The sequence below is a fragment of the Pseudomonas sp. 21LCFQ010 genome, from assembly GCF_024129905.1.
In the GTDB taxonomy this organism is placed as follows: domain Bacteria; phylum Pseudomonadota; class Gammaproteobacteria; order Pseudomonadales; family Pseudomonadaceae; genus Aquipseudomonas.
The window spans coordinates 401,649-459,319 of the sequence record NZ_JAMYDZ010000002.1 but is presented as its reverse complement, the minus strand read 5'-3'; the positions used below and the strand labels follow the sequence as shown (position 1 = coordinate 459,319).

Sequence of the window (57,671 nt, the reverse complement as noted above, 5' to 3'; positions counted from 1 at the left end):
GCCCCCACCCGCCACATAAATAAAGAAAATTCTGTAGGACTTTTCCGCAGCAACTAATGCACGATCACTTACAGTTTTATTGCTTTAAGCATGCAGTTTCATTCGTGCCGTTAAAGCCTGTATCGCCATGAACTTAAAGCTTCTGAACGGAAAAAACCGGCACTGCTTCACAGCAAACGGCTTTGCTGACATTTCTGACAGGTAGCCGTCATTCTGCTGACCGGGTTGGCAGGTTATAAGAAACCCCTGATCATGCCGTCCGACCACTGACTTTCCTGGCGTCCTCCCCGACATGCGTAAATCGACCCGAACCGTACTGGCTGTTGCCGTCCTGGCTGCGCTGGGCAGCAGCGCCTGGCTGCTGACCCGTCCTGGTACTGTAAGCAAACCGCCGCTGGCCGCCGTACCGGTCAAAGTCATCGACCTCAAGGCCGAAGACGTACCGCTGTTCGTGACCGGCATCGGCACCGTGCAGTCGCTGCAAAGCGTGGTGATCCGGCCACAGGTCGATGGCATCCTTACCCGTGTGCTGGTCAAGGAAGGCCAACAGGTCAAGGCCGGTGACCTGCTGGCGACCCTCGACGACCGGGCGATTCGCGCCGCGCAAGAACAGGCCAGGGCGCAACTGGCACAGAGTCAGGCGCAGCTGGATGTCGCCCGCCTGGACCTCAAGCGTTACCGCGACCTGAGCCAGGACAACGGCATCTCGCGGCAGACCCTCGACCAGCAGCAGGCGCAGGTCTTCCAGCTCGAAGCCACGGTGCAGGCCAACAAGGCCACACTTGAAGCGGCCCAGGTGCAGTTGTCCTATACCCGCATCCAGTCACCGGTCACTGGCCGGGTCGGGATTCGCAACGTCGATGAAGGCAACTTCCTGCGGGTCAGCGACGCCAACGGGCTGTTTTCCGTGACCCAGATCGACCCGGTCGCGGTGGAGTTCGCCCTGCCGCAACAAATGCTACCGACCCTGCAAGGGCTGATTGCCAGTGATTCGCGCGCCCCGGTGCAGGCCTGGCTGGGCGACGATCAGAACGGCACCCTGCTGGGCCAGGGCAAGCTGAGCCTGATCGATAACCAGGTCTCGCCCAGCACCGGGACCATTCGGGCCAAGGCACGCTTCGACAACCCTCATCAATCGCTATGGCCGGGCCAGCTGGTCACGGTGAAAATCCAGACCGATGTGGCCCGCGATGCGCTCAAGGTGCCGCCGCAAGTGGTGCAGCGCGGCCTGGAGCAGCATTATGTGTTCCGCATCCGCGACAACAAGGCTGAAGTGGTTCCGGTCAAGGTTCTGTTCCAGAGCAGCGACATGACCCTGATCAGCGGCGCCAGCCCCGGTGACGTGCTGGTCCAGGACGGCCAGTCACGGCTCAAGGCCGGCACCCGGGTCGACGCCAGCGCCGCCCAGCCGCAGTCGCTGAATACCGTGCAGGCGGCGGTGCAGCCATGAGCGACAGCCCAACCCGCCATCAGCGTTCACTCTCGGCCTGGTGCATCGATCACCCGGTCGCCACCTTGCTGCTGACCTTCGCTCTGGTATTGCTGGGCCTGATCGCCTTCACCCGGCTGCCGGTCGCGCCGCTGCCGGAAGCCGAATTCCCGACCATTCAGGTCAGCGCCCAATTGCCGGGCGCCAGCCCGCAGACCATGGCCTCCTCGGTGGCCACCCCGCTGGAAGTGCAGTTCAGCGCGATCCCCGGCATGACCCAGATGACCTCCAGCAGTGCGCTGGGCTCGACCAGCCTGACCTTGCAGTTCGCCCTGACCAAGAGCATCGACACCGCAGCCCAGGAAGTTCAGGCGGCGATCAACACCGCAGCCGGACGCCTGCCGGCCGACATGCCCAACCTGCCGACCTGGCGCAAGGTCAACCCGGCCGACAGCCCGGTACTGATCCTCAGTGTCAGCTCCGGGCTGATGTCCGGCACCGAGCTGAGCGACCTGACCGAGACGCTGCTGGCCCGCCAGCTCAGCCAGATTGAAGGCGTCGGCCAGGTGTCGGTGTCCGGCCAGCAGCGCCCGGCCATTCGCGTCCAGGCCGCGCCGGAAAAGCTCGCCGCCCTCGGCCTGACCCTGGCCGACATTCGTCAGGCGGTTCAGCAGACCAGCCTTAACCTGGCCAAGGGCGCGCTGTATGGCAAAGACAGCGTTTCGACCCTGTCGGCCAACGACCAGCTGTTCGACCCTGAAGATTACGCGCAACTGATCGTCGCCTACCGCAACGGTGCGCCGGTTTACCTCAAAGACGTGGCGAAGGTGGTGCATGGTGCCGAGAACGCCTATGTCCAGGCCTGGTCCGGTCAGCAGCCCGGCCTGAGCCTGGTGGTGTTCCGCCAGCCGGGCGCCAATATCGTCGAGACTGTCGACCGGGTGCTGGGCCAGTTGCCGCGCCTGACCGCGATGCTGCCGGCTTCGGTGGAGGTGTCGGTGCTCAATGACCGCACCCGCACCATCCGCGCCTCGCTGCATGAAGTGGAACTGACCCTGGGCATTGCAGTGCTGCTGGTGGTCGCGGTGATGGCGCTGTTTCTGCGCCAGTGGTCAGCGACCCTGATCGTCACCAGCGTCCTGGCCGTATCGCTGATCGCCAGTTGCGCACTGATGTACCTGTTCGGCTTCAGCCTCAATAACCTGACCCTGGTGGCGATCGTGATTGCGGTGGGCTTCGTGGTCGACGATGCCATTGTGGTGGTGGAGAACATCCACCGCCATCTGGAAGCCGGCGAAGGCATGCGCGAAGCGGCCATCAAGGGCTCGGGGGAAATCGGCTTCACTGTGGTGTCGATCAGCTTCTCGCTGGTTGCCGCGTTCATTCCGCTGCTGTTCATGGGCGGTGTGGTGGGCCGGTTGTTCAAGGAGTTTGCCCTGACCGCCACCGCGACCATCCTGATTTCCGTGGTGGTGTCGCTGACGCTGGCACCGACCCTGGCAGCATTGTTCATGCGCGCGCCCAGCCACGATCAACACAGCAAGCCGGGGTTTGGTGAGCGCCTGCTGAGCCTCTACGAACGCGGCCTGCGCAAGGCGCTGGCTCATCAGCGCATCACCCTTGGGGTATTCGGCCTGACCGTGGCCCTGGCGGTGGTCGGCTACGTGCTGATTCCCAAGGGTTTCTTTCCGGTGCAGGACACCGGCATGGTGTTGGGCACCACCGATGCGGCCGGTGATATCTCCTATCCCGACATGGTCGCCAAGCACAAAGAACTGGCCAGAATCGTCAGCGCCGACCCGGCGGTCCAGGCGTTCTCGCATTCGGTGGGTGCCTCGGGCAGCAACCAGACCCTGGCCAGCGGGCGCTTCTGGATTTCCCTCAAGCCGCGCGGCGACCGCGATGTATCGGCCAGTCAGTTCATTGATCGGATTCGTCCGCAACTGACCAGGGTGCCCGGCATCGTCATGTACCTGCGCGCCGGCCAGGACATCAACCTCAGCCCTGGCCCCAGCCGCAGCCAGTATCAATACGTGCTCAAGAGCAACGATGGCGAGCAGCTCAACCTGTGGACCCAGCGCCTGACCGAAAAACTGCGGGAAAACCCGGCATTGCGCGACCTGTCCAACGACTTGCAACTGGGCGGCAGCATCACTCACATCGACATCGACCGGCGTGCAGCGGCGCGCTTCGGGCTGACCACTGCCGACGTCGACCAAGCCCTTTATGACGCCTTCGGTCAGCGCCAGATCAGTGAGTTCCAGACCGACACCAACCAGTACAAGGTGATTCTTGAGCTCGATGCCCGGCAACGTGGCCGCGCTGAAAGCCTGAGCTACTTCTACCTGCGCTCACCGCTGACCGACGAGATGGTGCCGCTGTCTGCCGTGGCCAGTGTCGGTGCACCGGTGATGGGGCCGTTGTCGATCAGCCATGACGGCATGTTCCCGGCCGCCAACCTGTCATTCAACCTGGCTTCCGGCATCGCGTTGGGCGATGCGGTGCGCATGGTTGAGCAGGCCAAGGCCGAAATCGACATGCCGACCTCGATCATCGGCACCTTCCAGGGCGCCGCGCAGGCGTTCCAGAGTTCGCTGGCCAACCAGCCGTGGCTGATCCTCGCCGCGCTGGTGGCGGTGTACATCATCCTCGGGGTGCTTTACGAGAGCTTCGTCCACCCGCTGACGATCATCTCCACGCTACCCTCGGCGGGGATTGGCGCACTGCTGCTGTTGTGGATGATGGGCCATGACTTCTCGATCATGGCGTTGATTGGCGTGGTGCTGCTGATTGGTATCGTCAAGAAGAACGGCATCCTGCTGGTCGACTTTGCCCTGGAAGCGCAGCGCAATCAGGGCCTTTCGCCCCACGATGCGATTTACACCGCCTGCCTGACGCGCTTTCGGCCGATCATGATGACCACCCTGGCCGCCTTGTTCGGTGCCCTGCCGCTGATGTTCGGGTTTGGCGCCGGTGCCGAGTTGCGCCAGCCGCTGGGGATCGCGGTGGTCGGTGGACTGCTGCTCAGCCAGGTGCTGACCCTGTTCACCACCCCGGTGATCTACCTGCAACTCGAACGCGTGTTCCACCGCCGCCAGAACGCCCCGGCCACTGGCCAGGCGCTTCACACCTGAGAGGTTGCGCATGCGCGTGCTGATTATCGAAGACGAACAGAAAACCGCTGACTACCTGCATCGCGGCCTGAGCGAACAGGGCTATAGCGTGGATCTGGCCGCCGATGGCATCGAGGGTCTGCACCTGGGTCTGGAGCACGACTACGCGGTGATCATCCTCGACGTCATGCTGCCGGGCCTGGATGGCTTCGGTGTGCTGCGCGCCTTGCGTGCGCGTAAACAGACCCCGGTGATCATGCTCACCGCCCGCGAGCAGGTCGACGACCGGATTCGGGGCCTGCGCGAAGGCGCCGATGACTATCTGGGCAAGCCGTTTTCGTTCCTTGAACTGGTCGCCCGCCTGCAAGCCCTGACCCGTCGCAGCAGCACCCAGGAGCCGGTGCAGATCAGCATTGATGACCTGCGCATCGATCTGCTCAGCCGCAAGGCCAGCCGTGCCGGCGTGCGTCTGGAATTGACCGCCAAAGAGTTTGCCCTGCTCAGCGTGCTGGCGCGCCGCCACGGCGAGATCCTGTCCAAGACCTCCATCGCCGAGCAGGTCTGGGACATCAACTTCGACAGCGACACCAATGTCGTCGAGGTGGCCATCAAGCGTCTGCGGGCCAAGCTCGACGGCCCCCATGAACATAAACTGCTGCACACCATCCGTGGCATGGGCTATGTGCTGGAAGATCGCCGTGCGGGCTGACTCCATTGCCCTGCGCCTGGGCAGCCTGTTCGCGCTGGTGGCCTTCGGTGTCTTCACCCTGATCGGCTGGGCGCTGTACCTGCAGGTCGACAAGCACCTGGACCTGCTGCCCGAGGCAGAAGTCGACGCACGCTATAGCGTGCTTGAATCGACAGTCAATCGCTTCGGCGACTTGCAGCACTGGAGCAAGCTCGGCAACAAGCTCAACCTGCTCAGCGAGGAGGATAAGCGTATCCGCTTCTGGGTGGTCAGCGATCATCCAGACTACGAGTATGGCAACCCCGACCCGCACATCCGCCGCTTCGCTCGCGGGCCGCTGGGCATGCGTGATTTACTGCTGCCCGGCCAGCGTTTCCCGTACAAGGTGCTGGTCAGCGAGTTTCCCGCCAAAGACCAGCGCCCGGCCCTGCGCTTTCTCACCGCCATCGACACCCAGACCTTCTGGCAGACCCAGCACTCCTTGGTGGTCGCGCTGGTCAGCCTGGCGGTGATCGGCATTCTGCTCGCCTCGTTACTGGGCTACTGGGTCGCGCGTGTCGGCCTGCGGCCGCTGACCAGCCTGTCGCTGGAAGCCCACAAGCTGTCGCCACCGCACCTGTCGGCACGCCTGCAACTGTCACCACTGCCGCCGGAACTGGAGCAGTTCGTCAACGCCTTCAACGCGACGCTGGGTCGGGTCGAACAGGCTTACTCACGGCTGGAGTCGTTCAACGCCGATGTGGCCCACGAACTGCGCTCGCCACTGACCAACCTGATCGGCCAGACCCAGGTGGCACTGACCCGTGGCCGCTCGGCCGAGCATTACTTCGAGGTCCTGCAATCGAACCTCGAAGAGCTGGAACGGCTGCGCTCGATCATCAATGACATGCTGTTTCTGGCCAGCGCTGACCAGGGCGGCAAGGCCAGTGAACTGACCCGCGTGTCGCTGGCCGAGGAAGTGGCGACAACCCTGGAGTATCTGGACTTCATCCTTGAGGACGCGCAGGTTGCGGTCCAGGTGCACGGCGATGCCAGCGTCCCGATCGAGAAGGCCCAGTTGCGCCGCGCACTGATCAACCTGCTGCATAACGCCGTACAGCACACCAGCGCCGGGCAGACTATCCGCGTCGCTATCGAGCGGCTTGAGCAACAGGTTCACATCGGTGTCAGCAATCCGGGGCCGGCGATTGCCGACGAGCATCTGCCGATGCTGTTCGAGCGCTTCTATCGGGTCGATGCCTCACGCAGTAACAGCGGCGCCAACCACGGTCTGGGCCTGGCCATCGTCAAGGCCATCGCACTGATGCACGGCGGCACGGTGTTCGTGACCAGCCGCGACGGAATCAACACCTTCGGTGTCAGCCTGCCGAACCGCTGAACGGCACTTGCGAAAAACGGCGGGTGATTGGTCTATTGATCGGCGGCGTCCTGCCGAAAACCTGATATACCGATAAAAAATCAGTTCCAGAGTCTGCGGCATGAACGGATCGCCGCCGCCCCTTAAGTCGAGTGGCTGCAATGAACGTACCTGCTGGCTGGATACGCTCCGAGCTTCTGTTGATCTGTGGCAGCCTGCTGTCATTGATTGCCATTCTGGGCATCGTCGCCTCATTGCTGATGCGCGAGCGCAACGACGCGCTGCTCAGCGCCACCCGGGCGGCGTCCAATATCGTACGGCTGATCGAAGCCGATGTGGTGCGCAGCGCCGAACTCTACGACGCCTCGATCAACGGGATGATCAGTGCCTGGCAGCATGAGCGCCTGCGCCAGTTACCCGACGACCTGCGCCATCAGGTACTGTTTGATCGTGCCGCAGCAGCGCCCTATAAAGGTGACCTGTTACTGCTCGACCAGAACGGCGATGTACTTGCCGACTCGTTGCCAGGCGCCAGGCGCGAGGAGAACTTCGCCGACCGCCCGTTCTTTAAACATCACCGCGACAGCAACCTGACCGGGCTGTACATCAGCCAGCCGTTCAAGGCCAGCTGGGGCTTCAAGGACTGGTGCATCAGCTTCAGTCGCCGCTTGTCGGGGCCCAACGGTGAGTTTCTCGGGGTGGCCGCCGCGGCCATGCGCCTGGCCTACTTCAAGCCGTTGTTCCGCAGCCAGTCGCTGGGGCCGGACAGCAGCCTGAGCCTGATGAATACCCAAGGTGTACTGCTGGTCCGTGAGCCGGTCGAGGACGATGAAGACCTGACCGGCACGGTGATGGCCGGCAACGCCAATTACCAGCACATTCTTGAGCTGCCTGAAGGCAGTTTCGTGGGCATGTCGGTAGAGCACCGGCATCGGCACCTGTATACCTTTTCCAGGGTCAGGGGCCTGCCACTGGTGGTGGTCATCAGCCAGCCGGAATCGGCCGTCTATGCCGCCTGGCAGCGCAATGCCTTGCTGGTCGGCAGCGCCACCGGCGTGCTGTGTCTGGGGATCCTGTGGCTGACCGTCCTGCTGCGCCGCGAACTGCGCCGCCGCCAGCGGGCGGAAAACATACTGGCCGGGCTGGCTGCCACCGATGCCCTGACCGGCCTGCCGAACCGTCGCCAGCTCGACCTGACCCTGGCCAGCGAGTGGAGCCGCGCACAGCGCTGCGGTGATCCGCTGTCGCTACTGATGATCGATGTAGACCACTTTCGCCGCTTCAATGAACGCCACGGGCACCTGGGCGGCGACAAGGCATTGCGTCAGGTCGCCCAGTGCATCGCCGGCAACGCACGGCGCGCCGGTGATTTTGCGGCGCGTTATGGTGGCGAAGAGTTTCTGCTGATACTGCCCAATACCGAGCGTCAAGGGGCGTTGGCCATGGCCGAGACCATTCGCCAGGCCATCATGACCCTGCCTGCCGTCGAGCATGATCAGCAGGCGATTACCGTGAGTATTGGTGTGACCACGGCAAGCGTCAGCAAGCATGACGACCTGAGCGCGTTCATCGACAGCGCTGACAAGGCGCTGTACAACGCCAAGCATCACGGCCGTAACCGGGTGGAATTTATTGATTACGCACAAACGCCAACCGCCAGGGCGGTTTAGCCGCTGGCGGTTGGCGTGATGGCATCCTTGCCGGTCAAACGTGCCGTTAATGATTGGCAGCGCGGACTTGATCGCGCAGTTCCTTGACCTTGTCGTGGTTGGCCTGGGCACCTTGCAACTGACGGTCGATCAGGCCGGTGACGTTAGCTGGCAGGGATTTTTCGACAGCTTTCTGACGAGCGTCTTTGTAAGCCTTGAGCGCAGCGTCCTCACCGCGCTCGACTTCGTTGAGAATGGCCTCATCGTCATTACTAGTGAACAGCGACTTCAAATCTACCCAGGCGCGGTGCAAAGTACCGCCGACGCTGGAAGAAGTCTCCGGATCGCCGCCCAAGGCGCGAACCTCGGCCTGCAATTCAGCTACGGCGCTGGCGCAATCGCTGGCACGGGTCTGAAAGAACTGCTTGATAGCAGGGTTTTTGATGTCTTCAGCGCTGGTCTCAAAGCCCTTCTGGCCATCTTTGCTGGTTTCGATCAGGTCGTTGAGCAGGTTGATCGATTCTTTGTTGATGTCAGTCATTTCACTCATCCTTCCTAGGCAGTTGATACCAATTGGGTGTGGCTGCCTGGAGAGTTGCATGGCCTGTGCCAGCTTTTTCGATTCCATTTTTATGTTTAATTTCAACTACTTAACAAAAAACCTGAAAAACCATGCGTTGCGTTCTGCATGAAGTTGCTTTTTGCCAGCATGCAGACTGCAAGTCTGGCTATCAGCCATGCCGAACAGTGATCAGGCCGTGCGCGTCAAGCGCTTGCTCAATGCCTGCCTGATCCGCTCGCCATACAAGCCCACAGCCAGACCGCAGACTATAAGCAGCACGGCAACCACCTTGATTGCCGAAAGGCGCTCGTTAAAGATCAGTGCCGAACCAAGCATGCCGAAGATCGGCACCAGCAGTGACAGCGGCGCCACCGTCGAAACCGGGTATTGCCTGAGCAGCGAGTTCCAGACCCAGTAGGCAAACAAGGTATTGGGGTACACCTGAAACAGGATCGACGACACGGCACGCCAATCCATTTGCGCGACCAGTACGCCATAACCCTGGGTGCCATTGACCCCGTAGTCGAGCAGCAACAGCGGGAGTGGCGCAAAGGCGCTGGACCAGACCAGAAAGGCAAACACTTGAGTCGTTTTGGCCTTCTTGATGATGATGTTGGCCACACTCCAGGCCAAGGCACCGAACAGCACCAGTGCCAGCCCGGTCACGCTGACCGAACCATCGGCAATGAAGATGATGCTCGACAAGCCAGCCAGCGCGATGACGATACCGGCCAATTGAAAGCGTTTGACATCCTCCCCGCCCTAGAGAGCGGGGATTCCTACAGCTAGACGGCGATGCCCCGCCGCGAGAATGTTCCGGGCCGCGTTTACATCACGGTCGTGGGCTGTACCGCAGCACACGCAAGTCCATTCTCTTATTCGCAAACCGGCTCTACCTTTCGGACTGCTGGTGGAAATGCTTCCACAGCACGAGCAGGTCTGGGTGGTATAGCGCTCGGCTACAACCTCAAAAACAACGCCTGCCCGTTGGCATTTCTGCTCCAGCATTGTCTTGAGTTGGCCCCATCCTGCATCAAGCGTGGATTTGGCCATTTGAGTCTTTACGAGTTTGGCGCTGGCTACATCGCCAACGAAAATGGCGGCGCAGCGCTCAACCAGGGCGGTTGAGAACTTGTGTTGCGCATCCTTGCGCCGGTTCCTGATCCTGGCATGGAGGGCGCGAACACGTGCCCTCTTGCCAGCACGCTGAGCGATGCCCAGCTTCTGCTCCAGGGTGCGATATTCGCGCCCGACCAACACCTGGCCCTCAGACGTTGTAGCTGCCGCTTTAAGGCCCAGGTCGATGCCAACTGCGGCAGTGCCGATACACGGCTTGCTTTCAACCTGCACGCAGATATTGAGATACCAGCGCCCCCTGGAATCTTCACTGAAGCTTCCGGCCCGTAGGACGTACTGGCTTAAACCATAGCTGTCCCACAGGCCAAACCTGAACCCGGCGAACTGAATCTGGCCGTCCTTGTATTGCAAGGCTCGCGCCTTGAACGGAATCCAGCCCAGGCTGTATTTGGGGCTGCTACTGCTGGACACCCGCCAATTGAGCCTGGAACGCTTGAACTGCTTGCGGGCCTTGGCGTAGTCCTCGCAAACCTGCTGCACGGTGGGCGAGCCGATCTGCACGCCGTCGCATTTGCTTAATCCATTGGTCAGCTTTTGCAGGTCAAAACCGGAGAGCCACTGGTGGCGTTCCCGGATGGCGCGATGACTCGTTTCATTGCAGTAGTTCCACACCATATTGACCTCGCGCGCCATCGCAAGCAGCGTTTTCGCGTGCTTGTCTTTGATTCGGAGCTTGAGGGTCCTGGTGTGGTTCATGGCATGAATTATGGTTTGGTCTTTCAAGCTATGGGTGGCGTTGTCGAATCGGGTGGCTTCACTCAAGAGGGTATCATCCAGACTGCTGCGTAAGCAGTTCGGGGATTTCCACCCCTGGCTCAAGCGAAGGGGTGTCCTTTGGTCGCCATCCTGCTTCGCCTCTAGCTGCGGCGGTGCGCCGATTGAAATCCTGCGCCAATACATCGAAGAACAGCAGACTCCCAACCAGGACGCCTGCGGCGTCCGCGCTCTCGACCTCGGGCTAAACCCCGAGGCTTCTCGCGCATATGGTGAACGGGAGAGCTGCAATGGCTCGTTTATGACTGACGGTGCAGTGGCTTGCTCGCAATGGCTGCTGCAACTCATAGGGTCATCCCTGACAAAATAAGCAGTTTCAATTTAAAACCAGATGATTGAGTTGTAACAATTCAGGTTTTAATCTGCAACCAGTTTTTTAACCTTTGAAAGGTAATCCAATGGCTAGGCATATAGCCCTGGCAAGCAGCGAATGTCCTGTGGCACGCACACTGGAAGCCATCGGCGAGCGCTGGACGCTGCTGATCATTCGCGATGCCTTCGACGACATCCGGCGTTTCGGCGACTTTCAGAAGAGTCTTGGTCTGGCGAAGAATATTCTTGCCGCGCGTTTGAAAGTGCTGGTGGAGCTGGGCATCTTCGAAATCTGCCCGGCCTCCGATGGCAGCGCCTACCATGAGTACGTGCTGACCGAGCGGGGCCGCTCGACTTTTGCGATTGTGGTGTGCCTGCGCCAATGGGGTGAGCAGCATTTGTTCGAACCTGGCGAGACGCATTCGGTGTTGCTCGACAACGAGCACGAGCAACCCGTACTCAGCCTGCAGGTGCGTTCGGTGCAGGGCAAGCTGCTCAAGCCACACGACTGTCATCGCCGCCGGGTGACGCGCTGACTCAGGTCAGCCCCGGTCCTTCCCCTCTTCAGAACCGATAAGCCATGAATCCCGAATCATTGAAACTGCTGGTCACCCGTGAAATGCCCTTTGGCAAATACCAGGGCCGCTTGCTGGCTGACCTGCCCGGCCATTACCTGAACTGGTTCGCCCGCGAGGGCTTTCCCAAGGGTGAACTGGGCGCCCTGCTGGCATTGATGCACGAGATTGACCACAACGGCCTGGGTGCGTTGCTCGACCCGCTGCGCACCCGGCCCCGCCAGGGCTTCAAATCCGGCCGGAACTGAGCACGAAAAGCACGCAGAAAAAATCCGGTGCACAGGCACCGGATTTTTGGTTTGCCGCCAGCCTGCTGCCGCTCAGCCGAACAGCGCTACGGCCTCAGCGGTGGCTTCCTGAATACGGCCCCAGTCGCCGTTCTTGACCCAGGCGTTGTCGATCATCCAGCTACCGCCGACACACATGACGTTGGGCTGGGCGATGTAGTTTTTCAGGTTCTGCGCATTGACCCCGCCGGTCGGGCAGAACCGCGCTTCGTTGAAGGGGCCGCCCAGCGCCTTGAGCGCCGCCACTCCCCCGCTGACCTCCGCCGGGAACAGCTTGAAGCGCCGGTAACCCAGGGCGTAGCCGAGCATGATGTCGGAGGCGCTGCTGATGCCCGGCAACAGCGGCACTTCGCTTGCGGCCGAGGCCTGCAGCAGCTCATGGGTGCTGCCCGGCGTGACGATGAACTGCGCGCCCGCCGCTTCAGCGTCAGCCAGGGTACGCCGGTCGAGGATGGTCCCGGCACCGGTGCAAAGCTCCGGGCGCTGCTCGCGCAACAGGCGGATCGCATCCAGGCCGAACGCCGAACGCAGGGTCACTTCCAGCACGCTCAGGCCACCGGCAGCCAGCGCGTCGGCCAGCGGCAACACGTCCTGCTCGCGGGCGATGGTGATCACCGGAAGAATTTTGGCCCGGGCGCAGAGCTCATCGATCCGGGCTGTCTTGTTCGCCATGCTGTTGAGTGGCTGATTATTTTGGTCTTGGGTCACGGCGATGTTTCCTTGGCTTAGGGGCACCAGTAAATTTCAAGAGACGGGTTGAGAAAGGCGCGGATCGGCAAAGCCGTCACGTCATCGCCTTGCACAGCGGTGCGCAGGGTGTCGAGCTTGGCCTGGCCTGCAATCGACAGAATCTTCACGCTGGCTGAGGCCAGCAAATCACGGGTCATGGTCAGCCGCTGATGCGGCACGCTGGGCGCCAGCATCGCCAGGCAGCGGCGCTCACCACCAAGGCTCAGGGCTTCGCGCAGGTTCGGGCTGGACGGGAACAGCGAGGCGGTATGCCCGTCATCGCCCATCCCCAGCACCAGCACATCGATCGGCGGCAGCTCGGCCAGCAACCGGTCAGCCTGCTCGGCAGCGGCCTCCAGGCTCGGCGCCAGGCTATACAGGCCAAGCAACTTTGCCGCAGCGGCCGGGCCTTGCAGCAAATGACGGCGTACCAGCGCCGCGTTGCTGTCCGGGTGCTCCACCGGTACCCAGCGCTCATCGGCCAGGCTGACCACCACCTGCGACCAGTCCAGCGGCTCGGCCGCCAGACGCTCGAAAAAAGCCACCGGGCTGCGGCCACCGGACACCACCAGAGTGGCCTTGCCGTTCTGCGCAATGGCGGCGCGCAGGCGCCCTGCCACATCGCTGGCCAGCGCCTCGGCCAGTTGCGCCGCATTATCGAAGTCATGGGCCTTCAGGCCCGCCGGCAATTGCAAATCACATGTCGCCATACCAGGCTCTCCCGTCACGTGTGATCAGGGCGATGGAACTCATCGGCCCCCAGGACCCGGCGGCGTACGGCTTGGGCGCATCACCGGCTTTTTTCCAGCCGGCGATCAGTTGATCGCACCACTGCCAGGCGTATTCGATTTCATCCTTGCGCACAAACAGGTTCTGATTGCCGCGCATCACTTCCAGCAACAGCCGCTCATAGGCGTCAGGCACCCGGGCACTGCGGTAAGTGTCAGAGAAGTTCAGATTCAGCGGGCCGCTGCGCAACTGCATACCCTTGTCCAGGCCCTGATCCTTGGTCATCACCTGCAACGAGATACCCTCGTCAGGCTGCAGGCGGATGATCAGCCGGTTGCTGATCTGCAGGCGCTGTTCCGGGGCAAAGATATAGTGCGGCGGCTCCTTGAAATGGATCACGATCTGCGACAGCTTCTGCGGCATGCGCTTGCCGGTGCGCAGGTAAAACGGCGTCCCCGACCAGCGCCAGTTGCGGATATCGGCGCGCAGGGCAACGAAGGTCTCGGTGTCGCTTTCGGTGTTGGAGTTGTCTTCCTCCAGATAGCCCGGCACCGGCTTGCCTTCGCTGTAGCCGGCAGTGTACTGACCGCGCACCACCTGAGTGGCCAGACGCTCCGGGGTGAACGGCGCCAGGGCCTTGAGCACCTTGACCTTCTCGTCGCGAATACTGTCGGCCGACAGGTCGCTGGGCGGGTCCATGGCGATCAGGCACAGCAACTGCAGCAGGTGGTTCTGGATCATGTCACGCAGTTGCCCCGCCTGATCGAAATAGCCCCAGCGGCCTTCGATGCCGACCTTCTCGGCCACGGTGATTTCCACGTGGGAGATATGGTTCTGGTTCCACTGGGTTTCGAACAGGCTGTTGGCGAAGCGCAGGGCAATGAGGTTCTGTACCGTGTCCTTGCCCAGGTAGTGGTCGATGCGATAAACCCGGTTCTCGGGGAAAAATTTCGCCACCGCATCGTTGACCCGTCGCGAAGACGCCAGATCATGGCCGATGGGTTTTTCCAGCACCGCCCGGGTGCGCTCGGCAAGACCTGCCGCCGCGAGGTTCTCGCAGATCGCGCCGTACACCGAGGCGGGCGTGGCGAAGTAGGCAATCAGCGAATCGGCGTTGCCGACCCGCTCGGCCAGGGCCAGATAGCCCTCCGGCAGCAGGAAATCCAGGTGCAGATAGCTGAGCCGCGCCAGAAAGCGGGTGACGTGTTCGGACTCAAGCTCCGTCTCGGGAATGAAGCGGCGCATCGACTGGTGGATATAGGCCAGGTGCGAAGCCTCATCGCCCGGCTCACGGGCCAGAGCGATAATGCGCGTATCGTCATGCAGCAAACCTGCACGATCGAGCTGATAAAGAGCCGGAAACAGTTTGCGCACAGCCAGATCGCCGAGAGCGCCGAACAGGGCGAAAGTGCACGGATCAACCGTAATCAGGGGCATAATGTTAGTTCTTTTATCAAGTTAGACTACAAATACCTTTTTTAAAGGTATTCCTCAAGGCCAAATGTAGTAATAACCACAACATTTTATCCAAAGCTTTATACCGGTGGTGATTCACTCGGCCTCTCAGTACGATAGGCCACCTTTGCTACAGGCTAAAGCCGCCAGGCGAACGTCTGTCGAACAGCCCCCGATCAGGATGCCGTCATGGACCGCACACGAAATCTCCTGGAGCAGATCCAGAACCGACTCCCGGAGCTGAATAAAGCCGAACGCAAGGTGGCCGAAGTCATCCTGCTCAACCCGCAGATGGCCACCCGTTTGAGCATCGCAGCCCTGGCCCAGGCGGCCAAGGTCAGTGAACCGACCGTCAACCGCTTCTGCCGCTCGTTCAGCGTCAGCGGTTACCCGGAACTCAAGCTGCAACTGGCCCAGAGCCTGGCCAGTGGCGCCGCCTACGTCAGCCGTGCCGTGGAGCCGGACGACAACCCCGAGGCCTACACACAAAAAATCTTCGGCAGTGCGATTGCCTCGCTGGACAGCGCCTGTCAGGCCCTGGACCCGGCGCAGATCAGCCGCGCCGTGGACATGCTGATCCAGGCCCGGCAGATCCACTTTTTTGGCCTGGGCGCCTCGGCACCGGTGGCCATGGATGCCCAGCACAAGTTCTTTCGCTTCAACCTGGCGGTCAGTGCTCACGCCGACGTGCTGATGCAGCGCATGCTCGCCTCGGTGGCGCACACCGGTGATCTGTTCGTGATCATTTCCTACACCGGACGCACCCGCGACCTGGTCGAAGTCGCACGTCTGGCCCGCGAGAATGGCGCCTCGGTGCTCGGCCTGACCGCCGCCGGTTCGCCACTGGCCCAGGCCAGTTCGGTCAGCCTGCACATTCCGTTGCCGGAAGACACCGATATCTACATGCCGATGACCTCGCGGATCATTCAGTTGACCGTGCTGGACGTACTGGCCACCGGCATGACCTTGCGCCGCGGCGTGGACTTCCAGCCACACCTGCGCAAGATCAAGGAAAGCCTCAACGACAGCCGCTACCCGCTGGAAGATCAGGGCTGAATCTGCAACACCGTAGGAGCGGCTTTAGCCGGGAAGACCATTCACAGCTAAAGCTGCTCGATGTAATGTCGATCAGCCCGCATCGCTCTTTCGAGCAATGGAAAATCCTTTTCCGCGGTGTCTGAGCTGCAGGTTTCGCCCTGCTGGGCGACCCGATTTTGTCTTGGCAAAACCGGGGAAAACCGCTTGCTCCTGGCTTGGGTCCGCCCTGCGGGCAGACTTCCCTCCGTCCGGCGCCGATTCGGGGGCCGGCGCGATGGGCGTCCTGCCCAGCGCACCTGCTCCTGATATGAAGAGCAGCGACATCCAGTCGGTTTCTCCCCCGAATCGACGCCTACCCTCGGCCTGCACCCAAGTCGCGACTCGCGTCGTCTGCGCCATCTCGGCTCGAAGATCAAAAGCGAAATCAACGGCAACGATCTAAAGCCGAGCACAGATCACTTGAGCACAAAGGTGACTAAAACCCACCACCGCTGCGGCGGATGTACACCGTTCGAACCGTCAAAAGTGATTCATTACAGAGCTCGATCCGTGCCACTTCATATTTGCAACGCGATAGCCCGCCGCCAAGGCGGCGGCTGACCTCCTGCGATTTGTATATTTGTACAACGCCCCCCCAAAAAAACGGGCAGCCAGGCTGCCCGCAAAGCACACACAGCCGTTATCAGAACTTGGTCTGGATCTTCAGACCGGCCACCAGCGCATCGTCAACCTTGTCCACGCCACCGGGATGGCGGATGTACTGCAGGTTGGGCCGTACGGTCAGCCAGTTGGTGACGTGGAAGCCGTAGTAAATCTCCGAGTTGTACTCGGTGTCCTGCACCGGCAGGAACGCCGGGTTGTCGTAGTCGTTGATGCCGTTGATCAGGTTGACCAGCCGGCGACGGTCCTGGGCATCGTCGTTGACGTGGATGCGCGAGATACCAATGCCGATGTCATCCTTGGGCCGACTGTCGAACGGGCCTTTGTAGAGCAGGCCGATCTGCTGGAAGTTATCAATGTAGTTGGTGGCCTTGTCATGCACCGTCGCGGCGGCAAACAGGGTCAGGCCGCGTGAGGCATCACCGTTGTGGGCGGTCAGTTGCTGGGTCGCCATGACCCAGCCACCGTGCTTGCTGCCATGGGATTTGAACGCGCCGCCCGACACCGGCTGCGGCAGGCCGTTGGCGCCTTCATAGACATCGTCGGCGTCCGGGCTGCTGTGGTAGTAGCCCAGCCGGTACTCGCCGGGCAAGCCGTTGACCTTCGGACTCCAGACCACTTCCACCGGCACCAGGGTGCCCTGCGAGCCGCTGCCGCTGAGCTTGAAGCCGTTGCCAATCTCCAGGTTCGAAGGGTTTTGCTCGAACACACCGATCTGCGCAAAGAACTCCGGGGTGATGTTGTACTTCAGCGCTGCGCCCCACTGGCTGACCGGCCAGTTGTACCAGGTGTTGACGTAGTTGGCCGGCTGCGCGCCGCAGAAGCTCAGGTTCTGGAAGTCACACGGCGCCGAAGCGAACTCCTCGCCCGGCCCGAAACGACCAAGCTTGACCACCAGCGCGTCATCCATGAATTTTTGCTTGAGCCACATCTGGGTCAGACGCCAGGTCTGGCCACGGCCCCAGACTTCCTGGGATGAACTGAGGGTGCCGGCCCGCGGGTCGCCGATCCGGTCATTGGAAATATTACGGCCGCTCCGCTCGGTGATCGCCAGTTTGAACTCGGCGCCTTGCCAGCCGAATGCTTTCTGCAAATCGACTTTCAGGCCGAAGGCGAACTGATCGCTCCAGCGCGCTGTAGTGTCGTCGTTGTAGCCGCCATTGAGATTGCTGGCCGCCTCGCTGACGTACTCCAGCGAAAAGTCATAGCCCTTGTCGAGCAATTCAGTGCGCGCCCCGCCCCAGTCACCGGTCATCCACGGTGAATCGGCGCTGAACGCTTCAGCCGCCTGCACACCACCGGCCAGGGCCAGGCTGCCCAGTATCGATAGCTGGCAGAGGCTTTTCAGCCGTGAATACGATGGCGCATTGTGTTTGTTCATCCCATGAGTCCTCAATTATTGTTATTGGCTTTCAGCTTTACAGCGTCCACTCACTTGCGATTGAGCAAGGTCACATTGCCCTGCCGGCCTGCGCCCTCGGCACGCCCGAGAATGCCCAGACGCTCACCGCTGGCGGCGTCGAACAGCAGCACGCGGGTAGGGTCCAGTTGCAGGGTCAGGGTCTCGCCGACCTGCGGTGCCTGATCCGGCGCCAGACGGCAGCAGACCTTGGTCTGGTTGAGGTTGACGAACACCAGGGTGTCAGGGCCGGTAGGCTCCACCACCTGCACCTCGGCGCGAATCGTCGGTAATCCCTGGCCATCGCCAGCAGCCAGGCTGATCTGCTCCGGGCGTACGCCAAGAATCACTTCACGGTCTTCCAGCCCCGCGTCGTTGCAACCCAGCGGCAGCTCGCAGCGCGCCTGACCGCTGTCGAGCAGCGCCAGCAAGCGTGCGTCACGGCGTTGCAGACGCAGCGGGATGAAGTTCATCGGCGGCGAGCCGATGAAGCTGGCGACAAACTGGTTGGCCGGGTCGTTGTAGATCTCCCGCGGTGTACCGAACTGCTGGACGATGCCGTCCTTCATCACCGCCACCTTGTCACCGAGGGTCATGGCCTCGATCTGGTCATGGGTGACGTACACCGTGGTGGTCTTCAGGCGCTGGTGCATCAGTTTCATTTCGGTACGCATCTCGACCCGCAGCTTGGCGTCGAGGTTGGACAACGGCTCGTCGAACAGGTAGATCTTCGGCCGCCGCGCCAATGCCCGGCCCATCGCCACACGCTGTTGCTGGCCGCCGGAAAGCTGTGCCGGCTTGCGCTCAAGCAGATGTTCGATCTGCAGCAGGCGCGCCACCCGGCTGACCTCCTCATCAATGGCCGGCTTGGCCAGCTTGCGAATTTTCAGGCCGAACTCGATGTTCTCGCGCACGCTCATGGTCGGGTACAGCGCGTAGGACTGAAACACCATGGCGATGTCACGGTCCTTGGGGCTGGTCTGGCTGACGTCTTCGCCATCGATCAGGATCGCCCCGCCGCTGATGTCTTCAAGGCCGGCAATGCAGTTCATCAGGGTCGATTTGCCACAGCCGGACGGGCCGACCAGGATCAGGAATTCACCGTCCTTGATTTTCAGTTCGATGTTTTTCAGCGTGTCTGGCAGGCCGCTGCCGTAGCGTTTGTTGACGTTTTGCAGTTCGAGAGTTGCCATGATTGATCCCTAGCCCTTGACCGCGCCGGCGGTCAGCCCGCGCAGGAAATATTTGCCGGCCAGGATGTAGACCAGCAGTGTCGGCAGCCCGGCGATCATCGCCGCGGCCATGTCCACGTTGTACTCCTTGACCCCGGTACTGGTGTTGACCAGGTTGTTCAGGGCCACGGTGATCGGCTGCGAGTCACCACTGGAGAACACCACGCCAAACAGGAAGTCGTTCCAGATCTGGGTGAACTGCCAGATCAGGCAGACCATGATGATCGGCGTCGACATCGGCAGGACGATGCGCCAGAAGATCGTGAAAAACCCCGCGCCATCGAGCCGTGCCGCACGCACCAGCGCCTCGGGAATGGTCACGTAGAAGTTGCGAAAGAACAGCGTCGTGAAGGCCAGGCCGTAGACCACATGAACGAACACCAGGCCGGTGGTGGTGCTGGCCAGGCCCATCTTGCCGAGGGTGAAGGACGCTGGCAGCAGCACGGTCTGAAACGGCAGGAAGCAGCCGAACAGCAGCAAGCCGAAAAACAGCTGCGAGCCGCGAAAGCGCCACATCGACAGCACATAGCCGTTCAGCGCGCCGATGGCGGTGGAGATGATCACCGCCGGAATGGTGATGCGTATCGAGTTCCAGAAATAGCCATCGACGATGTTCCAGGCCTTGACCCAGCCAATCACCGTGACCACCGCCGGCCAGCTGAGCAGGTTGCCGCTGCCGATGTCTTCCGGGGTCTTGAAGCTGGTCAGCAGCATGACCACCAGCGGCACCAGATACACCAGGCAGGCCAGCCACAAAACTGCGTGGATCAGCAAACGGCTGACGGTGGTTCCATTGGAGCCGATCGTGTTACTCATGGCGTTTGCTCCGCAGTTCCGAGTACAGGTACGGCACCAGAATGGCGAGGATCGCGCCGAGCATCAGCATCGCGCTGGCCGAGCCCATGCCCATCTGTCCGCGGCTGAACGTAAAGGCATACATGAACATTGCCGGCAGATCAGAGGAGTAGCCCGGCCCACCGGCGGTCATCGCCGCCACCAGGTCAAAGCTCTTGATCGCGATATGGGCGAGGATCATCACCGCACTGAAAAACACCGGGCGCAGGCTGGGCAGCACCACCCGCCAGTAAATCAGCGGCAGGCTGGCGCCATCCATTTGCGCGGCGCGGATGATCGACTGGTCGACACTGCGCAGGCCGGCGAGAAACAACGCCATGACAAAGCCGGAGGACTGCCACACGGCGGCAATCACCAGGCAGTACACCACCCGCTCCGGGTCCACCAGCCAGTCGAGGCGAAAGCCTTCCCAGCCCCAGTCACGCAGCAGCTTGTCCAGGCCCAGGCCGGGATTGAGCAGCCATTTCCAGGCGGTGCCGGTAACGATCATCGACAGCGCCATCGGGTACAGGTAAATGGTGCGGATCGCCCCTTCGCGGCGAATCCGCTGGTCGAGCAACACCGCAAGAATCACCCCGACCACCAGGCTGATGCCGATGAACAGGCCACCGAACAACAGCAGGTTCTTGCTCGCCACCCACCAGCGGTCGTTGTCCATCAACCGCGCATACTGGGCCAGCCCGGCCCACTTGTAGGACGGCAGAAAGGTGGAGTTGGTAAACGACAGCACCAGGGTCCACAGGATGTAGCCGTAGAAGCCCACCAGCACGATGAGCATGCTGGGCGCCAACACCAGTTTGGGCAGCCAGCGTTGCAGCGCATCGAGCGGCGAGGCTTTGTTGAACACAGCGACAGAAGTCATTGAAGTCATCCAGTCGGGTCGAATTCAGTCCGCAGGCGGTCGCGAGCCCTGTAAAAGGGCCCGTCGACACACACAACGGTTAGGGTGATATCCGTAGGAGCTGCCGTAGGAGCTGCTTCAGCAGCGAATAACGCTACGGCTGCTAGCGGGCTGCCTTGATCGCCGAGGCCAGCCGCTTGGCCGCCTGGGCCGGGTCAGCGTTCGGGTCGTTGATGTAGTTGGTCACCACATCGAAAATCGCGCCCTGCACAGCCAGTGAGGTGGCCATGTTGTGCGCCATGCTCGGCTGCAGGCCGCCGTTGCCACCGTCTGCCAGGAAGTCCCTGGCCGAGGCCTGGGCGCAGCTGTCGAAGCCATGTTTGTCCATGCTGGCGAGCATGTCCTTGCGCACCGGGATCGAGCCCTTGTTGATGCTGAAGACCTTCTGGAACTCTTCACCCAACGCGACTTTGGCCAGGTCCTGCTGGGCAGCGATATCACCCGTACGATCGGCGTTGAGCTTGAAGATCGCCAGCGAGTCGACGTTGTAAGTGAACGCCTTCTCGGTGCCAGGGAACGGCACGCACTGGTAGTCCTTGCCGGCAACTTTCTTTGCGGCCGTCCATTCGCTCTTGGCCCAGTCGCCCATGATCTGCATGCCGGCCTTGCCGTTGATCACATCGGCGGCGGCAATGTTCCAGTCACGCCCGGCGCGGTTGGGGTCCATGTAGGTGGCGACTTTCTTCAGTTCCGTGAACGACTTGACCATTTCAGGACCGGTCAGCGCTTTATCGTCCAGTTTGACGAACGCTTGCTCGTAGCCCTGGGGGCCCATGACCGAGAGCACCAGGTTCTCGAATACCGTGCTGTCTTGCCACGGCTGGCCACCATGGGCCAGGGCAATGAAACCGGCCGCCTTGAGTTTGTCAGCGGCGGCATAGAACTCTTCGAGGGTAGTCGGCGCCTTGGCCACGCCGGCCTTTTCCAGCACCTGGGGGTTGACCCACAACCAGTTGACGCGGTGGATGTTCACCGGCACGGCGACGTACTCACCGTCGTACTTGACCGCGTCAGAGACTTTCTTGTCGAGCAACTCGTCCCATTTTTCTTGCTTGGCGACATCCTTGAGGGTGTCGGTGCTCAGCAGGCCCATCGAACCCCAGTCCTGAATGTCCGGCCCCTTGATCTGCGCCACGCCCGGCGGGTTACCGGCCACGGTGCGGCTCTTGAGCACGGTCATCGCCGTCGCCCCGCCACCACCGGCTACGGCGCCGTCTTTCCAGGTGAAACCGTCTTTCTCGACCTGGGCCTTGAGGACGTCGACAGCGGCTTTTTCACCACCGGAGGTCCACCAATGGACGACTTCTACCGAGCCTTTGGACTCGGCAGCCTGGGCGGTGAAAGGAAGCAACGTGGCAAGAGAAATGGCAGCGGCAAGCTGGGACAGAGCATTCATTGATTCGGCCTTCTTGTTGTTATTTGGGGCAGGTCGGTTGCCTGCGCTTGAAAGCAGTCTAGCCATATCGAAAGACCGCTTGGTAACGAAGGGATAGGGAATAGTCACAGGTTGGTGACATTTAGTGGCAATGCAATGGCGTCAGGGCAAGCGCGGCAGTTCCAGGGTTACCCGCAAGCCGCCCTCGCGAAGGTTCTGCAGGCTCACCTCGCCACCGTGGCTATGGGCGATATTGCGCGCAATGCCCAGCCCCAGGCCGTAGCCTTGCTGGTTCGAAGCCAGCCGCACATTAGGCTCGAACACCTGCTCCAGGCGCTGCTCGGGAACGCCCGGCCCCTCGTCATCAACGTGCAGCACGAATACCTCGCGGCGGTCTTCGATATGCAAGTGGGCGCGGTAGCCGTACTTGAGTGCGTTGTCGATCAGATTGCCTATGCAGCGCCGCAGCGCCAGCGGCTTGCCCATGTACGAAGCCTGAGCCACGCCGTGCAGGGTGATGCGCGCGTCCCCTTCAGCTGACAGATAGGGCTCCACCAGGCAATCGAGCAGGTTATTGAGGTCCACCGGTTCGATGTTTTCGTGAATGTCGGTGTCCTTGACGCACTGCAGTGCGCCTTTGACCAGCAATTCCAGCTCGTCCAGATCGCGCTCGAAGCGCGCCTGCAAGGCCGGGTCATCAAGCAGTTCGACGCGCAGCCGCAAACGGGTAATCGGTGTGCGCAGGTCATGAGAAATCGCGCTGAACAACTGGCCGCGCTCGGTCAGGTAGCGGCTGATGCGGGTGCGCATGGTGTTGAAGGCGCGGCTGACCTCCTGCACCTCGCTGCTGCCGCCCTCGATCAGCGGAGAGGCATCACCGTCCAGTGACAGGTCCCGTGCCACCCTGGCCAGGCGCTTGAGCGGCCGGCTCTGCCAGTGCACCAGCAGGCCGATGAACAGCAGCAGGAACGCGCTGGTCAAGGCGATCGACCAGACCTGCTGGGCCGGCAGGTCTGGCTCTTCCAGAAAGGTGTAGGGTGCGGGCAGCAGTGACGCGATGTACAGCCATTCGCCGGGCGCCAGTTCGATCTGGGTGACCAGCACCGGCGGATTGACCGGCTCCAGAGTCAATGCGTAATGCGCCCAGGAGCGCGGCAGTTCGTCGAGTTTCAGGCCGCTGTTGAACAGCCGCAGCTCATCGGGGCTGACGAACCAGGCGACGATCTTCGGCCCGTCGCCCAACGAACTGCGCAGCACCTCGCCCACCGCGCTCAATACCGCATCTTTACGCGGTGTGGCCGGCAGCAGTTGCATGTCCAGCGGATGCTCGTTGAGCGACACCACAAAGCGCGTACCGCCCATGCTGCGCAGTTGGTCGAGCACCAGCGGCCGGTAGCTGACCGGCAGCGAGCGAAAATAACTGACGCTGGCAGCCATCGAATAAGCCAGGCTGCGCGCACTGTTGAGCAAACCTTCCATCTGGGTGGCGCGCAATTGAGCCACCCAGATGATCCCCGACAGCGACTGGCCCAGCAGCACCGCCAACAGGGTCAATAGCAGCATGCGCCCGAGCAACGTGCGTGGCAGCGCCAGCCAGCGCTGGCGTGCGCCGTTAATGAGCCACTCCCGACTGCACGGTCGCGGCCAGCAGATAACCGCTGCCGCGCACGGTACGAATCAGCCGCGGCGCTTTGCCGGTGTCACGCAAACGCTGGCGCAGGCGGCTGACCGCCATGTCAACGATGCGCTCCAGCGGCATCGGTTCACGGCCTCGGGTGGCATTGCCGATGGTGTCGCGGTCGAGGATCTGCTGTGGATGATCGAGAAACAGCTTGAGCAGGGCGAAATCGGCCCCGGAAAGAATCACCTCTTCACCATCGGCATGAAACAGCCGGTGGCTGACCATGTCCAGGCGCCACTCATCGAACAGCAGCACTTCCCCGCCACGCTCCTGGCCAAACCCGGAGCGGCGCAGCAGGGCTTTGATTCTGGCCAGCAACTCGCGTGGGCTGAACGGCTTGCCCAGATAATCGTCGGCCCCCAGTTCCAGGCCGATGACCCGATCAGCCTCGTCGGAGCTGGCGGTGAGCATGATGATGGGCACATGCGGCTGGCGCGGATGCTGACGCGCCCAGCGGCACAGGCTGAAGCCGTCTTCGTCGGGCAGCATGACGTCGAGGATCAACAGGTCGGCGGGGGCTTCGTTGAACGCCTGACGAAACCGGGCACCGTCCGCGGTGGCGCGGACCTGAAAACCGGCCCGGCTCAGGTAGGTTTCGAGCAGTTCGCGAATCTCCTGGTCGTCATCGACCAGCAGCAGGGTTTTATGGGCTGAACTCAAGAAGGTCGTCCTTGTTCAGTGAATTGTTATTGTAGGGACAGCGGGTTATTCGAGTACCTGTTCGCCCTCGCCAAACGCCTGTTGCAAGGCCACCCCGGCGCCATTGAGGCCCGGATACTCGGCAGTCGCCAGCCATACCGGCAGACCGTCGAAATAGTCGCTCATCACGCCCTTGTCGACCATCGCCTGGCGGAATCCGCTATTGATAAAAAACTCAGTGAAGCGCGGCACCATGCCGCCGGCGATGTACACGCCCCCCAGCGCACCGAGGGTCAGGACGTTATTGCCCACCACCCGGCCAAGGAACACACAGAACTGCTCGAGCACTGCAGCCGCCACGGTATCGCCATCCAGGGCAGCGGCAGTCACGGCTGCCGGCGATTTCAGCGGTGCGTCGATGCCGTCCAGTGCGCAACTGGCCTGATAAAGGCGCAGCAGCCCGGCGCCGCTGAGCACGGTTTCGGCGCTGACGTGTTCGTGCTCGGCCATCAGGCGAGTCCACAACAGCGCTTCACGGGCGCTGCCGACCGGCAGATTGACGTGACCGCCCTCCCCGGGCAACGCGGTCCAGTGATTGTCGCCGGTCTTGACCAGCGTGCCGACGCCAAGGCCGGTGCCTGGTCCGATCACCACGCGGGGCCGCTGCGGCTTGCCGATGCCATGGCAGACCGTCAGGTAATCTTCACCCAGCCGGGTCATGCCCAGCGCCATGGCCGCGAAATCGTTGACCAGCAACAGGTGCTCGACCTTCAGGTGCTCACAGAATTTCGAACGGCTGAACTGCCAGTTGCTGTTGGTGAACTGGAATTCATCACCGTCCACCGGGCCGGCGACGGCCAGGCAGACATGGCTGACATCACCGCGTTGCAGGTCAAGGTCTTGCAGGTAGAGTTCGATGGCCTGTTCAGGACCTGCATACTCAGCCGTGGCGAACACCCGGATCGAGTGCAGTTGATCGTCTTCCCAAATCGCGAACCGTGCGTTGGTCCCGCCAATATCACCTACCAGAGCCAGCTTCACTTGAGTCCCTCCAGGCTTGCAGTAAAGGCGCTGGCCCCCTGCTCGGCGGAGCTGAAGGCCACACGCATGAAACCGAACAACTCACGACCGCAGCCGACACTGCTGTCGATCTGCGTGGTTGCCGGTTGTCTTGCGGCCAATTCTGCCGGTTCGAGCAGAACTTGCAATGTGCCTTTGACACCGTCGACCCGAATCACGTCGCCATCACGCACCAAAGCCAAAGGGCCACCATCATGGGCTTCCGGGCAAACGTGGATGGCCGCCGGAATCTTGCCCGAGGCACCCGACATACGCCCGTCAGTGACCAGCGCGACCTTGAAGCCGCGATCCTGCAGCACGCCGAGGAACGGGGTCATCTTGTGCAGCTCCGGCATGCCGTTGCTGCGCGGGCCCTGAAACCGCATCACGGCGACGAAATCGCGCTCCAGCTCACCGGCCTTGAACGCATCGGCCAGCGCCTGCTGGTCTTCGAACACACGGGCCGGCGCCTCGACCACCTGATGTTCAAGGGCCACCGCTGACACTTTCATCACCCCGCGACCGAGATTGCCTTGCATCACCCGCAGGCCGCCCTCTGGCGAGAATGGCCGCGCCACAGGACGCAGGATATTTTCATCGAGGCTTTGCAGCGGCCCCTCGCGCCACACCAGTTTACCGTCTTCGAGAAACGGCTCGCGGGTGTAACGGCTCAGCCCATGACCGACTACGGTATTGACGTTTTCATGCAGCAGCCCGGCGCCCAGCAGCTCCCGAATCAGGAACGACATGCCACCAGCGGCCTGGAAGTGGTTGATATCAGCTTTGCCATTAGGGTAGACATGGGTCAGGGTCGGGACCACATCCGAAAGGTCGGCCATGTCCTGCCAGGTCAACAGAATCCCCGCCGCCCGGGCGATGGCCGGCATGTGCAGGGTGTGGTTGGTCGAGCCGCCGGTGGCGTGCAGAGCGACGATGGAGTTGATGATCGAACGCTCATCGACGATTTCGCCAAGCGGCATGAAGCTGCCGCTTTGGCGGGTCAGGCGGGTGACCTGTTGCGCGGCTTCATCGGTCAGCGCATCGCGCAACGGCGTGTACGGGTTGACGAACGAGGCACCGGGAAGATGCAGGCCCATCACCTCCATCAGCAACTGGTTGGTATTGGCAGTACCGTAGAAGGTGCAGGTGCCCGGACCATGGTAGGACTTCATTTCCGAGTCCAGCAGTTCTTCACGGCTCGCCTTACCTTCGGCATAGCGCTGGCGCACGTCGGCCTTTTCCTTGTTGGACAAGCCCGACACCATCGGCCCGCCGGGCACAAAGAGGGTCGGCAGATGGCCGAAGCGCAGCGCGCCCATCATCAGCCCCGGCACGATCTTGTCGCAGATCCCCAGCATCAGGGCGGCATCGAACATGTTGTGCGACAGCGCGACCGCGGTCGACATGGCGATGGTTTCCCGGCTGGCGATGGCCAGTTCCATGCCCGGCTCACCCTGGGTCACACCATCGCACATGGCCGGCACGCCACCGGCGAACTGGCCGACCGAACCGACCTCGCGCAGGGCCTGCTTGATACGCTGCGGAAAGTGCTCGTAGGGCTGATGCGCCGAGAGCATGTCGTTGTAGGCCGAGATGATCGCCACGTTGGCGGCGTTCATCAGCCGCAGGGTCTGCTTGTCTTCGCTGCCGCAGCCGGCGACGCCATGGGCAAAGTTGGCGCATTGCAGCTTCGCCCGCATGGGTTCGTCGCTGGCCGCCTCGCGGATCAGTTGCAGGTAGCGCTGGCGGGTCGGACGGCTGCGTTCGATCAGCCGTTCGGTGACCTCAAGGATGCGGGGATGCATGTGATGAACTCCAGGCTAAGGTCTATGGTCACCCGTAAAGATTCTGGACAGTCGCAGGTCACCGGTTTGTCAGGCAAGACCGTGACTTGGGTCATGGTGTCGGATCTTCAAGGTTTGTATTTGTAGGTTTAGGAAAATATTGCCACCAAAAAGGCTTGTTTTCTATTTTTATGAGAATAATCTTGTAATTCAAACAACAAATTCCAGAGAGGACGCGTTCATGGCCCTTCGTATTGCAATCAACGGTTTTGGCCGCATCGGTCGTAACATCCTGCGCGCACTGTATACCCAAGGCTATAGGCAAGACTTGCAGGTCGTCGCCATCAACGACTTGGGCAACAGTGAAATGAACGCCCACCTGCTGCGTTTCGATACTGTCCATGGGCCATTTGACGGCACCGTCGAGTGCGATAGCGAAAGCCTGACCGTCAATGGTGACCGGATTGCAGTCAGCGCCATCCGCAACCCGGCAGACCTGCCCTGGAAGGCCCAACAGGTCGATGTGGTGTTCGAATGCACCGGGCTGTTCACCAGCCGCGACAAGGCGGCGGCGCACATCACGGCCGGCGCCAGCAAAGTGATCATCTCGGCACCGGCCAGCGGCGCCGACGCCACCGTGGTGTATGGCGTCAACCATGACGTGCTGCGCCAGTCGCACCAGATCATTTCCAACGCCTCGTGCACCACCAACTGCCTGGCGCCGGTGGCGCAGGTACTGCACCGTGAACTGGGCATCGAAAGCGGCCTGATGACCACGGTGCATGCCTACACCAATGATCAGAATTTGATCGATGTCTACCATACCGACCCGTACCGTGCGCGTTCGGCCACCCAGTCGATGATCCCGAGCAAGACCGGCGCCGCCGAGGCCGTCGGGCTGGTATTGCCGGAACTGGCCGGCAAACTGACCGGCATGGCCGTGCGGGTGCCGGTGATCAATGTGTCACTGGTGGACCTGACCGTGCAGCTCAAGCGCGATACCACGGCCGATGAGGTCAATGCGCTGATGAAAGCGGCCAGCCAGAATTCGAAAGTGCTGGGCTATAACCAGTTGCCGCTGGTGTCGCACGACTTCAACCATAACCCGCTGTCGTCGATCTTCGACGCCAACCACACCAAGGTCAGTGGTCGACTGCTCAAGGTGCTAGCCTGGTACGACAATGAGTGGGCGTTTTCCAACCGGATGCTGGATAACTGCCTGGCGTTGCATAACGCGTAAAGGCTGTTACGGCATCAAAACGGCTCAATGGCGTTGGCGCTCTCTCAGCCGCCGTGTTTCGCCCTGGCGGGCGACCCCCTTTGTTTCGGCAAAGGGGGGAAACCATGGCGACAGGTTTGGCCCGCCTTACGGCGGGTTCCCTCACTCCGGTACCGATTTGGCGGTCGGTGCGATGGGCTTCCCTGCCCAGCGCACCTAAAACCGGCTTCCGTGCCGGTTTTCCCACCAAATCGACACCTCCGTTCGGCCTGCACCAAACGTCGCTATCATCGGCGCCTGCAAGATTACATTTCAAAAAACAGCGCACGGCCAAATGTAACGCGGCTGCGCTGTCGCTTTTGCCGTTGATTTTGATGTTCTAGCCGAGATGGCACAGACACCGTGAATCGCGACTTGGGTGCTGGCCGAAGGCAGGCGACGATTCGGGGGAGAAACCAGCAGGGAAGCTGGTTTCAGGTGCGTTGGGCAGGATGCCCATCGCGCCGGCCCCCGAATCGGCACCGGACGGAGGGAAGTCTGCCCGCAGGGCGGACCCAAACCAGGAGCAAGCGGTTTTCCCCTATTTTGCCAAGCACAAAATAGGGTCGCCCGTCGGGGCGAAACTCTCAGTCCAGACAACCGCGGCCACGACTCATGCACCAATCGCAAGGCCTTCACGGATCAATCCGCCCCAACAAAACCAGTCAGTTGATAATCACCAGCTTGGGCAATTCATGCACGCTTGCGGAGGTCATCTCGGCCAGTGAGCGGACTACATCCAGCGGGTTGTCCAACCGGTAGTTACCCGTCACATTGACCTGCGCCAGGGCCGGATTGGTGTTGACGATCAGGCCCGGATAATAACGCCGCAACTCATCGAGCACCTGGCCCATCGGGCAGTTGTCGAAAATCAGCCGGCCCTGCACCCAGGCCAGGTCCCGACCAGGGTCCAGGCGTTGCTGCGGGCCAAGCCCGGCGGCGTTCAGGCTGACGCTATCACCAGCGCCCAGGCTAAGCCGCGAACCACCTTTGACCGCATGCACATCCACCGCGCCACGCTGCACCTGCACCCGCGCCTCGCCGTCGAGATAACGCACCGACATCGCGCTGCCACGGGTGCTCATCCGCAGCGGCCCGGCCTCGATCTCCAGTGGCATGCCATGGGCGTTGGCCACCTCGAAAAACGCCTCGCCCTGATACAGCCGCGCCAGGCGATGCTGCTCATCGAACTGGCTGGAGAACGCCGAACGGGTATTGAGCAGCACCCGCGAGCCATCATCGAGTTCCAGCCGCTGCCGCTCGCCGGCCACGGTCAGATGGTCGGCCTGCAAGCGCAGCGGCAGATTGCCGAAATACCCCACCCCCAGCAGCAATACCGCTGCCGCCGCCATGGGCCGGGTCCAGGCGCGCAGGCGCTGCCAGCGCTGCGGGCGCTGGTTAAGCGTCGCAGCAGTCTGACGCACGACCTGGCTATTCCAGATCGCCTCGGCCTGGGCGAACGCCTCGGCATGCGCAGGATCGGCCCGCAGCCAGGCCTCAAAGCGCGCCTGCTGCCCGGCATCGGCGGCGTCCAGTTCGATCAGCCAGTTCAAGGCCTGATCCATGGCGCTTGCGCCCGACACGTTTTCGCCTGGCGGGCGTTGGGGGGCTACGGTCACGGTGTTCCTCGGCATTTCTTGTAACGGACGTGTTTATCAGGCGTGGTCAAGCCTGGCAATGACTCCGATACAGATCGCCATGATCAGTTTGAGTTCTTTTTGCACGGTGCTTGGCGAGACATCCAGCGTATCGGCAATTTCCTGATAGCTACAGCCATGCAAACGGCTGAGCACAAAAATCCGCTGCTGGCGCGGGCTCAACCGCCCAAGGCTGGCGCCCAGGCTGTCGAGCAGATGGCGAGCATGGGCAGAGTCTTCGGGTGAGCCGAACTGCGCGGCAACGCTCTCCAGCTCCTGAGTGGGTACATCCTCAACCAGCATGCGCTCGCGCAGGCGTTGCGCGCGCAAATGGTCGAGGGCCAGGTTGCGCGCCGTCTGGTAGACAAAAGGCTCCAGATGATCGATGGGTCGCTCGGTCAGGGCGCGGGTCACCCGCAGCCAGGTTTCCTGTAACAGATCCTCGGCGGTGCTGTGGCTACCGACCATGCGCTGCAGGGTACGCAACAGCACATCACGCTGGGCCTGGAAGACATCGTTGAAGCGGGACTGGGACACGGGAGGGCTCGACCGACAATCAAGCCGATGATAATGCTTATCATCCACCTTAAGCGTCAAGCGTTTAATGCTGCCCGATATCAGGCCAGCACGGTGCGCGAACGGCCTGATAAATCTGTAGGAATTTACCCAGTTATTTTTACGCGCCCGCCTGGTGCCGTTCGTCTAGTCATAGCCAATGCAACTGATTCGTATTACCCAAGCATCTCCAATGATGCCGACGACACACGCCAGGGAGCACTTTCGATGCCATCCGCCGCACTACCCCGCTCACGTTTCGCGCTGTCCTTGCTCAGCGTGGCCATGCTGAGCGCCGGCCTGCCCGCCATGTCGGTGCTCGCCGCCGAAACCGCACCCGCCAGCCAGCGCAGTGCCGGCCAGTACTCGTTCAATATCGCCCAGCAACCGCTGGTGGCGGCACTCAACGAATTCAGCCGAATCACCGGCTGGCAGGTCGGCGCGCCTTCGGAACTGACCCGTAACGTCACCACGGCGGGCGTGCAGGGTTCGCTGGCCCCCGAGCAAGCACTGGAGCGCCTGCTGGCCGGTAGCGCGCTGGGCTATCGCACCGTCAGCCCGCAGAACGTGGTGCTGCAACGCCGCGCCAACGGCAGCGTGCTGGCGCTGGATCAGACCACCATCAGTGCCACTCGCCAGTCACAGGACATCAGCACCGTGAGCAGCACGGTCAGCGTGCATACCCGCGAGCAACTGGACCGCCAGAACGTCAATAACATTCGCGACCTGGTGCGCTACGAGCCTGGTGTTTCGGTGGGCGGCGCAGGCCACCGGGCGGGGACCAACGGCTACAACATTCGCGGTATCGATGGCGACCGGATTCTCACCCAGGTCGATGGCGTCGAGGTGCCAGACCGTTTCTTCAGCGGCCCGTACGCCCAGACCCAGCGCAACTACGTCGACCCGGAAATCGTCAAGCGCGTCGAAATTCTCCGCGGCCCGGCTTCGGCCCTGTACGGCAGCAGCGCCATCGGTGGGGTGGTCAGCTATTACACGCTGGATGCCGACGACATCATCAAAGACGGTCGTGACGCCGGCGCGCGCCTGAAGACCGGCTACAGTTCGGCTGACGACAGCTGGCTGACCTCCGCCAGCGTCGCCGGTCGCTACAACGACTTCGATGCGCTGCTGCACGCCAGCCAGCGCAACGGCCATGAGACCGAGTCCTACGGTGGCACCGGCGGCAATGGCCTGGCGCGCACCGAGGCCAACCCGCAAGACGTGCGCTCGACCAACGTGCTGGCCAAGCTGGGCTGGAACTACGCCGATGATGCGCGCCTGCAACTGACCTATGAACGCTACAAGGACGACCGCGATACCGACCTGAAAAGCGCAGTGGGCGGGCCGTTCACCAACGGTGCCGGGCTGGGCATGTACCAGTCAAGGCTGGGCAACGACACCATCACCCGCGAGCGTTTCGGCCTGGAGCATCGCTTGGCCCTCGACAGCCTGCTGGCCGACAACCTCAAGTGGAGCCTGAACTACCAGAACGCCAAGACCTCGCAGGGTACTGAAGAGCGCTACTTCCCGTTCTCCCGCGATGTCTATCGTTTCCGTGACACCACTTATCAGGAAAAGCAGTGGATCTTCGATGCCCAGGCCGACAAGGCCTTTGCCCTGGCCGAAACCGACCACCTGTTGACCTACGGCACGACCCTCAAGCAACAGAAAGTCACCGGCCTGCGCAGTGGCTACGGCATCTGTGCCCGGGTACTGGGCGCCTGCCGCGCCGTGGGCGCCGAGAGCACCGCCGACCGTCTGGTGCCGACCAGCGATTTCCCGGACCCGACCATTACCAGCTACGCGCTGTTCGCCCAGGACCAGATCAGCTGGAACAACTGGACCTTCACGCCGGGCGTGCGCTACGACCACACCCGCCTGGATCCGAAGCTGACCCCGGAGTTCATCAACTCCCTGAACCTGGCCAGCAACGGGCAGGCCAGCGGCGACGACAAGACCTGGCATCGGGTTTCGCCCAAGTTCGGCGTGACCTACGCGATTGACGAGCAGTACACCTGGTACGGCCAGTACGCCGAAGGCTTCCGCACCCCATCGGCCAAGGCCCTGTTTGGCCGCTTCGACAACCCCAACGCCGGCTACTCGGTTGAACCCAACCCGAATCTGGAGCCGGAAAAGAGCAAGAGCTTCGAGACCGGCCTGCGTGGCCGCTTCGACGCCGGTTCGTTCGATGTCGCAGTGTTCTATAACAAGTACCGCGACTTCATCAACGAGGACGCGCTGAGCCCCGGTTACAACGAGACGACCTTCCAGTCCAGCAACATCCGCCACGCCACCATCAAGGGTGCTGAGTTCAAGGGCCGCCTGGATTTGGGCCACTTCGGCGCGCCGCAGGGCCTGTATACCCAGGCGTCGCTGGCCTGGCTGCAAGGCCGCAACGACGACACTGGCGAGCCGATCAACAGCGTCAACCCGCTGACCGGGGTGTTCGGCCTGGGCTATGACCAGGATAACTACGGCGGGCTGTTGAGCTGGACCCTGGTCAAGCGCAAGAACCGCGTCGATGACAGCAACTTCCACACCCCCGATGGCGTTTCCAGCCAGTTCAAGACCCCGGGCTTCGGCGTGCTGGACCTGACCGGTTACTACAAGGTCACTCAGGACGTGACGCTCAGCGCGGGCCTCTACAACCTGACCGACAAACAGTACTGGCTGTGGGATGACGTGCGCGGCTACGACGGCGTCGGTGAAGCCGGGGTGACGGCCCCCGCCAACCTCGACCGGTTGACCCAGCCGGGGCGCAACTTCAGCGTCAATCTGGTGTGGGACATCTGACCGCCACTGGCTGGCTGAACAAATGCCGCACGTTGTGCGGCATTTTTTTACGTGGCCCAAGCGGCCCACTCGTCTATTCAACAAGCCCTGAAATTTCTCGCAAGGAAGATTCGATGACCACCGATACCCCGAGCCGCGAGCTTCGCTCACAACGCCTGAACAAGATCACCCACGCACCACACGAGAAGCTCGATCACGCGGTCAAGGCCCATGCGCCGTTTGCCACCCTGAGCAGCTACACACGCTTCGTGGTTGCCCAGTATCTGTTCCAGAGCGAACTGCAAGCGCTGTACCGCGACCCGCAACTGATCGCCCTGATTCCGGACCTGGCCCAGCGTTGCCGCGCCGAACAGGCTGCCGCCGACCTGCAAGACCTCAATACCGAACTGCCGGCCGGCGTCGCGGGGGCGGTTCAGCAACCCGGCGTTGCCCAGGCGCTGGGCTGGCTGTTCGTCTCGGAAGGTTCCAAGCTCGGTGCGGCGTTTCTGATCAAGCGCGCTGAAGCGCTGAACCTCAGCCATCAATTCGGCGCGCGTCACCTGGGCGAGCCCGAGGGCGGTCGTGCCGCCGGCTGGAAAGCCTTTACCCGGATTCTCGACGAGCTGCCCCTGAGCGCCAGCCAGGAAGCCGAACTCGACCAGGGCGCGCTGGCGGCGTTCGAGCGTTTTGGTGTGCTGCTGGAACACGCCTACGCCGGCTCTGCGGCCCCTCAGGCTGACGTGGCTCAGGCATGACAGCAAGGGCAAGCCCTGGCGGGGCTGGCGCGGTTGCAACAACGCGGTTTGCGTTGCACCCGGCACAGCCCCTAAGCTGGCCGGGCTTTTGAACTCGCCGATCATGACCATGACCTACAAACCGCCCGGCTCCAGACTTTCACGCCTGCTTTACGGCCTGCTGGCTTACACCAGCCTGGCGATAGGCATCATTGCCATTTTCGTTCCCGGCCTGCCAACCACCGAGTTCATTCTGTTGGCGGCCTGGGCAGCCACCCGCAGTTCACCACGCCTCAATGCGTGGCTTGAGAATCACCGGCTGTTCGGGCCAATGCTGTACAACTGGCGCAATGGCCGGATGGTCTCGCGCGGCAGCAAGATCAGCGCGACCATCAGCATGCTGGCCTGCGCCATTTTGATGCTGAGCCTGTTCACCCACGTGTGGTGGCTGTATCTGGCAATCGCCGGCATGGCGCTGGGCAACCTGTGGCTGTGGTCGCGCCCGGAACCTGCCAGCAGGCCACCATTGACCCACGACAAGCGCTGAACCCGGATAGTCCGGTAGTGTCTATCCGGACACATTCATCTGCTTTGTGGGGAACGCCAGCATGTTCGAACCCGGCCATCTGCATCTCAGTCACAGCGCACTGCAAAAAACCGATCACAGCTTTGATATCCATCTGCGCTATCAACGCGTCGAAGACCCGGCGCTGGGCACCTGCATGAGTTTCGAGATGCAGGGCGAAATCGACGGCAAGCCGTTCAGCGAAACCTTCCAGTTGCCTCGCGACCTGGCCTTCAACTTTGCCCAGAACGCCAGCCGCATCGCCATCCGCCACGGCCTGCCCAACCCGGCCGGGCTGCCAATCGCGCAACATCAGGATTACGACCGGATGTTCGAGGATATTCGTACGCAACTGGATGCCCACCCCGGCGAGCCGGTCAAACCGGAGCATCTGGAGTAAGCCCCAATACTGGTCACTTAAGCACTGTATGCCCACAGTGGGAGCGAGCTCTGCTCGCGAAGAGGCCAGTAAAAACACTACATCTGCTGCGAATGTGCCGCCCTCTTCGCGACCAAGGTCGCTCCTACAAAGGCATGCAGTACTTAATTGAACAGTATTGGAGTAAGCCTGCGGCACCCGGTTGACCGGACAGCAACCGTACAGGACGTGTTGGCAATCACAGGGCATACTGGCGCCCTCTTGAGCCTCCATGCCTGTTCATCATGCGCATCCATGTCTGCTTCATTGACCGTGTCGGTATCACCCAGGAAGTTCTGGCGATCCTCGGCAGCCGTAATCTGAACCTCGATGCCGTGGAAATGGTGCCGCCGAACGTCTACATCGACGCGCCGACGCTCAGCCCGAAGATGCTTGAAGACCTCAAGGACGCGCTGTTTCGGGTGCGCGGCGTCGAAGCCATTACCGTGGTCGACATACTGCCCGGCCAGCGTCGCCACCTGCAGCTCGATGCGTTGCTGGCCGCCATGACCGACCCGGTACTGGCACTGGACAGCGAGGGCCTGGTATTGCTGGCCAACCCGGCGCTGGTGGCGCTGATTGGTCGTGAACCGGTGGGGGAGCCGGTGGGCACACTGCTCAACGACCCCGATCTGCAAGCCAGCCTGCGCGATAACGGCTTTCGGCTGCCCATGCGCGAAATCACGTTGGGCGGTGAAGCGCTGCTGCTGGAAACCACCCCTATCACCGAAGCCGGTGGCCTGTTGACCCTCTACCCGCCCAGCCGGATCGGTGAACGCCTGTCGGCCCTGCACCACGACCACGCTGAAGGTTTCGACGCGCTGCTCGGTGATTCTGCGCCCATCCGCACCCTCAAAGGCCGCGCCCAGCGTGTCGCAACCCTGGATGCCCCACTGCTGATTCGCGGCGAAACAGGCACCGGCAAAGAACTGGTGGCCCGCGCCTCCCATGCCAGCAGCGCCCGGCATGGCGAGCCGTTTCTGGCATTGAACTGCGCCGCATTGCCTGAGAGCCTGGCCGAGAGCGAGCTGTTCGGCTACGCGCCGGGGGCATTTACCGGCGCCCAGCGCGGTGGCAAGCCGGGGCTGATGGAACTGGCCAATCGTGGCACGGTGTTTCTTGACGAGATCGGCGAGATGTCGCCCTACCTGCAAGCCAAACTGCTGCGTTTTCTCAGCGATGGCAGCTTTCGCCGGGTGGGCGGCGACCGGGAAATCAAAGTCGATGTACGCATCATCAGCGCCACCCACCGCGACCTCGAAAAGATGGTCGCCGAAGGCAGCTTTCGTGAAGACCTGTTCTATCGCCTCAACGTCCTCAACCTGCACGTGCCGCCGCTGCGCGAGCGCGGCCAGGACATTGTGCTGCTGGGGCGTTTTTTCATGCAGCAGGCCTGCACTCAGATCCAGCGCCCGCTCTGCCGCCTGACTGGCGAGGCGCAAAGCGCATTGCTTGGCTACCGCTGGCCGGGCAATGTGCGGCAATTGCAGAACGTTATCTTCCGCGCCGCCGCCGTCAGTGAAAGCTGCCAGGTGGAACTGGCCGATCTGGATATCGCCGCGACCGCAGTCGCCGGCCAGCCCGTCGAGACCGTCGGCAGCCTGGAACAGGCAGTCGACGGGTTCGAAAGGGACCTGCTGTTACGCCTGTACGCTGACTACCCCTCGACGCGCCAACTCGCCAGCCGCCTGGGCACTTCCCACACCGCAATTGCCCACCGCCTGCGCAAGTACGGCATTGGCCAACAGACGACACGCAACTAGCCGTATCGAAACCAATACAGCGTAACGATTTAAATACATAGCCGTCCTGAGCATCCATCTGCAAGGCCTGCAACCATCGGTTGCGACGCCTGCTAACAGTTTCGTATCGAAATCGTTACAGAGCAATAAGCCAACCTTCCTCAAAAAACTCTCAAACCATTGATTTATATAGAAAAAATGTAATTGGTCAGAAACTTGCTAGATGAGCGACATAGGGCATGCCCATGCAGCATGCCGTCGCCCCCCCAGGAGTTTTTATGAGCGAGTTGCGATTCACCGTTGAACACGAATGGCTGAGAACCGAAGCCGATGGCAGCATCACAGTCGGTATCACGCCTTATGCCCAGAATTCGCTCGGTGACGTGGTCTTTGTGCAACTTCCCGAATTACAGACCTACACTCAACACGCCGAAGTGTCGGTGGTGGAATCGGTCAAGGCCGCCAGCAGCCTGTACATGCCCCTCGATGGCGAAGTGGTCGAGGTCAACCAGGCGCTTAGCGAGACCCCTGAGCAGGTCAACGAGGACGCTCTGGGCGCCGGCTGGTTCTTCCGCTTTGTGCCGGCCGACGCCAGCGCTATCCATACCTTGCTCGATCAGGACGCGTACGACCGCCTGATCCAAGCCAACGCCGAAGCCTGAGGAGCACGTCATGAGTGATCGCATCGAGCTCAGCACCAACAACGAATTCATCGACCGCCACATCGGCCCGCGTGCAGCGGACGAGGCGGCCATGCTGCAGACGCTGGGCTACGACTCGCTGGAAGCACTGACAGCCAGCGTGATTCCGGAGAGCATCAAGGGCAGCAGCGTGCTGAACCTGCCGGCCGGGCAAAGCGAAGCTGACGCGCTGGCGTCGCTCAAAGCCATTGCCGGGCAGAACCAGCTGTTCAAGACCTACATCGGCCAGGGCTACTACAACACCCACACACCGGCGCCGATCCTGCGCAACCTGCTGGAAAACCCGGCCTGGTACACCGCCTACACCCCCTACCAGCCAGAAATTTCCCAAGGCCGCCTTGAGGCGCTGCTGAATTTCCAGACCCTGATCAGCGACCTGACCGGCCTGCCAATCGCCAACGCCTCCTTGCTTGATGAAGCCACTGCCGCTGCCGAAGCCATGACCTTCTGCAAGCGCTTGAGCAAGAACAAGGGCAGCCAGCAATTCTTTGCCTCCATCCATTGCCACCCGCAGACCCTCGACGTGCTGCGCACCCGCGCCGAGCCGCTAGGCATCACCGTGGTGGTGGCTGACGAAGCCGAGCTGGGCGATGTCAGCGATTACTTCGGCGCCTTGCTGCAATACCCGGCCAGCAATGGTGATGTGTTCGACTACAGCGAGTTGATCGCACGCTTGCACAGCGCCAATGCGCTGGTGGCCGTGGCTGCCGACCTGCTGGCCCTGACCCTGTTGACCCCGCCCGGCGAGTTCGGCGCCGACGTGGCGATCGGCACCGCACAACGCTTCGGCGTGCCGCTGGGCTTCGGCGGCCCGCATGCGGCGTACTTCTCGACCCGTGATGCGTTCAAGCGCGACATGCCCGGCCGTCTGGTCGGTGTTTCGGTCGATCGCCACGGCCAGCAAGCACTGCGCCTGGCCATGCAGACCCGCGAGCAACATATTCGCCGTGAGAAGGCCACCAGCAACATCTGCACCGCCCAAGTGCTGCTGGCCAATATCGCCAGCATGTATGCCGTCTACCATGGCCCACGTGGCCTGACCCGCATCGCCAACCGCGTGCACCGCCTGACCGCGATTTTCGCCGCCGGCCTGAACCCGCTGGGCCTGAAAGCCGAGCAGGAGTTCTTCTTCGACACCCTGACCCTCACCACCGGCGCCCGCACCGCTGAACTGCATGGCCGCGCCCGCAGCCAGAACATCAACCTGCGCGAAGTCGACAGCACGCATCTGGGCCTGTCGTTCGACGAAACCACCTCCCCGGACGACATCAAAGCCCTGTGGGCACTGCTGGCCACTGACGGTCAGGCGCTGCCGGACTTTGACAGCCTGGCGGCCAGCGCCACCTCGCGTCTGCCCCACGGCCTGCTGCGCCAGTCGGCGATTCTCGATCACCCGGTGTTCAACCGTTACCACTCCGAAACCGAACTGATGCGCTACCTGCGCAAACTGGCCGACAAGGACCTGGCGCTGGACCGCAGCATGATCCCGCTGGGCTCGTGCACCATGAAGCTCAACGCCGCCAGCGAAATGATCCCGGTGACCTGGGCCGAGTTCGGCAACCTGCACCCGTTCGCCCCGGCCGAACAAAGCGCCGGTTACCAACTGATGACCGACGAACTGCAGGCCATGCTCTGCGCGGCCACCGGTTATGACGCGGTGTCGTTGCAGCCCAACGCCGGCTCGCAGGGCGAATACGCCGGCCTGCTGGCGATCCGTGCCTATCACCAGAGCCGTGGTGACCAGGACCGTGACGTATGCCTGATCCCGTCCTCTGCCCACGGCACCAACCCGGCCACCGCCCAGATGGCCGGCATGCGCGTGGTGGTGACCGCCTGCGATGCGCGCGGCAACGTCGATATCGAAGACCTGCGCGCCAAGGCTGTCGAACACCGCGACAAACTCGCTGCGCTGATGATCACCTACCCGTCGACCCACGGTGTGTTTGAGGAAGGCATTCGCGAAATCTGCGCCATCGTGCATGACAACGGCGGCCAGGTGTACATCGACGGCGCCAACATGAATGCCATGGTCGGCCTCTGCGCACCGGGCAAGTTCGGCGGTGACGTGTCGCACCTGAACCTGCACAAGACCTTCTGCATTCCCCATGGCGGCGGCGGCCCGGGCGTCGGCCCGATCGGCGTCAAAGCGCATCTGGCGCCATTCCTGCCGGGGCACCGTCACCTGGAACAGCAACAGGGCGCGGTATGCGCCGCACCGTTCGGCAGCGCCAGCATCCTGCCGATCACCTGGATGTACATCCGCATGATGGGCGGCGAAGGCCTCAAGCGCGCCTCGCAGATGGCCATTCTCAATGCCAACTACATTGCCCGGCGCCTGGAAGAGCACTATCCGGTGCTGTACACCGGCAGCAACGGCCTGGTCGCCCACGAGTGCATTCTTGACCTGCGGCCGCTCAAGGACAGCAGCGGCATCACCGTCGACGATGTGGCCAAGCGCCTGATCGATTTTGGCTTCCACGCACCGACCATGTCGTTCCCGGTGGCCGGCACGCTGATGATCGAACCGACCGAGAGCGAAGCCAAGGAAGAACTCGACCGGTTCTGCACAGCGATGATCGCCATCCGTGAAGAAATCCGTGCGGTGGAAAACGGCAGTCTGGACAAAGACGATAACCCGCTGAAAAACGCACCGCATACCGCTGCCGAGCTGACCGGCCAATGGGATCACCCTTACAGCCGCGAACAGGCGGTCTATCCGGTGGCTTCGCTGGTCGACGGCAAGTACTGGCCACCGGTCGGGCGGGTCGACAACGTCTACGGCGACCGCAACCTGGTCTGCTCCTGCCCGTCCATCGAGAGCTATCAGCAAGCCTGATCGTCTCGCTCAGTTGCTTCTCTGGCAGGCCTGCCCCGGTTTTCCGGGACAGGCCCGCACATTCGCATTCAGGAATCGACCATGTCTGATCAACCGCTGCTGACCACCCCGCTGCACAGCCTGCACCGCGAACTGGGCGCCAGGATGGTGCCATTCGCCGGTTATGAAATGCCGGTGCAATACCCGCTCGGCGTCATGAAAGAACACCTGCACACTCGCGCCCAGGCCGGCCTGTTCGATGTCTCGCACATGGGCCAGATCCTGCTCACCGGCAAAGACGCCGCCCGCGCGCTGGAAAGCCTGGTGCCGGTGGACATCATCGATCTGCCGCAGGGCATGCAGCGCTATGCGCTGTTCACCAACGAAGACGGCGGGATTCTCGACGATCTGATGGTTGCCCGGCTCAGCGCAGAGCAATTGCTGCTGGTGGTCAACGCCGCCTGCAAACAGCAGGACCTGGCGCACTTGCGTCAACACCTGGGCAACCAGTGCGAGATAGAAGAGCTGTTTGAGCAACGTGCCCTGCTTGCCCTGCAAGGCCCGCAAGCCGCCGCTGTCCTTGCACGTCTGGCGCCGCAAGTGGCCAGCATGACCTTCATGCAGTTTGCCAGCGTGACGATCCTGGGCAGCGACTGCTATGTCAGCCGCTCAGGCTACACCGGCGAAGACGGTTACGAGATTTCAGTGCCGGCCAGCGCCGCCGAAGCGCTGGCCCGGCGCCTGCTGGCCGAACCGGAAGTCGAGGCCATCGGCCTCGGTGCGCGGGATTCACTGCGCCTGGAAGCCGGCCTGTGTTTGTATGGTCATGACATGAATAGTGACACTTCTCCCGTGGAAGCCAGCCTGCTATGGGCGATTTCCAAGGCTCGTCGCGCCGGCGCCGAACGTGCCGGAGGCTTTCCGGGGGCCGAGCGCATCTTCGCCCAACAACAGGAAGGCGTGAGCCGCAAGCGCGTCGGTTTGTTGCCGCAGGAGCGCACTCCCGTGCGCGAAGGCACGCAAATCGTCGACGATCAGGGACGGGAAATCGGCCAGGTCAGCAGTGGTGGCTTCGGTCCAAGCCTGGGCGGGCCCCTGGCGATGGGCTATCTGGACAGCGCCTTCAGCGCTCTTGATACCCCGGTCTGGGCGCTGGTCCGTGGCAAGCAGGTGCCGATGAAAGTGGCAAAAATGCCTTTTGTTGCGCAACGTTACTTCCGCGGCTAAGCGCAGCGCCAAAAAACCAGCTGCATGCCTGCAGTCGTCACAGCTTTGTCGATGATCTTTCATGGTTCTGCAATAACATCGAATGGTCTGTTTTGTGCACCGCCCAAGTGCACAAAGCAGGCCAGATATGCGACTTGCCCCAAGCCGGTGAATTTTCTTTGGGTGCTGCTCAAGCCCTTTAAAATCCGGGGCTTCGCGGGGGCTTGTTTTTGTAACGAGAGTTGGCGTAGAGTGCCCTGACTGTGTTTGCATAGGTCGCTGAATCTGGACCTGGGCAGTAGCTCAAAGCTTTGCTACACCCGTTCTACGTTTCTTACTTCCTGCAACCAGCCCCAGTACTTTTTTGGCATTTCCGGCCGAAAGAGGCTGTCATTAATTCAAGCGTCAAGGAAATAAGAAAATGTCCCAACGTCAGAGCGGCACCGTTAAGTGGTTCAACGACGAGAAAGGTTTTGGTTTTATCACTCCTGAGAGCGGTCCGGATCTGTTCGTGCATTTCCGCGCGATTCAGGGCAACGGCTTCAAGAGCCTGAAAGAAGGCCAGAAAGTGACCTTCATCGCCGTGCAAGGCCAGAAAGGCATGCAGGCTGACGAAGTGATCGCAGAAGCCTAAGCAACTGCCTGATCGCCAAAAGCCCCTGGTATTGACTTACCAGGGGCTTTTTTATTGGCCAACCCCGCTACCATAAGTGCCTCTTCGTCAACGAGGCCTTGCCATGTCTACCCGCCTGCTCAAGCCTGAAGGCCCCTTCCCGCCCGCTGGCCTGTTACGCCGCCTCGCGGCGATCAGTTATGACTTGCTGCTGTGCCTGGCCGTGCAAATCGTCACTGCCTTTATCTACAAGTTGATCTGGATGGCTTTTGTCGGTGAAGCGCGCTTGCGTGAGCTGACCGAGTCCGGGGCAATGGATGGCGACCCTGTGCTGTCTTCGCTGCTGTTGCTGGTGACCTTTGCGTTCTTTGCCAAGTTCTGGACCCATGCGGGCCAGACGCTGGGCATGCAAGCGTGGGGGGTGCGTGTGCAGAATGCCGATGGCAGCGCGATCAGTCTGACCCAGGCGCTGCTGCGCTTCATGGTGGCAATTGCCTCAGGGTTGTGTCTTGGGGCGGGGTTTGTGTGGGCGCTGTATGACAAGCAGGGGCGGACCTGGCATGACATCTATTCGAACAGTCAGTTGGTGAGATTGCCCAAGCGTACAGCTGGGTGATGTTCGGGTCGTTTGACAGCACTGGCGCAGGTGTTTTCGCCCGCCCTGCTTCGCCCTGGCGGGCGACAGGTTTGGCGTCGCCGCAGCCCAGTCAACTGCGGCAACGCCCTTTAACGTCAGCTACAGGCCAGCCAGATTCAGCGGTGATCCTGCACAGCAGCCGCCAGCAGAGCCGGCCTCCCACAAAAGGGCGTGCACTGACTGTTCAGATCAACCCGCCCTACGCAGCAGCCACACCCCGGCCAAGGCACAAATCGCCGCCGGGACCAGCACCGCAAACAACGGCGAGAAGCCAAACACCAGGCTCGACGGGCCGAGCAAATCCTGGGCGATGCGAAATACAAAGCCCACCAGCACACCGGTGAATACCCGCTGCCCAAGGGTCACCGAGCGCAATGGGCCGAAGATGAACGAAATCGCCATCAGCACCAGCGCCACAGTAACCGCCGGTTGCAGCACCTTGGTCCAGAACGCCAGCCAGTAACGGCCGTTGTTGAGCCCCTGCTCAGCCAGATAATGCGCGTAGCTCCACAGCCCGGTGATCGACAGCGACTCCGGCGGCATGATCACCGTGCTGAGCAGTTGCGGGCTGAGGGAAACATCCCAGCGCTCATTCGGGGTCTTGATCACTTCGGTATGCCCTTCACGGAAATGCGTGGTGCTGATGTCGCTCAGCTCCCAGTAGTTCTCGTGATAGCTGGCCTGACGGGCGAAGCTGGCGCTCAGCATATGGCGCTGATCGTCGAAGCGATAACGGGTCACCCCGTACATCAAGCCATTGGGCTGGACGCTGTTGATGTGAATGAACTCATCACCCTGGCGGTGCCACAGGCCATGCTTGGCGCTCTGCGAGTTACCGGTGCCCTGTGCCAGCGAGCGGTCGGCCTGGGCCTTGCTCTCGGCGTAGGGCGCCACATATTCGCCAACCAATACGCCGACCAGCATCAGCGCCAGCATCGGCTTCATGACCGCCCAGACGATACGTCCGATGGACACACCGGCAGCGCGCATGATGGTCAGCTCGCTGCTGCTGGCCAGGGTACCAAGGCCGATCAGGCAACCGATCAGCGCCGCCATTGGCAGCATTTCATAGACCCGGCGCGGCGCAGTGAACAGCACGAACGAGCCGGCATCGAGCAACGTGTAGTTGTCACCCAGATCGCCCATTTCGTCGATGAAAGCGAACAGCGAGGCCAGCCCCAGGATAATGCCCAGTACGGCAAGGATCGCCATGAAGACGCTCTTGCCGATGTAACGATCGAGCTTAACCATGAGCCACCTCCCCGGCCGTGCGGCGGGCGGCCAGTTTCAGGCGTAACGGCTCCCAGTACATCAGCCCCACGCCGATCGCCAGAAACAGCGCGTGAACCCACCACATGCCCAGCGCCATGGGCAGCTTGCCCTTTTCAAGGGCGCCGCGAACGGCGATGAGTATCGTCAGGTAAGCCATGTACAGAAGAATCGCCGGCAAGAGTTTCAGGTAACGGCCCTGGCGCGGGTTGACCCGCGCCAGCGGCACCGCCATCAGGGTCACGATGAACACCAGGATCGGCAGCGAGATGCGCCAGTGCAGTTCGGCCTGGTAGCGCGGCGTGTCGTTGCCGAACAGCTCGCTGCTCGGGATCGCATCGCGTTCGGTGACTTCGGCACTGATCTCAGGCTTGGGCAGCATCGCACCATAGGTGTCGTACTGAATGGCCCGGTAATTGGCCTCGCCAGGGTTGCCGTCGTAGCGGTAGCCGTTCTCCAGCACCAGGAAGCGACTGCCGTCCGGGCGCACTTCCTGACGGCCCTTCTCGGCAACCAGTACGGTAATGCCCCGTTCCTCGCTCTTGTCGTCGGACATCCGCCGCTCGGAGATGAACACACCGCCCAACTGGGTGCGGTCTTCGGACAGCTCTTGGGTATAGGTGATGCGGGTGCCGTCGCGCAAGGCCTGGAAGCGGCCCGGCACCAGTGTGTCGAACTCGGTCAGGGCGTCCTGCTTGTTGATCAGCACGGCAAATTGCGAGGCACCCTGCGGTGCCAGGCTGAAGCTCAGCCAGGCCACCAGCAGCGCGACCAGCGTCGCCGGGCCCAGGGTAATCGCCAGCAGGCGTTGCTGGCTCATGCCGGTGGCCGCCAGCACGGTCATTTCGCTTTCCAGATACAGGCGCCCGTAGGCCAGCAGGATGCCCAGAAACAGGCCCAGCGGCAGAATCAACTGCAGAAACCCCGGCAGGCGAAAGCCCATGATCATGAACAGCACGCCAGGGTCCAGTGCGCCGGAGGCAGCCTGGGCCAGGTACTTGATGAAGCGCCCGCTCATGATAATCACCAGCAGCACGGCGCTGACGGCGCTCAGCGTAACCAGCACTTCACGGGACAGATAACGAAAGACGATCAAACCAGACACTCCAGATTTGCCAGGCAGCGGCGGCCAGACAAGGAAAAAGACGAGCCACGGTAAAGGAATCATGCAGCAGGCTGCACGGTCCGGAAAAAATATGCGGCATTATCCTGTGATTGACTCCTTCTGTCACTTAACGACGGGGATAGTTCGTTCAGCCATCTCCTACAAATGCGTTACGGGGTTGTCAGCGGTTACATCGCAGGGTCAAACTGCGGGTCAGTCTATCCGCCAGACCTTTGACACAGGACGGCGCGTGCCACCTACCTCATTCATTTGCAAAGTTCACAGTCATTCGGGGACCCGACATGGAATTGGTTGTTAAAAGCGTTAGCCCAGAAACCCTGAAAACCGCAACGCTGGTTGTCGCCGTGGGCGAAGGCCGGACGCTGGGTGCGGCAGCCAAGAGTGTCGACGCCCTGAGCGGTGGCGCCCTGAGCGCCGTGCTCAAACGCGGTGACCTGGCCGGCAAGGTTGGCCAGAGCCTGCTGCTGCACAGCCTGCCGAACCTCAAGGCCGAGCGCGTGTTGCTGGTCGGTGTGGGCAAGGATGAAGAGCTGTCTGACCGTCAGTTCCGCAAGGTGATTGCCGGCATTCTCGGCACCCTCAAAGGCCTGGGCGGCAGCGATGCCGCACTGGCCCTGGACGAACTCAAGGTCAAGCACCGCGAAACCTACGGCAAGACCCGCCTGCTGGCCGAAACCCTGTTCGACGGCGGCTATGTCTTTGACCGTTTCAAGAGCCAGAAAGCCGAAGCGCGCAGCCTGAAGAAGATCACCCTGCTGACTGCCAAGGCCAGCACTGCGCAGGTAGAAAGCGGCGTGGCCCACGCCCGCGGCATCGCCAGCGGCATGTCGCTGACCCGCGACCTGGGCAACCTGCCGCCAAACATCTGCCACCCGACTTACCTGGGCGAGCAGGCCAAGGCGCTGGGCAAGGCGCACAAGAATCTCAAGGTCGAAGTCTTCGACGAGAAAAAACTCAAGGAACTGGGCATGGGCTCGTTCCTCGCCGTGGCCCAGGGCAGCGCGCAGCCACCACGCCTGATCGTGATGAACTATCAGGGCGCCAAGAAGAACGACAAACCCTTCGTGCTGGTCGGCAAAGGCATTACCTTCGACACCGGCGGCATCAGCATCAAGCCCGCCGCAGCCATGGATGAAATGAAGTACGACATGTGCGGCGCCGCCAGCGTATTCGGCACCCTGCGCGCGGTACTGGAGCTGCAACTGCCGATCAACGTGGTGGGCATCATTGCCGCAGCCGAGAACATGCCGAGCGGCACCGCGACCCGCCCTGGCGACATCGTCACCACCATGAGCGGCCAGACCGTCGAGATTCTCAATACCGACGCTGAAGGCCGCCTGGTGCTGTGCGACGCACTGACCTACGCCGAGCGCTTCAAGCCGCAGGCGGTCATCGACATCGCAACCCTGACCGGCGCCTGCGTGGTCGCCCTGGGCGCCCACACCAGCGGCCTGCTGGGCAACAACGATGGCCTGATCAACCAACTGCTCGATGCCGGCAAGCTGGCGGACGACCGCGCCTGGCAACTGCCGCTGTTCGATGAGTACCAGGAGCAGCTCGACAGCCCGTTCGCCGATATCGCCAACATCGGCGGCCCGAAAGGCGGCACCATCACCGCCGCCTGCTTCCTGTCGCGCTTCACCAAGAGCTACAACTGGGCACACCTGGACATCGCCGGCACCGCCTGGACCAGCGGCGGCAAGGACAAGGGCGCCACTGGACGTCCGGTTCCCCTGCTGACCCAGTACCTGCTGGACCGCTCGGGCGTTTGATCAACCTGCCGCGCCTGATGGGCCTGTATCAATGCGGGCGCGGCCGTTTGCGGAACTGACATGCCCCAGATCGACTTCTATATTTTACCCAGCCCGGCCAGCGAGGCCCGGCTGGACTTTGCCTGCAAGCTCACGGAGAAGGCCTGGCGGCTTGGCCATCGGGTCTACCTGCATTGCAGTGACGCCGCCCAGCGCGATGATCTCGACGCGCGCCTGTGGCGCTTCAAGGGCGAAAGCTTCGTGCCCCACGGCGATGCCGAAACTGACCACCAGGCCCCCGTGGTTCTGGGCCTGGGCGATGCTGCGGGCGAGCATCGGGATCTGCTGATCAACCTCGATTTGCAGATCCCGGCATTTTTCAAGCAATTTGCCCGGGTTGCCGAGGTCGTAATCGAAGACCCGGCTGTTCGCCAGGCGGCGCGGACCTGTTTTCGCAGCTACCGCGAACAGGGCTATGCTCCGCAAGACCACCGACTACAGCGTCTTTGAGTAAACGATGGATACTTCAAAAAAAGCTGAATCCGCGCATCTGCTGGACGATCTCGAATCGATCCGCAAGCTGCTCGGCGACGAGAACCTGCAACCGCCCCTGCTGACCGAAACGGTTCACTACGAAGAACAGATCCCGTTGCTGTTCGATGTGGTCGAAAGCCCGCCCCAGCCGCCGGTACACCTTGCCGACCCGGCTGACGCTGCCCCCGCACAACAGGCTACAGCAGCGCTGCCCGCCGCCGAAGCCCCCACCCCCGACGTACCGCCCAGTGTCGACGCCCTGCTGCACCTGGACAGCGAGCTGCGCTCGGCCGCGCAATTGATCATGCAGGACGTCATCAGCGACTTCGCCCCGCATATCGAAACCGAGATCAAGCGGCGTCTTGAAGCACGGCTGGAACGACTGCTGGCCAGCACCGGCAATAAAAACTGAGCCCAGCAACCCATAGCGGCTGATTCAACCCAATCGCCGCTTTGGGCCTGGCGCTTGCCACTGGTGGCTTGCAGCTCCACCACAGGGGTATACTTGCCGGTTTCCGAATCAATGCCACAGGTTCCCGCCGCGCATGGACAAGACTTACCAGCCGCACGCCATCGAAACTTCCTGGTACCAGACCTGGGAGTCCGAGAACTACTTCGCTCCGCAGGGCTCGGGTGACTCGTACACCATCATGATCCCGCCGCCGAACGTGACCGGCAGCCTGCACATGGGCCATGGCTTCAATAACGCGATCATGGACGCGCTGATCCGTTTCCGCCGCATGCAGGGCCGCAACACCCTGTGGCAACCAGGCACCGATCACGCCGGTATCGCCACCCAGATGCTGGTCGAGCGGCGCCTTGAAGCCCAAGGCCTGAACCGCCATGAGCTGGGCCGCGAGAAGTTCCTCGACAAGATCTGGGAATGGAAAGCCGAGTCCGGTGGCAACATCAGCCGCCAGATCCGCCGTCTGGGTTCTTCGGTGGACTGGTCCCGTGAGCGTTTCACCATGGACGACGGCATGTCGGCCGCCGTCCAGGAAGCCTTCGTGCGCCTCTACGAAGACGGCCTGATCTACCGTGGCAAACGCCTGGTGAACTGGGACACCAAGCTGCACACCGCGATTTCTGACCTGGAAGTGGAAAACCACGACGAGAAAGGTCACCTGTGGAACCTGCGTTACCCGCTGGCTGACGGTGCAAAAACCGCCGAAGGCAAAGACTACCTGGTGGTCGCCACGACGCGCCCGGAAACCATGCTGGGTGATTCGGCGGTGGCCGTTAACCCGGCTGACGAACGCTACCAGGCACTGATCGGCAAGTTTGTCGAGCTGCCGCTGGTAGGGCGTCGCATTCCGATCATTGCCGATGACTATTGCGACCCTGAGTTCGGCACCGGCTGCGTGAAGATGACCCCGGCCCATGACTTCAACGACTATGAAGTCGGCAAGCGTCACAACCTGCCGCTGATCAACATCTTCGACAAAAACGCTGTGGTGCTGGCCAAGGCCCAGGTGTTCAACATCGATGGCAGCCTCAACGAGAGCCTGGACAGCGCCCTGCCCGCGCAATTCGCCGGCCTGGACCGCTTCGAGGCACGCAAGCAGATCGTCGCCGCCTTCGACGCTGCCGGCCTGCTGGTCAGTGTCGATGACCACGCGCTGAAAGTGCCGAAAGGCGACCGCTCCGGCACCGTCATCGAGCCATGGCTGACCGACCAGTGGTACGTGTCGACCAAGCCACTGGCCGAGCCTGCCATCGCCGCCGTCGAAGACGGCCGCATCCAGTTTGTGCCCAAGCAGTACGAGAACATGTACTTCTCCTGGATGCGCGACATCCAGGACTGGTGCATCAGCCGTCAGCTGTGGTGGGGTCACCGTATTCCGGCCTGGTACGACCAGTCCGGCAAGGTCTATGTCGGTCGCGACGAAGCCGAAGTGCGGGCCAAGAACAACCTGGGCGCCGACGTGGTTCTGAATCAGGACAACGACGTGCTCGACACCTGGTTCAGCTCGGGCCTGTGGACCTTCTCCACCCTCGGCTGGCCAGAGAAGACCGAAGCACTGAAGACCTTCCACTCCACCGACGTGCTGGTCACCGGCTTCGACATCATCTTCTTCTGGGTTGCGCGGATGATCATGCTCACCATGCACCTGGTGAAAAATGACGACGGCACCGCTCAGGTTCCGTTCAAGACCGTCTACGTCCACGGTCTGGTGCGTGACGGCCAGGGCCAGAAGATGTCCAAGTCCAAGGGCAACGTGCTTGACCCGCTGGACATCGTCGACGGCATCGACCTGGAAACCCTGGTGCAAAAACGCACCAGTGGCCTGATGCAGCCACAACTGGCCAAGAAGATCGAGAAGCAGACCCGTCAGGAGTTTGCCGAAGGTATCGCCAGCTACGGCACCGACGCCCTGCGCTTCACCTTCTGCTCGCTGGCCTCCACCGGCCGCGACATCAAGTTCGACATGGGCCGCGTCGAGGGCTATCGCAACTTCTGCAACAAGATCTGGAACGCTGCGCGCTACGTGCTGGACAAGGGTGAAGACTGTGGCCAGAACGGCGAAGCCTACGAGCTGTCGCTGCCTGATCGCTGGATCATCTCCCAGTTGCAACGCACCGAAGCCGAAGTGACCCGCCAATTGGAGCAGTTCCGCTTCGACCTGGCCGCCCAGGCGCTGTACGAGTTCATCTGGAACCAGTACTGCGACTGGTATCTGGAGCTGTCCAAGCCCGTGTTGTGGGACGAGAACGCATCGGTCGAGCGCCAGCGCGGCACCCGCCGCACGCTGGTGCGCGTCCTGGAAGTCGCCCTGCGCCTGGCCCATCCGTTCATGCCATTCATCACCGAAGAAATCTGGCAGCGCCTGGCGCCGCTGGTCGGTGCCGAAGGCAAGACCATCATGCTCCAGCCATGGCCGGTGGCCAACGAGACCCGTATCGACGAGGCCGCCGAAGGCGACATCGAATGGCTCAAAGGCCTGATGCTGGCAGTGCGTAACATCCGTGGCGAAATGAACATCGGCCCAGGCAAGCCGCTGCAACTGTTCCTGGGCAACAGCAACGCCGAAGACGTGCGTCGCCTGCACGACAATGAGCACCTGCTCAAGAAGCTGGCCAAGCTCGAATCGATCACCGTCCTGCAGCCCGGTGCCGAAGCGCCGCTGTCGGCCACCGGCCTGGTGGGCGAAATGCAGGTGCTGGTGCCAATGGCCGGGCTGATCGACAAAGGCGCCGAGCTGGCGCGGCTGGACAAGGAAATCCAGCGTCTGCAAGGCGAAGTGCAACGCGTGGGCGGTAAATTGTCCAACGCTGCCTTCGTCGACAAGGCCCCTGCCGACGTAATCGCCAAAGAGCGCGCCAAACTGGCCGAAGCCGAACAGGCGCTGGCCAAGCTGGCCGAGCAGCACGCCCGTATCAGTAGCCTGTAAGGCCGTGATACACCGAGCCAGCCCGTTCACGGGCTGGCTTTTTTATTCACTGCGCTGACGCATTCGCGAGCACGTTCCCCCTTGTGGGAGCGAGCTTGCTCGCGAATAGGCCAGACACCGCCGGACTCGCGCCATGACCGACCGCATCAAGCCGCCACGCAAGAAACCGCAACGCCAGGCCAAACCCGCCGTCCCGCGGGAAAAGGCCACTCTGCACCCGCGCAACCGCCATCAAGGCCGTTACGACTTTGCGGCCCTGATCAAGAGCAGCCCGGAGCTGGCCGATTTCGTTATCCTCAACCCCTATGGCAAGCAAAGCATCGACTTTGCCAACCCGCAGGCGGTGCGGGTCTTCAACCGTGCCTTGCTCAAGGCCCAGTACCGGATCGCGCATTGGGACATCCCGGCCGATTACCTGTGCCCACCGATTCCCGGCCGGGCTGACTATCTGCATTTGCTGGCCGACCTGCTGGCCCGCAGCAATCAGGAGCAGATTCCACGCGGCGCAGCGATCAAGGTGCTGGACATCGGCACCGGCGCCAATTGCATCTATCCACTGCTGGGCCATGCCGACTACGGCTGGCATTTCACCGGTTCGGAAATCGACCACACCGCCCTCGCCGCCGCGCAGACCATCGTCAAGGCCAACAAGCTGAGCAAGGCCATCGAGCTGCGTCAGCAAAGCGACCGCCAGCACATCCTCAGCGGCCTGCTGGACGCCGATGAGCGCTTTGACCTGAGCATGTGCAACCCGCCGTTCCATTCGTCCCGTGAAGAGGCGACACGGGGCAGCCAGCGCAAATGGAAAGCCCTGGGCAAAGCCGACCCCAAGCGCAAGCTGCCGGTACTCAATTTCGGTGGTCAAGCCCAGGAGTTGTGGTGTGAAGGCGGTGAGATCGCGTTCGTGACCCGCATGATCGACGAAAGCGCGCTGATCCCCGAACAGGTGCTGTGGTTCAGCACCCTGGTGTCCAAGGCCGCCAACCTGCCGCAGATCCAGCAACACCTGAAAAAGATCGGCGCCTTTGCTGTGCAGGTGCTGGAGATGGGCCAGGGCCAGAAACAGAGCCGCTTCGTGGCCTGGACCTTTCATGACCTGCAAGAACAGGCCAGATGGCGTGCCGAGCGCTGGCCAAAAGCCTGACTGTCACTCACAAAAAAGCCGTGGCTGGAGGAGACCCAGTACACGGCTTTTTTGTTGCAAGCGGATGCTTACTTGTTGATCGCGTCGCTCAGCACTTTGGCTGGTACGAACTTGACAACTTTCTTGGCAGCGATTTCGATGGCAGCGCCAGTCGAAGGGTTGCGGCCAGTGCGAGCCGGACGCTCGCTGACTTTCAGCTTGCCGATACCTGGAAGGGTAATTTCAGCACCGTTTTCCAGTTGATCAGCAACGATCTGGCCCAACTGCTCGAGAGCGTTACGCGCAGTGGTCTTAGGCGCGTCGATAGCGTCTGCGATATCGGCGATCAACTGGTCTTTGGTAAGAGCCATGTAGTGTTCCTTCCCTATAAAATTCATATGGATTGCAGAGTGCGACGTCGGCCATTGGCAGCCACGATCAATCGAGAAATGTAGATACTGAAACCTGAAATTGGTTCGCCAGCACGCACACAAACTGCATGCCTGACGCGCTGAAGTGCGCAGGACGGCGCAAAACTAGCACAGAGCCAAGCAAATATCCGCCTCTGACTTTCCTTTTGGTCAGGTTTTGCGGGCTTTTAAGGCAAAAATAAGTAAAAAAATCTTTGCTGGCTGAAAAACCACCACACCCGGCCATTTTCAGCAGCCCTGCGTTACACTTGCGCGCCTGAGCGTTTTTCATTTTTTTCAGCCGAGACTTCCATGCCGATCCGTCATTGCATCGTCCATTTGATCGACAAGAAACCTGACGGCAGCCCCGCAGTCCTGCATGCCCGCGACTCGGAGCTGGCCGAATCGATGGCCATCGAAAACCTGCTCGCCGACCTCAATGAAAGCTACAACGCCAAACAGGGTAAAGCCTGGGGGCTGTTCCATGGCGAGTCAGGAGCCTATCCGTTCAGTGGCTGGCTGCAAGAGTATCTGGCCGGCAGCAAGGACTTCACCGGGTTCTCGCGCATTGCGGTCGAGCACCTGCAGAAGCTGATGGAGGAATCCAACCTGTCGACCGGCGGCCACGTGCTGTTCGCCCATTATCAGCAAGGCATGACCGAGTACCTGGCCATCGCCCTGCTGCATCACAGCGAAGGTTTAGCGGTCAATGACTCCCTGGACGTCACCCCGTCGCGGCATCTGGACCTGAGCCAGTTGCACCTGGCGGCGCGGATCAACATTTCCGAGTGGCAGAACAACAAGCAGTCCAAGCAGTACATTTCGTTCATCAAAGGCAAGAATGGCAAGAAGGTTTCGGAATACTTCCGCGACTTCATCGGCTGCCAGGAAGGTGTCGACGGCCCCGGCGAAACCCGGACCCTGCTCAAGGCGTTCAGCGATTTTGTCGAAAGCGAAGACCTGCCCGAAGAAGCCACCCGCGAGAAAACCAAGGCACTGGTCGACTACGCCAGCAGCCAGAGCAAACTTGGCGAGCCGATCGGCCTGCAAGAGCTGTCAGAGCTGATCGACGAAGAACGCCCCAAAGCGTTCTACGACCATATCCGCAACAAAGACTACGGCTTGTCGCCAGAGATTCCGGCCGATAAACGGACCCTGAACCAGTTCCGTCGGTTCACCGGCCGCGCCGAAGGCCTGTCGATCAGCTTCGAGGCTCACCTGCTGGGCGATCGTATCGAGTATGACGAAGACGCCGGCACACTGATCATCAAGGGTCTGCCAACCCAGTTGACCGACCAGTTGAAGCGCCGCTGAGCCCATGCTGCAACGCACCCTCAAGAAAGTTGCGCTGATCCTGCTGGTGGTGGTGATCTACCAGAACTGGGGCAAGATCGAACACTTCGTCAACCCGCCGACGGCCAGCGACGCGCAACGCTACAGCCAGGCCAGGGTGGTGATGTACTCGACCCCCTGGTGCGGCTACTGCAAACAGGCGCGGCGCTTTCTCGACAGCCAGGGTATTGCCTTCAAGGAATACGATATCGAGAGTTCGGCAGAAGGCCGCGCGGCTTATCAGGCGCTCGGTGGCCGGGGTATTCCGATGCTGGATGTGAACGGCACACTGCTCCGGGATTTTGCCCCGGAGCAGATTCAGAAGGCATTGCAGTAGGAGAGGCCGGGCGACGCTCCGGTTGCCGGCGAAAGGGCCAGTAAAACCGGCACATCTGCTGTGGATGTGCCGCAGCATTCGTCGGCTAAGCCGACTCCCACCGGGCCGCGCTGTCCTTAACTGATCGGCATTTGTCCTACGGCGTCACGCGTTACAGCGCCACGGCGGCGACGAACGCCGGTCAGCGCCTCTCGATCCTGAAGCCCAGACGCGGGAAGTGCACATGCACGGTCCCGGCGCGCTCATCTTCGCGGCGCAGAATCAGCTCTTCATGGCCGCTGAACACCAGCTCGCCCTCCACCGCATCAACGCCGTAATCGATGGCTCCAATCGCTACGCGATCACCGACAGCCCAGCCATTGGGGTCGCTGAAGCGTTCTGCCGGCACACTAACTGGGGTGGTATTACGAGCCACTTCGATAGCCTCTTGCGCGGTCATGGCGGTCAGCGTGCCGTGGCCGAAGCCTTCAACGCGCTTGAGCCAGGCCAATACGTTCGGGTAATCGTCCACCGCCGCCGCGGTCAACGGCGCCTGACGCAGGAACCACAGCGGGTGAGCCGCCGCGAAGTCGGCAATCGACGGCTCGCCACACAGAAAGTCGCCACTGCGCTGCAATTGCTGCTCCAGCCGCCCCATGATAACCGGCCACTGATGCCTGGCCTGCTCCAGCGGCAGACGCGACGCCGTGCCACCGGCAAACAACCCCGCACGATCAGCCTTGAATGCCTCCACCGCTGCGGCCGGTAATCTGGCAAAACGCTCGGCCAAGACCTCAGGCTGGAACACCTGGGCGACCGCGTGCTGGAACAAGGTGGCATCAGCCCAGGCGGCCAGCCCGGCACCGGTAAACTCGTGACCAATGGGAAACAACGCAGGCGTGGCTTTTTCCTGCTCAAGACGCCGGGCGATCAGTGCCGTATCGCAATAGATATCAGCACCCACTTGCAGCACCGGGGTCTTGCGGTAACCGCCTGTCAAAGCGGTCAGGTCAGGTTTGGGCATGACCGGGGGAATGAACACCGAACGCCATGAAAGCCCCTTGAAGCCCAGCATCAGGCGAGCCTTTTCGGCAAATGGCGAGGCGGGGTAATGGTGCAGGATCAATTCAGACATGGTCGCGTCTCTAGATTGGCGAGCACACAGCTTAGTAGCTCGCGCAACAATCAGCCCAGTGCCTGAACGGGCAATTGCCAGTCCGATCGAGCCAAAGCCTCTTTGGCGCTCTTGCGCAGTTTCTTGATCAGCCGTTCCTGGCGCAGCGCTTCGCCCTTGCTCGGCCAGGACTCGACATAGGCCAGCGCCAGCGCCGGGCTGGAGTGAAAAAAGCGCGCGCCCTTGCCACTCTGATGCTGGATGAAACGACGCTGTGGATCATCGCTGATACCGCAGTACAACGAGCCATTGGCGGCCCGGACCAGATAGACAAACCAGGGCTTGGCCACCGGTGCAACGAGCGGCTCAGACATTGCGCCGGTACGCCTTGAGGCCCTTGTGCGCCTGAGCGCGAATGGCGTTTTGCACCACCGGCGTCCAGCCCAGCAGCAGCCCCTTGGCGCCCAACGCCTGACGCGACCAGCGCCACAGGTCAAAGCTGTCATGGTGCTCGCAGATCTTGCCGTCACGGAACACGAAGCGCGCCTGGATATCATTGACCACGGTACGCCCGGTCTGGCTGAACAGGTAAGTCGCCACCCAGTGCGCCGCGCCGCTGCGCCCGTCGGCGCGCACATTGTCGAAGCTGACTGAAAAGTCTTTGGCACGAGCGGTCAGCATGCGCCACATGTCGCCCGCTTCACGACCACGCAACTCGCCGAACACCGGGTCGCTGAACAGCACATCGTCACTGTAGCAGGCGCTCATGGCCTCGGCGTCCAGCCGGCTGAACGCCTCGTAAAAACGTGTAATCAACGCTATATGGTCCTGGCTTTGCTGCTCATCACTCATCGCTGCGTCTCGTTCAGGAAAAGATCTGTGCACAATAGGCAGCCAATGGCCAGTTGTCATGGGGCAGATCAGACCTTTTCGCAGCTGACCTGGACCTGCAGGTTGCGTCCTGCGCCCAGCGCCGCGATCATCGCGCCAAGACCGAGCACCGCGAAGACCCAGCCGATGGCATCCCAACTGCCGGTCATCTCATGCACCAGCCCCACCGCGAACGGTCCCGCCGAGGCCAGGGTATAGCCAACCCCCTGGGCCATGCTCGACAGGTTGGCGGCGATATGCGAGTTGCCCGAACGCAACACGATCAGCGCCAGCGCCAGGCTGAATGTGCCGCCCTGCCCTACGCCCAGCGCGATAGCCCAGCCCCACAGACCGTCCAGCGAGGCGTACAGGCAACCGAACAATCCCGCCAGAGTCAGCGACATGGCGATGATCACCGCCAGCCGCTGGTCTTTGCAGCGCGCCGCCAGCCCAGGCACGGTCAAGGCGCTGATCACTTGCATCATGATCGAGCCGGACAACAGTAATCCGGCCTGGGTCGGGTCGAGGCCGCGGCCGATCAGCACAGAAGGCAACCAGCCGAAGACAATGTAGGACAGCGATGACTGCAGGCCCATGTACAGAGTCACCTGCCAGGCCAACGGATCACGCCATAGCCCCTTGACCCGATAACGGGCTTGTTGCACGGCATGCCGGGCACGGGTCTGTGGCCACCAGAGCACGGCGGCAATCAGTGCCGGTACACACCAGACACCAAGACTGATAGCCCAGCTGTTATCAAAACGGTGGCTCAGCGGCACGCTGCTGGCGGCGGCCAGCGCTGCACCCAGGCACAGCGCCATGGTGTAAACGCCGGTCATGGTACCGGCTTGTCTGGGAAAATCGCGCTTGACGATGCCAGGCAGCAGCACGCCGATGACGCCGATACTTGCGCCGGCCAACAGGCTACCGGCAAATAGCCCGAATACCCCCAGATGACTGCGCAGCAGGATGCCTGCTGCCAGTAACAACAACACCCATAACACCACTTGCTCGCTACCGAAACGCCGGGCCAGCAGCGGAGCAAGCGGGGCGAACAGGCCCAGGCACAACACCGGCAGGGTGGTCAGCAGGCCAGCATCGGCCGCAGACAACCCCAATGCCACAGACACGTCATTGAGCAATGGCGCGATACTCGACAACGCAGGACGCAGGTTCAGCGCCACCAGCACCAGCCCCAGCAGCAACAGCCAAGTGCGCGCCGGCTGCGGCGCAGGCGTCAGTGTTACGGTCTCGGTCAGGGTATCGGGGCGGTCGTGGGGCGGCTGGGCGGTCATTGAATCCTCAGGCATCAGGTAACACCCCTTGGCAGAAGGGGGCAGTATCCTGTTGGAGGGGCGCGAA

General features: G+C 61.8%; 49 protein-coding genes and 3 pseudogenes. 27 read left to right on the top strand and 25 right to left on the bottom strand.

What is annotated here, in order from left to right:
* The first annotated feature begins 292 nt into the window (after positions 1-292).
* The 5 genes from NJC38_RS04935 to NJC38_RS04915 all read left to right on the top strand — a co-directional run bounded on the left by NJC38_RS04935 (position 293) and on the right by NJC38_RS04915 (position 8,257).
* Entirely contained in the window at positions 293-1,450 is a 1,158-nt protein-coding gene (locus NJC38_RS04935) for an efflux RND transporter periplasmic adaptor subunit (protein ID WP_253111823.1), read from the top strand.
* Positions 1,447-4,563: a multidrug efflux RND transporter permease subunit gene (locus tag NJC38_RS04930; RefSeq protein ID WP_253111822.1), complete on the top strand. Its 3,117-nt coding sequence runs from the start codon at positions 1,447-1,449 to the stop codon at positions 4,561-4,563. The genes NJC38_RS04935 and NJC38_RS04930 overlap by 4 nt, the downstream gene beginning before the upstream one ends.
* A 10-nt stretch (positions 4,564-4,573) precedes the next feature.
* The gene (locus NJC38_RS04925) at positions 4,574-5,251 is read left to right on the top strand and encodes a heavy metal response regulator transcription factor (RefSeq protein WP_045482806.1); all 678 of its coding nucleotides are present in this window, start codon (positions 4,574-4,576) and stop codon (positions 5,249-5,251) included.
* On the top strand, positions 5,241-6,608 hold the full coding sequence (locus tag NJC38_RS04920) for a heavy metal sensor histidine kinase (protein ID WP_253111821.1): 1,368 nt from the start codon (positions 5,241-5,243) through the stop codon (positions 6,606-6,608). Before NJC38_RS04925 ends, NJC38_RS04920 begins: the two co-directional genes overlap by 11 nt.
* 140 nt (positions 6,609-6,748) lie before the next feature.
* On the top strand, positions 6,749-8,257 hold the full coding sequence (locus tag NJC38_RS04915; RefSeq protein WP_253111820.1) for a sensor domain-containing diguanylate cyclase: 1,509 nt from the start codon (positions 6,749-6,751) through the stop codon (positions 8,255-8,257).
* 46 nt (positions 8,258-8,303) lie between these two features.
* On the opposite strand, the gene NJC38_RS04910 is transcribed toward NJC38_RS04915, so the two are convergent.
* The 3 genes and pseudogenes from NJC38_RS04910 to NJC38_RS04900 form a co-directional block, all read right to left on the bottom strand.
* Complete coding sequence (locus tag NJC38_RS04910; protein ID WP_253111819.1) at positions 8,304-8,777, bottom strand: PA2169 family four-helix-bundle protein; 474 nt, start codon at positions 8,775-8,777, stop codon at positions 8,304-8,306.
* 210 nt (positions 8,778-8,987) lie between these two features.
* Positions 8,988-9,554, bottom strand: a pseudogene (locus NJC38_RS04905) (EamA family transporter); the annotation flags it as partial.
* A gap of 6 nt (positions 9,555-9,560) precedes the next feature.
* Positions 9,561-10,631, bottom strand: coding sequence for a transposase (locus tag NJC38_RS04900; protein WP_253111818.1), 1,071 nt, complete (start codon positions 10,629-10,631; stop codon positions 9,561-9,563).
* Positions 10,632-10,665: 34 nt separating this feature from the next.
* On the opposite strand from NJC38_RS04900, the pseudogene NJC38_RS04895 reads away from it, so the two are divergent.
* The 3 genes and pseudogenes from NJC38_RS04895 to NJC38_RS04885 all read left to right on the top strand — a co-directional run.
* Positions 10,666-10,857: pseudogene (locus NJC38_RS04895) on the top strand (transposase); the annotation flags it as partial.
* Positions 10,858-11,107: 250 nt separating this feature from the next.
* Entirely contained in the window at positions 11,108-11,557 is a 450-nt protein-coding gene (locus tag NJC38_RS04890) for a helix-turn-helix domain-containing protein (RefSeq protein WP_045482821.1), read from the top strand.
* Between the two features lie 44 nt (positions 11,558-11,601).
* Positions 11,602-11,844, top strand: coding sequence for a DUF3820 family protein (locus tag NJC38_RS04885; RefSeq protein WP_045482823.1), 243 nt, complete (start codon positions 11,602-11,604; stop codon positions 11,842-11,844).
* A 72-nt stretch (positions 11,845-11,916) separates the two neighbouring features.
* Here NJC38_RS04885 and NJC38_RS04880 read toward each other — a convergent pair whose 3' ends face one another.
* Genes NJC38_RS04880 through zwf form a run of 3 tightly spaced genes read right to left on the bottom strand, consistent with a single transcriptional unit; the run spans position 11,917 to position 14,778 of the window.
* A complete protein-coding gene (locus NJC38_RS04880) occupies positions 11,917-12,591 on the bottom strand; it encodes a bifunctional 4-hydroxy-2-oxoglutarate aldolase/2-dehydro-3-deoxy-phosphogluconate aldolase (protein WP_144403185.1) in 675 nt (224 codons plus the stop codon).
* 17 nt (positions 12,592-12,608) lie between these two features.
* Positions 12,609-13,322, bottom strand: a complete 714-nt coding sequence (gene pgl / locus NJC38_RS04875) for a 6-phosphogluconolactonase (RefSeq protein WP_253111817.1) — start codon at positions 13,320-13,322, stop codon at positions 12,609-12,611.
* Positions 13,309-14,778, bottom strand: a complete 1,470-nt coding sequence (zwf, locus tag NJC38_RS04870; RefSeq protein WP_045482829.1) for a glucose-6-phosphate dehydrogenase — start codon at positions 14,776-14,778, stop codon at positions 13,309-13,311. Before zwf ends, pgl begins: the two co-directional genes overlap by 14 nt.
* A gap of 207 nt (positions 14,779-14,985) precedes the next feature.
* Here zwf and NJC38_RS04865 point away from each other — a divergent pair, with 207 nt between their 5' ends.
* A complete protein-coding gene (locus NJC38_RS04865; RefSeq protein WP_045482832.1) occupies positions 14,986-15,852 on the top strand; it encodes a MurR/RpiR family transcriptional regulator in 867 nt (288 codons plus the stop codon).
* Between the two features lie 664 nt (positions 15,853-16,516).
* Here NJC38_RS04865 and NJC38_RS04860 read toward each other — a convergent pair.
* The 9 genes from NJC38_RS04860 to edd form a co-directional block, all read right to left on the bottom strand.
* Complete coding sequence (locus NJC38_RS04860; RefSeq protein ID WP_253111816.1) at positions 16,517-17,875, bottom strand: carbohydrate porin; 1,359 nt, start codon at positions 17,873-17,875, stop codon at positions 16,517-16,519.
* Between the two features lie 50 nt (positions 17,876-17,925).
* The gene (ugpC, locus tag NJC38_RS04855; protein WP_253111815.1) at positions 17,926-19,086 is read right to left on the bottom strand and encodes a sn-glycerol-3-phosphate ABC transporter ATP-binding protein UgpC; all 1,161 of its coding nucleotides are present in this window, start codon (positions 19,084-19,086) and stop codon (positions 17,926-17,928) included.
* A gap of 9 nt (positions 19,087-19,095) precedes the next feature.
* Positions 19,096-19,941 carry a carbohydrate ABC transporter permease gene (locus NJC38_RS04850; RefSeq protein WP_045482841.1) on the bottom strand — a complete coding sequence of 282 codons (846 nt, stop codon included), beginning with the start codon at positions 19,939-19,941 and terminating at the stop codon, positions 19,096-19,098.
* Positions 19,934-20,842 carry a sugar ABC transporter permease gene (locus NJC38_RS04845; protein ID WP_045482843.1) on the bottom strand — a complete coding sequence of 303 codons (909 nt, stop codon included), beginning with the start codon at positions 20,840-20,842 and terminating at the stop codon, positions 19,934-19,936. Before NJC38_RS04845 ends, NJC38_RS04850 begins: the two co-directional genes overlap by 8 nt.
* A 142-nt stretch (positions 20,843-20,984) precedes the next feature.
* Positions 20,985-22,277, bottom strand: coding sequence for an ABC transporter substrate-binding protein (locus NJC38_RS04840; protein ID WP_045482846.1), 1,293 nt, complete (start codon positions 22,275-22,277; stop codon positions 20,985-20,987).
* A 141-nt stretch (positions 22,278-22,418) separates the two neighbouring features.
* On the bottom strand, positions 22,419-23,819 hold the full coding sequence (locus NJC38_RS04835; protein ID WP_045482849.1) for an ATP-binding protein: 1,401 nt from the start codon (positions 23,817-23,819) through the stop codon (positions 22,419-22,421).
* 49 nt (positions 23,820-23,868) lie between these two features.
* Positions 23,869-24,597: a response regulator transcription factor gene (locus tag NJC38_RS04830; RefSeq protein WP_045482852.1), complete on the bottom strand. Its 729-nt coding sequence runs from the start codon at positions 24,595-24,597 to the stop codon at positions 23,869-23,871.
* Between the two features lie 45 nt (positions 24,598-24,642).
* Positions 24,643-25,617 carry a glucokinase gene (locus NJC38_RS04825; protein WP_253111814.1) on the bottom strand — a complete coding sequence of 325 codons (975 nt, stop codon included), beginning with the start codon at positions 25,615-25,617 and terminating at the stop codon, positions 24,643-24,645.
* On the bottom strand, positions 25,614-27,440 hold the full coding sequence (edd, locus tag NJC38_RS04820; protein ID WP_045482858.1) for a phosphogluconate dehydratase: 1,827 nt from the start codon (positions 27,438-27,440) through the stop codon (positions 25,614-25,616). The genes NJC38_RS04825 and edd overlap by 4 nt, the downstream gene beginning before the upstream one ends.
* A 220-nt stretch (positions 27,441-27,660) precedes the next feature.
* Between edd and gap the strand changes: the two genes are divergently transcribed.
* Entirely contained in the window at positions 27,661-28,659 is a 999-nt protein-coding gene (gap, locus tag NJC38_RS04815) for a type I glyceraldehyde-3-phosphate dehydrogenase (RefSeq protein ID WP_253111813.1), read from the top strand.
* Positions 28,660-29,342: 683 nt separating this feature from the next.
* Here the strand turns inward: gap and NJC38_RS04810 are convergent.
* Together NJC38_RS04810 and NJC38_RS04805 are read right to left on the bottom strand one after the other, a co-directional pair.
* Entirely contained in the window at positions 29,343-30,242 is a 900-nt protein-coding gene (locus NJC38_RS04810) for a FecR domain-containing protein (RefSeq protein WP_253111869.1), read from the bottom strand.
* A 90-nt stretch (positions 30,243-30,332) separates the two neighbouring features.
* Positions 30,333-30,851 (bottom strand): sigma-70 family RNA polymerase sigma factor, encoded by a 519-nt coding sequence (locus tag NJC38_RS04805; RefSeq protein WP_045482867.1) that lies wholly within the window; start codon positions 30,849-30,851, stop codon positions 30,333-30,335.
* A gap of 246 nt (positions 30,852-31,097) precedes the next feature.
* Here NJC38_RS04805 and NJC38_RS04800 point away from each other — a divergent pair, with 246 nt between their 5' ends.
* From NJC38_RS04800 to NJC38_RS04755, 10 genes and pseudogenes are all read left to right on the top strand, one after another.
* Entirely contained in the window at positions 31,098-33,662 is a 2,565-nt protein-coding gene (locus NJC38_RS04800; RefSeq protein WP_253111812.1) for a TonB-dependent receptor, read from the top strand.
* 113 nt (positions 33,663-33,775) lie between these two features.
* Positions 33,776-34,396, top strand: a complete 621-nt coding sequence (locus NJC38_RS04795) for a biliverdin-producing heme oxygenase (protein ID WP_253111811.1) — start codon at positions 33,776-33,778, stop codon at positions 34,394-34,396.
* 53 nt (positions 34,397-34,449) lie between these two features.
* Positions 34,450-34,922: pseudogene (locus NJC38_RS04790) on the top strand (YbaN family protein).
* A gap of 61 nt (positions 34,923-34,983) precedes the next feature.
* Positions 34,984-35,340 (top strand): DUF5064 family protein, encoded by a 357-nt coding sequence (locus NJC38_RS04785; protein ID WP_253111810.1) that lies wholly within the window; start codon positions 34,984-34,986, stop codon positions 35,338-35,340.
* 263 nt (positions 35,341-35,603) lie between these two features.
* A complete protein-coding gene (locus tag NJC38_RS04780; RefSeq protein WP_253111809.1) occupies positions 35,604-37,121 on the top strand; it encodes a sigma-54-dependent transcriptional regulator in 1,518 nt (505 codons plus the stop codon).
* A gap of 257 nt (positions 37,122-37,378) precedes the next feature.
* Positions 37,379-37,762 (top strand): glycine cleavage system protein GcvH, encoded by a 384-nt coding sequence (gcvH, locus tag NJC38_RS04775; RefSeq protein WP_045482884.1) that lies wholly within the window; start codon positions 37,379-37,381, stop codon positions 37,760-37,762.
* A gap of 10 nt (positions 37,763-37,772) precedes the next feature.
* A complete protein-coding gene (gene gcvP, locus NJC38_RS04770) occupies positions 37,773-40,637 on the top strand; it encodes an aminomethyl-transferring glycine dehydrogenase (protein ID WP_253111808.1) in 2,865 nt (954 codons plus the stop codon).
* A gap of 81 nt (positions 40,638-40,718) precedes the next feature.
* Positions 40,719-41,843: a glycine cleavage system aminomethyltransferase GcvT gene (gene gcvT, locus NJC38_RS04765; protein WP_253111807.1), complete on the top strand. Its 1,125-nt coding sequence runs from the start codon at positions 40,719-40,721 to the stop codon at positions 41,841-41,843.
* A gap of 400 nt (positions 41,844-42,243) precedes the next feature.
* The gene (locus tag NJC38_RS04760) at positions 42,244-42,456 is read left to right on the top strand and encodes a cold-shock protein (protein ID WP_010220199.1); all 213 of its coding nucleotides are present in this window, start codon (positions 42,244-42,246) and stop codon (positions 42,454-42,456) included.
* 103 nt (positions 42,457-42,559) lie between these two features.
* On the top strand, positions 42,560-43,051 hold the full coding sequence (locus tag NJC38_RS04755) for an RDD family protein (RefSeq protein WP_253111806.1): 492 nt from the start codon (positions 42,560-42,562) through the stop codon (positions 43,049-43,051).
* A gap of 210 nt (positions 43,052-43,261) precedes the next feature.
* Here the strand turns inward: NJC38_RS04755 and lptG are convergent, their stop codons facing one another.
* On the bottom strand, positions 43,262-44,323 hold the full coding sequence (gene lptG, locus NJC38_RS04750; protein WP_045482893.1) for an LPS export ABC transporter permease LptG: 1,062 nt from the start codon (positions 44,321-44,323) through the stop codon (positions 43,262-43,264).
* Positions 44,316-45,437, bottom strand: a complete 1,122-nt coding sequence (lptF, locus tag NJC38_RS04745; RefSeq protein WP_253111805.1) for an LPS export ABC transporter permease LptF — start codon at positions 45,435-45,437, stop codon at positions 44,316-44,318. Before lptF ends, lptG begins: the two co-directional genes overlap by 8 nt.
* A 311-nt stretch (positions 45,438-45,748) precedes the next feature.
* Here lptF and NJC38_RS04740 point away from each other — a divergent pair, with 311 nt between their 5' ends.
* The 5 genes from NJC38_RS04740 to rlmF all read left to right on the top strand — a co-directional run bounded on the left by NJC38_RS04740 (position 45,749) and on the right by rlmF (position 52,288).
* The gene (locus NJC38_RS04740; RefSeq protein WP_045482899.1) at positions 45,749-47,239 is read left to right on the top strand and encodes a leucyl aminopeptidase; all 1,491 of its coding nucleotides are present in this window, start codon (positions 45,749-45,751) and stop codon (positions 47,237-47,239) included.
* Between the two features lie 60 nt (positions 47,240-47,299).
* Complete coding sequence (locus NJC38_RS04735; protein ID WP_253111804.1) at positions 47,300-47,728, top strand: DNA polymerase III subunit chi; 429 nt, start codon at positions 47,300-47,302, stop codon at positions 47,726-47,728.
* Positions 47,729-47,735: 7 nt separating this feature from the next.
* On the top strand, positions 47,736-48,164 hold the full coding sequence (locus tag NJC38_RS04730) for a DNA polymerase III subunit chi (RefSeq protein ID WP_253111803.1): 429 nt from the start codon (positions 47,736-47,738) through the stop codon (positions 48,162-48,164).
* Between the two features lie 133 nt (positions 48,165-48,297).
* Entirely contained in the window at positions 48,298-51,144 is a 2,847-nt protein-coding gene (locus tag NJC38_RS04725; protein ID WP_253111802.1) for a valine--tRNA ligase, read from the top strand.
* A 133-nt stretch (positions 51,145-51,277) separates the two neighbouring features.
* Entirely contained in the window at positions 51,278-52,288 is a 1,011-nt protein-coding gene (gene rlmF, locus NJC38_RS04720) for a 23S rRNA (adenine(1618)-N(6))-methyltransferase RlmF (protein ID WP_253111801.1), read from the top strand.
* A gap of 68 nt (positions 52,289-52,356) precedes the next feature.
* On the opposite strand, the gene NJC38_RS04715 is transcribed toward rlmF, so the two are convergent.
* Entirely contained in the window at positions 52,357-52,638 is a 282-nt protein-coding gene (locus tag NJC38_RS04715; RefSeq protein ID WP_045482913.1) for an HU family DNA-binding protein, read from the bottom strand.
* 67 nt (positions 52,639-52,705) lie between these two features.
* Entirely contained in the window at positions 52,706-52,969 is a 264-nt protein-coding gene (locus NJC38_RS04710) for a hypothetical protein (RefSeq protein ID WP_253111800.1), read from the bottom strand.
* A gap of 20 nt (positions 52,970-52,989) precedes the next feature.
* Here NJC38_RS04710 and yejK point away from each other — a divergent pair, with 20 nt between their 5' ends.
* Together yejK and NJC38_RS04700 are read left to right on the top strand one after the other, a co-directional pair.
* Entirely contained in the window at positions 52,990-53,991 is a 1,002-nt protein-coding gene (gene yejK, locus NJC38_RS04705) for a nucleoid-associated protein YejK (RefSeq protein ID WP_253111799.1), read from the top strand.
* A gap of 4 nt (positions 53,992-53,995) precedes the next feature.
* Entirely contained in the window at positions 53,996-54,346 is a 351-nt protein-coding gene (locus tag NJC38_RS04700; protein WP_253111798.1) for a glutaredoxin domain-containing protein, read from the top strand.
* Positions 54,347-54,527: 181 nt separating this feature from the next.
* On the opposite strand, the gene NJC38_RS04695 is transcribed toward NJC38_RS04700, so the two are convergent.
* The 4 genes from NJC38_RS04695 to NJC38_RS04680 all read right to left on the bottom strand — a co-directional run bounded on the left by NJC38_RS04695 (position 54,528) and on the right by NJC38_RS04680 (position 57,619).
* Positions 54,528-55,460, bottom strand: a complete 933-nt coding sequence (locus NJC38_RS04695; RefSeq protein ID WP_253111797.1) for a glutathione S-transferase N-terminal domain-containing protein — start codon at positions 55,458-55,460, stop codon at positions 54,528-54,530.
* A 50-nt stretch (positions 55,461-55,510) separates the two neighbouring features.
* Positions 55,511-55,813, bottom strand: coding sequence for a GIY-YIG nuclease family protein (locus NJC38_RS04690; protein WP_253111796.1), 303 nt, complete (start codon positions 55,811-55,813; stop codon positions 55,511-55,513).
* Positions 55,806-56,291: a nuclear transport factor 2 family protein gene (locus tag NJC38_RS04685; RefSeq protein WP_253111795.1), complete on the bottom strand. Its 486-nt coding sequence runs from the start codon at positions 56,289-56,291 to the stop codon at positions 55,806-55,808. The genes NJC38_RS04690 and NJC38_RS04685 overlap by 8 nt, the downstream gene beginning before the upstream one ends.
* A gap of 68 nt (positions 56,292-56,359) precedes the next feature.
* On the bottom strand, positions 56,360-57,619 hold the full coding sequence (locus tag NJC38_RS04680) for an MFS transporter (RefSeq protein ID WP_306456397.1): 1,260 nt from the start codon (positions 57,617-57,619) through the stop codon (positions 56,360-56,362).
* Between the last annotated feature and the right edge of the window lie 52 nt (positions 57,620-57,671).

What these genes read in the sequence shown, in the direction of transcription:
- NJC38_RS04915 (WP_253111820.1), top strand. Translation starts at nt 6,749, where the DNA reads ATGAACGTACCTGCTGGCTGGATACGCTCCGAGCTTCTGTTGATCTGT.
- NJC38_RS04925 (WP_045482806.1), top strand. Translation starts at nt 4,574, where the DNA reads ATGCGCGTGCTGATTATCGAAGACGAACAGAAAACCGCTGACTACCTG.
- gcvT (WP_253111807.1), top strand. Translation starts at nt 40,719, where the DNA reads ATGTCTGATCAACCGCTGCTGACCACCCCGCTGCACAGCCTGCACCGC.
- NJC38_RS04695 (WP_253111797.1), bottom strand. Translation starts at nt 55,460, where the DNA reads ATGTCTGAATTGATCCTGCACCATTACCCCGCCTCGCCATTTGCCGAA.
- rlmF (WP_253111801.1), top strand. Translation starts at nt 51,278, where the DNA reads ATGACCGACCGCATCAAGCCGCCACGCAAGAAACCGCAACGCCAGGCC.
- NJC38_RS04935 (WP_253111823.1), top strand. Translation starts at nt 293, where the DNA reads ATGCGTAAATCGACCCGAACCGTACTGGCTGTTGCCGTCCTGGCTGCG.
- gcvH (WP_045482884.1), top strand. Translation starts at nt 37,379, where the DNA reads ATGAGCGAGTTGCGATTCACCGTTGAACACGAATGGCTGAGAACCGAA.
- NJC38_RS04850 (WP_045482841.1), bottom strand. Translation starts at nt 19,941, where the DNA reads ATGAGTAACACGATCGGCTCCAATGGAACCACCGTCAGCCGTTTGCTG.
- edd (WP_045482858.1), bottom strand. Translation starts at nt 27,440, where the DNA reads ATGCATCCCCGCATCCTTGAGGTCACCGAACGGCTGATCGAACGCAGC.
- ugpC (WP_253111815.1), bottom strand. Translation starts at nt 19,086, where the DNA reads ATGGCAACTCTCGAACTGCAAAACGTCAACAAACGCTACGGCAGCGGC.
- gcvP (WP_253111808.1), top strand. Translation starts at nt 37,773, where the DNA reads ATGAGTGATCGCATCGAGCTCAGCACCAACAACGAATTCATCGACCGC.
- NJC38_RS04795 (WP_253111811.1), top strand. Translation starts at nt 33,776, where the DNA reads ATGACCACCGATACCCCGAGCCGCGAGCTTCGCTCACAACGCCTGAAC.
- NJC38_RS04865 (WP_045482832.1), top strand. Translation starts at nt 14,986, where the DNA reads ATGGACCGCACACGAAATCTCCTGGAGCAGATCCAGAACCGACTCCCG.
- zwf (WP_045482829.1), bottom strand. Translation starts at nt 14,778, where the DNA reads ATGCCCCTGATTACGGTTGATCCGTGCACTTTCGCCCTGTTCGGCGCT.
- pgl (WP_253111817.1), bottom strand. Translation starts at nt 13,322, where the DNA reads ATGGCGACATGTGATTTGCAATTGCCGGCGGGCCTGAAGGCCCATGAC.
- NJC38_RS04810 (WP_253111869.1), bottom strand. Translation starts at nt 30,242, where the DNA reads ATGGATCAGGCCTTGAACTGGCTGATCGAACTGGACGCCGCCGATGCC.
- NJC38_RS04700 (WP_253111798.1), top strand. Translation starts at nt 53,996, where the DNA reads ATGCTGCAACGCACCCTCAAGAAAGTTGCGCTGATCCTGCTGGTGGTG.
- NJC38_RS04710 (WP_253111800.1), bottom strand. Translation starts at nt 52,969, where the DNA reads ATGAAAAACGCTCAGGCGCGCAAGTGTAACGCAGGGCTGCTGAAAATG.
- gap (WP_253111813.1), top strand. Translation starts at nt 27,661, where the DNA reads ATGGCCCTTCGTATTGCAATCAACGGTTTTGGCCGCATCGGTCGTAAC.
- NJC38_RS04860 (WP_253111816.1), bottom strand. Translation starts at nt 17,875, where the DNA reads ATGAACAAACACAATGCGCCATCGTATTCACGGCTGAAAAGCCTCTGC.
- NJC38_RS04800 (WP_253111812.1), top strand. Translation starts at nt 31,098, where the DNA reads ATGCCATCCGCCGCACTACCCCGCTCACGTTTCGCGCTGTCCTTGCTC.
- NJC38_RS04885 (WP_045482823.1), top strand. Translation starts at nt 11,602, where the DNA reads ATGAATCCCGAATCATTGAAACTGCTGGTCACCCGTGAAATGCCCTTT.
- NJC38_RS04930 (WP_253111822.1), top strand. Translation starts at nt 1,447, where the DNA reads ATGAGCGACAGCCCAACCCGCCATCAGCGTTCACTCTCGGCCTGGTGC.
- NJC38_RS04780 (WP_253111809.1), top strand. Translation starts at nt 35,604, where the DNA reads ATGCGCATCCATGTCTGCTTCATTGACCGTGTCGGTATCACCCAGGAA.
- NJC38_RS04785 (WP_253111810.1), top strand. Translation starts at nt 34,984, where the DNA reads ATGTTCGAACCCGGCCATCTGCATCTCAGTCACAGCGCACTGCAAAAA.
- NJC38_RS04725 (WP_253111802.1), top strand. Translation starts at nt 48,298, where the DNA reads ATGGACAAGACTTACCAGCCGCACGCCATCGAAACTTCCTGGTACCAG.
- NJC38_RS04840 (WP_045482846.1), bottom strand. Translation starts at nt 22,277, where the DNA reads ATGAATGCTCTGTCCCAGCTTGCCGCTGCCATTTCTCTTGCCACGTTG.
- NJC38_RS04755 (WP_253111806.1), top strand. Translation starts at nt 42,560, where the DNA reads ATGTCTACCCGCCTGCTCAAGCCTGAAGGCCCCTTCCCGCCCGCTGGC.
- NJC38_RS04730 (WP_253111803.1), top strand. Translation starts at nt 47,736, where the DNA reads ATGGATACTTCAAAAAAAGCTGAATCCGCGCATCTGCTGGACGATCTC.
- NJC38_RS04740 (WP_045482899.1), top strand. Translation starts at nt 45,749, where the DNA reads ATGGAATTGGTTGTTAAAAGCGTTAGCCCAGAAACCCTGAAAACCGCA.
- lptG (WP_045482893.1), bottom strand. Translation starts at nt 44,323, where the DNA reads ATGGTTAAGCTCGATCGTTACATCGGCAAGAGCGTCTTCATGGCGATC.
- NJC38_RS04715 (WP_045482913.1), bottom strand. Translation starts at nt 52,638, where the DNA reads ATGGCTCTTACCAAAGACCAGTTGATCGCCGATATCGCAGACGCTATC.
- NJC38_RS04910 (WP_253111819.1), bottom strand. Translation starts at nt 8,777, where the DNA reads ATGACTGACATCAACAAAGAATCGATCAACCTGCTCAACGACCTGATC.
- NJC38_RS04890 (WP_045482821.1), top strand. Translation starts at nt 11,108, where the DNA reads ATGGCTAGGCATATAGCCCTGGCAAGCAGCGAATGTCCTGTGGCACGC.
- NJC38_RS04685 (WP_253111795.1), bottom strand. Translation starts at nt 56,291, where the DNA reads ATGAGTGATGAGCAGCAAAGCCAGGACCATATAGCGTTGATTACACGT.
- NJC38_RS04900 (WP_253111818.1), bottom strand. Translation starts at nt 10,631, where the DNA reads ATGAACCACACCAGGACCCTCAAGCTCCGAATCAAAGACAAGCACGCG.
- yejK (WP_253111799.1), top strand. Translation starts at nt 52,990, where the DNA reads ATGCCGATCCGTCATTGCATCGTCCATTTGATCGACAAGAAACCTGAC.
- NJC38_RS04845 (WP_045482843.1), bottom strand. Translation starts at nt 20,842, where the DNA reads ATGACTTCTGTCGCTGTGTTCAACAAAGCCTCGCCGCTCGATGCGCTG.
- NJC38_RS04760 (WP_010220199.1), top strand. Translation starts at nt 42,244, where the DNA reads ATGTCCCAACGTCAGAGCGGCACCGTTAAGTGGTTCAACGACGAGAAA.
- NJC38_RS04735 (WP_253111804.1), top strand. Translation starts at nt 47,300, where the DNA reads ATGCCCCAGATCGACTTCTATATTTTACCCAGCCCGGCCAGCGAGGCC.
- NJC38_RS04690 (WP_253111796.1), bottom strand. Translation starts at nt 55,813, where the DNA reads ATGTCTGAGCCGCTCGTTGCACCGGTGGCCAAGCCCTGGTTTGTCTAT.
- NJC38_RS04835 (WP_045482849.1), bottom strand. Translation starts at nt 23,819, where the DNA reads ATGCTGCTATTGACCCTGTTGGCGGTGCTGCTGGGCCAGTCGCTGTCG.
- NJC38_RS04680 (WP_306456397.1), bottom strand. Translation starts at nt 57,619, where the DNA reads ATGCCTGAGGATTCAATGACCGCCCAGCCGCCCCACGACCGCCCCGAT.